Origin of the sequence: Prauserella sp. PE36, from assembly GCF_003311655.1 — a bacterium.
Lineage (GTDB): Bacteria > Actinomycetota > Actinomycetes > Mycobacteriales > Pseudonocardiaceae > Prauserella_A > Prauserella_A endophytica.
The window spans coordinates 56606-111576 of the sequence record NZ_QEQT01000071.1 but is presented as its reverse complement, the minus strand read 5'-3'; the positions used below and the strand labels follow the sequence as shown (position 1 = coordinate 111576).

The following is a 54971-nucleotide window of genomic DNA, read 5'->3' as shown; positions in this document are numbered from 1 at the left end:
CGTGATCAGCGCGCGCAGGGACACGTGCACGAGGTCTACCTCCGCGATCGACAGCGTCACCTCGCCCGAGAGCACCACCCCGCCGGCGAGGACGCGGTCCAGCAGGTCGACCAGCGCGATCCGGCGTTCCGGCGCGGCGGCCTCCAGCTCGCCGGTCATCGCGCCGCCTCCTCGGCGCCCTGCTCGACGCCGGCGAAGGAGTACGCGGGCCACGGCCCGGTCAGCTCCAGCCGCACGCCCTCCACCTCGCCGCCCAGCCGTTCGACGGCGGCGGCCAGCTCGTCGGCCTTCGCGTCGTCCACGAGATAGGCGCCGTTGAGCACGTTCCAGCCCTTCCGGCCCGACAGCTTCGGGTCCTGCGGCGGGTGCCTGCGGGCGGCGGTGGCCAGAGCCGCGAGCTCACGGTGCAGCCGGTCGGCGTGCGCGGACGCGTTCCGCTCGGCCTTCTCCCTCGCCGAGAGCTGCGCCTTCCGGCGCAGCAGGTAGGCGGTCCCGGCTCCGCCCTTGCTGCCCTTGCCGCCCTGGCTGCCCTGGCCGCCGGGCTCCGCGGGAGTGTCCGCGGCAGCCAGGGCGTCCGGGTCGGCGTAGGCCTTCACCCCCCACTCGGTGCGGCCGGTCAGCAGGGCCAGCGCGCTCTCGAGGTCGGGTCGGCGCCGGATGAGCAGTTCACGGACGCGGTCGTCGCCGAGGCACACGGTCGCCAGCCGCAGCGGCACCGCGGCCGGTGCGGCGCCGCCCACGGTGGTGACCACGGCGTCGTGGGCCCGCGCCGTGGCGGCGAGCCAGTCCAGGTCCTCCAGGTTGCGCTTCAACGGCTCCGCGCCGAACTCGGCGAGGTCCACGGCACTCACCACGGCGACGAGCCCCGCGTCCTCCACCACGTGCACCGGCGCCCCGGCAACGCCCCGCAGCCCGGCGAGCGCGTCCGTGTCGAGCTCGCGGGCGATCGCGTAGAGCCAGCGCCCGGATGTGTCCGCCATCGTCGTTCACACCTTCCATCAGCGCGCCAGCGCCTCAGCGCCGCTCGTCGCGGGCGGGTTCCTCCTCCTCGGCGAGCTCGCCGTTCACCACGTCCACCGGCTCGTCCTCGTCGCTCGCGGCCTCGACCTGCCTCGGCTCGTCCCGGCCCGACTCGAGCCGCGCGATCCGCTCGCGGAGCTCCTGGTTCTCCCGCTCGAGCTCCCTGGTGCCGTTGCTGCCGGTGAGCCACGGATCGTTCTCCCACCAGTTGATGCCGACCTCCTTCGCCGTCTCCAGCGAGGCGACGACGAGCCGCAGCTTGATGGTCAGCAGCTCGATGTCGAGCAGGTTGACCTGGATGTCACCCGCGATCACGAGGCCCTTGTCGAGCACCCGCTCGAGGATGTCGCCGAGGTTGGCGGGCTGGTGGCCTCCGGATGCCTGCGAGGACCCGAGCGCGGAGGACGCCGGCTGTCCGATCTCGGTCATGCCATCCCGTTCCCCGAGTCGCCCCTGCCGCGGTTGAAACGGCGGGTTCTTCGGTAGGCGAGCAACTCGCCCCCGAGGTCCAAGTCCACTTCGTACAGTGCGAGGAGGTCGGAGGTGGAGGGGATCCTCCGTTCCTCCACGACCTCGACCTCCACGCGCCAACCGTCGTCGGTGGGCTCCACCGACGTGACGCCCACGATCTCGCGGCCCGTCAGCTTGCCGATGTGCTCCAGCGCGACCTCGGCGGCCTCCGGAGCGGGCAGTTCGGACGCGCCCTGCTTGCCTGCCACTGCCATCACTCCTTCACGGCGCCCGGTGACTCCGGCTCACCGGTCATGCGGTCGAGAGCCTCCTGCTGCACTCTCGCCTCCTCGCCCGGCGAGATCTCGCCCGCCTCCCTGGCCTCCTCGGCGGCCTCGAGGTCCCGGCGCACCGACGCCGGATCGCGCATCTCGGTCTCGACACGCTCCTGGATCACCCTGCCGAGGGAGATCACACCGCGAACCGGGGCCAGCGGCAGGCCGAGGATGAACGAGACCACACCCATGTCCTCACTCCTGCGGTTGCTTCGTCACGACGAAGTCGTACGCGGCGAGCGGGCCGAGCAGTCGCATGTGGACCCTGCCCTCCCATGCGTTCGCCAGCTCGCCGACGACCTTCTCGAGGTCGCTCTGCCGGGCGACCTCGGCGAGGCACGCGACGTAGACGGCGTCGCGCTCGTGCGTGGGCTCCCGCACGTTCACGGTGACGCCCAGCTCGCCGAGCTTCTCGACGGCCTTGCGGGTGTCGACCTCGCGTTTGGCGGCGATCGCGTTGTTGATCAGCTCGCCGAGCGCGATGCGGTCGTTCCGGGCGGCGTCCTCCGGCTTCTCCTTGACGGCCTCGCGCAGGCGCGCGGCGTCCTCGCTCTCCTGGAGGATCTCCTTGAGGACGGCCTGCTCGTCGTAGCGGCCCTTGACCACGTACTCCGCCTTGCCGTCCAGCTCGCGCAGCGCGGAGGCGAACTCGTCGTGGTGTTCGGCGAGCAGTTCACTCGTCACGGCATCCTCATCGGAGACCACGGCACCGAAACGCAGCGGCAGCACGGGCGCCACGCCGGCGGTGGCGTCGAGGACCTGCGCGTGTGCGGTGAGGTCCTCGGGTTTGCCGATCGGCTTGTCGGAGCTGATGTGGCTCACCAGCGCAGCGATGTCGCCGTGCCGCACCACCGCGATCTCGCTCGGCGGGTCGCCGATGCCCCGCGCCTCGGGGTCGCTCTCCACATCGGCGGGCACGATGCCGTAGATGTAGGCGACGGTGTCGCGCTCGTTGCCCTCGCTCGCCTGGGTGTCGGCGGTGTCAGCCATGTCAGTCCTCGTCCTTTCGCCTGCGGCCACGGTTCACCGGCTCCCGATCGCCCTCGTCGGCGGGCTCGGCGAGGAAGTCCTTGAGCTTGTCACCCGCGGCTTCGAGCGCGCCCTTGGTCCTCGACTTGGCCCCGCCCTCGTTCATGTCCTGGATCAGGTCGGGCAGGCCCTTCTGCTCGTTGTCGGAGATGTCGAGCCGGTTCACTGCCTCGGCAAACCGCAGATAGGTGTCCACGCTGGCCACGACGATCCTCGCGTCGATGGTCAGCAGCTCGATGCCGACGAGCGAGACGCGCACGTAGGCATCGATCACCAATCCCTTGTCCAGGATCGTGTCGATGACGTCGGCGAGGCTGGAGGACGAGGGCCGGTCGAACCCTCCTCCTCCGCCGCCTGCCGGCTGGACAGCTGTGGTCACGAACGACCTCCTCGGGTCTTGCGCGTCGTGTTCCCCGACGCCGTGCGCCGGCGACGGGGCCGGGACTCCTCCCGGTCGTTGCCTTCCGTTGTTCTTTCCTCGGGCGGGTTCTCCGCGTTCTCGTCCTCTGCGTTCTCGTCCTCTGCGGACTCTTCTTCGGGCTCTTCCTCGGACTCTTCCTCGGATTGTTCGTCGACGACCTCGCCCTGCCGGATCTCCCCGCGCCAGCCCTCGACTTCCTCGGGGTGCAGCAGCGCGTGCGCCATGACGTGGCGCTGGAAGTGCTTGAGCTCCAACCGGGCCCTGCGGCCCTGTGCGCGCCAGAGGTTGCCGGTCTTCTCGAAGAAGCCCTGCGGGTGGTACTCGAGCACGAGCACGATCCGCGTCAGCTGGGGTCCGAGTTCGTGGAACGTCACCGCGCCGTCGACGTAGCCCTTCTCGCCCTTGGACCGCCACACGATGCGCTCGTTCGGCACCTGCTCCTCGATGGTCGACTCCCACGTGCGGTGGGAGAGGAAGATCTGCGCCTTCCACTCGAGCTTCTCGTCGGAGACCTGCTCGACCCGCTCGACCTTCTTCATGAAGCGCGGGTAGTCCGTGAACCGCGTCCACTGGTTGTAGGCGAGGTCGATGGGCACGCCGACGTCGATCGACTCGACGATGTTGGTGACCTTGACCTTGTCGCCAGTGCCGCCACCACCGCCGCCGGGCGTGAGCCCACCGACCGCGTCCTTGACCTTGTCCTTCACGCGGCTGAACCCGGCGCTCATCGCGGCCGACGCCGGCGACTTGCCCTCGGCTAGCTTCGAGGCGCCGGTCAGCGCGGCCTTGAGGCCACCACTGCCGCCGCTCTCGGCGTAGTGGTTGAGCCGCTCCGCTGTCGCGGACACACGGTCGGTCACCGACGACGCCGCCCGCTCCGCCATGGTCGTGGCGAGCTGTCCCATCGCCTGCTTGAGCAGCTCGGAGGGGGTCAGTGCGCTGCCGGCCTGTTTCGCGGTGTCACCCGCCGTCTTCGCCGCGCCCTCGCCGGTGTTCTTCGCCGCGCTGCCCGCGGCCTTTGCGGCCTTCGACGCCGTCCTCGTGGCCACTGCCCTCACCTCCCGGTACGCCGCACGGGCGCCCGGCCACGGGCCGGCGTAGCGCGGGTACGGGTGGTCCTGCCCTGCGAGGACCGGCTCGGCGCCGACCGGGTCTGCGCTGCGCGCCTGCGCCGGGGCGGTTCCGGTTCCTCTTCCTCCTCGGGCTCAGGCTCTTCGGATTCCTCCGATTCCTCGGTGTCCTCCAGCTCGCCGGTGTCCTCGGCCTCCTCGTCCTCGCCTGGCTCCTCCTCGGTCTCCGCCTCCTCGGCGTCGATGTAGTCCTCGTCCTCGGCTGCTCCGGCTTCGTCGCGCTTGCCGGTCCCTGGTGCGCGGACGCCCTGCAGCCGGTCGTTGAGCGAGTCGATCCGGCTGCTCGCCGCCGCCATCGCCGCCGACCTGGCCGCGTCGACGAGGTCGCCGCGCACGCTGTCGGTGATCTTGCTCAGCTCGGGCGATGCGGCGAGCCGCTTGACCCCCTGCTGCAGCAGCTCGCGGGGCGCTCCGCCCAGCTTTCCGGTCGCGCCCGCCGCGGCGATCATCAGCGCCAGCCGCATCTTGCGAGTGCGCCCAAGGAGGTACCCCGCGCCGACTGCCGCGGCTACCTGTGCCCCGCCTTTCATGATCGATCTCCTTCGATCAACGGTGGTTTGCTAACTGCCGAGCCTTGCCCACGGACGAGTTACCACCATTGGGTGACGACGAAACGCTGTGGCGCCGCTCGGAGGCGAATTACTCCAGGTGGCGCAGCATGTGCCGGGTCCTCGCCGGGGCACGGCGACACACACGCTCTAATCTGTCCGCGTGACAGGGGAGGCGCCGTTGAGTGACGAAGAGGGACGCGTGGTCGGCGGCCGCTACCGCCTCCAGAGCCGCATCGGCAGCGGCGCCATGGGGGTCGTGTGGCGGGCCGTGGACGAGCGTCTCGATCGCACGGTGGCGGTCAAGCAGCTCCTGCTCCCACCCGGGCTGAACGAGGCCGAGACCGAGAAGGCCCGGCAGCGCGCGTTCCGGGAGGGTCGCATCGCCGCGCGACTGCAGCACCCCAACGCCATCTCGCTGTACAACGTCGCCGACGAGGACGGCCGGCCGCTGCTGGTGATGGAGTACCTGCCCTCGCGCAGCCTCTCCGCGGTGCTCGACGAGCGGGGCGTGCTGCCGCCGGTCGAGGTGGCCCGCATCGGCGCGCAGGTCGCCTCGGCGCTGACCGCCGCGCACACGGCGGGCGTCATCCACCGGGACGTCAAGCCCGGCAACATCCTGCTCGGCGACGACGGCACCACCAAGATCACCGACTTCGGCATCTCCCGCGCCGCAGGGGACATCACGGTCACCAGCACGGGCCTGCTCGCCGGGACACCCGCGTTCCTCTCTCCCGAGGCGGCGCGCGGCAGCGAACCCGGGCCCGCCTCCGACGTCTTCTCCCTCGGCGCGACGCTCTACGCCGCGGTCGAGGGCCGGCCCCCGTTCGGCAACACCGAGAACGAGATCGCGCTGCTGCACACGGTCGCGACCGGGCAGACCATCCCGCCGCGCCAGGCGGGCCCGCTCACCGCCCAGCTGCAGGCGATGCTGAGCACCGAGCCCTCGGCGCGGCCGACGATGGCCTGGGTCGCCGAGGCGCTGCAGGCCGTCGCCGACGGCAAGCAGCCACCCGTCGCCGACCCGCCGACACTGCCCGCGACGGCTCCCGCGCCGCCTCCGCGCAGGCCGGCGACCCGGCTCGACCTCCACCCGGCTTCGCCGCTGCCCCCGCCTCCGACGTCCCCGCCGCCGCAGGCCGCGGTCTCGCGGATGCCGCCGGGCCAGGCGCCGCCCCCGCAGTCCTCGCAGGGCAGGCGCATCGCGCTGACGGCGCTGGCCGTGCTGGCCGCGGCGGCGCTCGGGATACTCGCGGCCGAGCTGCTGGTGAACGCCACGAACAGCGCGGGTGCCTCGGCGGGTGCGGGCGCCGCGACCACCACCGCCGCGACCACGACCGCCGCGGCCGCCACCACCGCCGTCTCGTCGAGTCTCTCGAGCCCCGCACCGACCTCCGAGACGGCCGACCCGGAAGAGCTGGTCGACGCCGTCGAGGACTACTACGCGGCACTGCCCGACGACACCGACGCGGGCTGGGCCGCGCTGGGGCCGGGCCTGCGTGAGCAGGGCAGGGACGAGTACGAGGAGTTCTGGGACGAGATCAAGAGGGTCGAGGTGGTCAGCGGCCCTCGGGCGCTGAACGAGGAGACCGTGCAGGTGGCGCTGGAGTTCACCGTGGACGGCGGTGACGTGTACCGCGAGGTGCACCGGCTCGGCATGGTGACCGAGGGCGGCGACGTGCTGATCGACTCCGACGAGCTCGTCTCCTCGCGCAAGATCGAGAACGGGGGCAAGGGCGACAAGAAACGCCGGGGCGCACGGGACTCGGACGACGACGGCTGAGCGTGATCGACCGGGGTAGTGATCATCGAACCCGGTCTGGTGAGGTAGTTTTGGCCAGCTCACCTCTTCTGCCGCACCAGTAGATCAGTCGGGGAAACCGTGTCTCAGGAGAACAGTTCGACCGAACCGCAGCCGGACGACGAGACCCGCCAGGAGGCGGAGACCACCGAGCCGACCGCACCCGGGTCCGGGGAATCCACCGAACCCACCGAACCCACGGAGCCCACCGAGGCAGCGGAGTCCGCGAAGGCCACCGAGCCCACGGAGCTCACGGAGGCAGCGGGGCCCGCCGAGGCAGCGGAGTCCGCGGAGCCCACGGAGTCCGCAGTGGACTCCGGCCCCGACCGGCGGAAGCTGCGGAAGGCCGGTGTCATCGCGGGTGCCGTGGTCGGCGGGCTCGCACTGCTCTACGGCCTCGACCTGCTGGTGACCCAGGGCGACGTGGCCAGGGGCACGGTTGTCGCCGGTGTCGACGTAGGCGGCATGAGCACCGAGGACGCCGAGCAGCTGCTGCGCACCGAGCTGGAACCCCGGCTCACCGGGCCGGTCGAGCTGGCCGCCGCGGGAACGTCGCACACCCTCGACCCGGCCGCCGTCGGCCTGCGCGTCGACTGGGCCGCCACCGTAGCGGAGGCCGCGCGGCAGCCGCTGAACCCGTTCACCAGGATCGCGTCGTTCTTCTCCAGCGACGACATCGGCGTGGTCTCCGAGGCCGACCCCCGCCGCTTCGACGCCGAGGTGGAGCGACTGCGGGCCGCGGTCGACCGCGACGCCGCCGAGGGCACGGTCCGCTTCGAGGGACTCACTCCCGTGGCGCAGGACCCGGAGGAGGGGGTGAAGCTCGACGTCGCCGAGGCCGGCTCCCGGATCCTGCGGTACTGGCCGGCCGAGGGCACGCTGTCGCTGCCCGTGTCCACCCTCCCGGTGCGCAGCACCCCCGAGACCGTGCGCGCGGCGCTGGAGCAGATCGCCACCCCGGCGGTGTCCGGGCCCGTCACCGTGCACGGCGAGGGAAGGGACGCGGTGCTGCAGCCGGAGGCGATCGCGGCGGCGCTGAAGTTCACCGCGCGCGAGGACGGTTCGCTCGCCCCGCGCATCGACCGCAAAGCCGTCCTCGACGCCGTCGGCGCCGAGCTCGCACCCACCGAACAGCGCGGCCGCGACGCCCGGTTCGTCTTCGCGGGCGGCTCCGTGCGCATCGAGCCGTCCGCGCACGGCCGCGGCATCGACTGGGACAAGACGCTGGCGGGCCTGCCCGACGTGCTGAAGCAGCGCGGCGAGCGCGCGATCACAGCGACGTACGCGGCGCAGCCCGCGGCGCTGACCACCGAGGAGGCGCAGCGGCTCGGCATCAAGGAGGTCATCGGCGAGTTCACCACCGAGGGCTTCGCCTACGACTCGGGCATCAACATCCGCACCGTTGCCGAGAAGGTCGACGGGGCGGTCGTGAAACCGGGGGAGACGTTCAGCCTCAACGGGTTCACCGGTCCCCGCGGACTCGAACAGGGCTACGTCGCCGCCGGCGTGATCTCCAACGGCGTGCCGGGCCGCGCGGTCGGCGGCGGCATCTCGCAGTTCGCGACCACGCTCTACAACGCCGCGTACTTCGCCGGGATGAAGGACACCGAGCACAAGGAGCACAGCTACTACATCAGCCGATACCCGGAGGGCCGCGAGGCCACGGTGTACCAGAACCCGGACGGCTCCAGCGTCATCGACCTGAAGTTCACCAACGACTCGGAGACCGGCGTGGTGATCCAGACGATCTGGACGGAGTCGGACATCACCGTGCGGCTGTGGGGCACCAAGCGCTACGACGTGGAGTCCGTGACCGGCGAGCGCTTCGGCTACACGTCGCCGCCGGTGCAGGTGGAGCCGATCGAGACCTGCTCGCCGAGCAGCGGCGCCAGCGGCTTCAGCGTGACCGACACCCGGATCCTCCGCGACGTAGCCACGGGCGAGGTGGTCCGGCGCGAGCCGCGCACGGTCGTCTACAACCCGCAGCCCGCCATCGTGTGCGAGGAACCCGAACCGGAGCCGGAACCCGAGCCCACCCCGCGGCCGTCCCCCGAGCCGGCGGACGGCGGGCAGGGCGAGAGCGAGCAGCCACCGTCCACACCGGACGCCACGGACGGGGTGAACCCCGAGGGCGCTCAGGGCTCCACGCAGTAGACGGTGAACGCCGAGCGGATCACCGGCTGCGCCACGTTGCGCACCCGGACGCCGCCGGGCGTCACGCCGCGCTCGCAGCCGGCGTGGGCGTGGCCGTGCACCGCGAGGTGTGTTCCGCTGGCGTCCACGGCCTCGCCGAGCTGGTAGGCGCCAAGGAACGGGTAGATCTCCAGCGGTTCACCGTGCAGGGTGTCCGGCACGGGCGAGTAGTGCATGAGCGCGACCCGGATGTCGCACGACAGCGATTCCAGCGCGGACTGGAGCTTGCCTGCGATCTCGATGGTGTGCCCGACGAACGCCTTCATCTCCGGCTCTCCGAACGCGCTCGCGCAGCGGCCCTCGAATCCGCCGCCGAAGCCCTTCACCCCGGCCACGCCGAGGCGGTGCCCGTCGATGGGCAGCACCACGCCGTCGCCCTCCAGCACCTGAATGCCGCCCTCGGTGAGCACCTCGGTGACCTCGGGCACGGCGTCGCCGTGGTGGTCGTGGTTGCCGAGCACGGCGAGCACCGGGACTCCGACGTCCTGGAACTCGGTGGCGACCACGCGCGCCTCCTCCGGAGTGCCGTGCCGGGTCAGGTCGCCCGCGAGCAGCAGGACGTCCGCGTGCTCGGGCAGGTGCTCCAGCGCGGGCCGAAGCCTGCCCTGTGCGTCCGGGCCGAGGTGCACGTCGCCGACGGCCGCGATGCGGATCATCGGAGCACCTCCGGCTCGCCGGGCTCGCCCGCCTCGACCACGTCGACGTCGTTGTGGACGGTCAGCGTGGGTTCCTTCTCGTGTGCCACGCGGTCCAGTTCCTCCTTGCAATGCTGGGAGGCCACGGACCCGCAGAGGTACACGTGCTCGCCCTTCACGGTCACCTGGATACCGAGCTCCGCGGTGCGCGGGTCCTCCGCGAGCGCTCTGCGGATCCTCGCCGCGACGTACTCGGGTGCCTCGCCGTTACCCGGGTTCAGCATCGGACGCTCCTTTCACGCCGAGATCGGTGAGCAGGCCGAGACAGGCCCGCGCGTACGGCGAACCGGCGGTCTCGCGCTCCACCCGCGCCCAGTCGACCTGCTCGCGCAGCGCCCTCGCGATCGGCAGCAGCGGTGTGAGGTCACAGCGGTGCGGGCCGAGCACGAGCAGCTTGTCGACCATCACGTCGGTGGCGGGCAGCACCGGCGCCGAGGTGGCGCCGACCCGGATCTCGTCGCAGCTGTCGAGCAGCTCGGGCGTCACCGCGCGCTGGTTGGGCCTGAAGATGAGGTCCACGAGGCAGTCGCCGTCGTACACCTTGGTGAGCCAGTCCTCCGGTGGGTCCGCGGCGCGCATGCCCTCCGCGATGAGCGCCTTGCGCGCGACACCGGCGTCCTGCTCGGTGACGAAGATGTCCACGTCGTGATCGGAGGCGGGCCCGCCACGCGCGTACACCGCGCAGCCTCCGGCGAGCGCGAACCGCAGCCCGCCCGCCTTGAGCGTGTTCACCACCCTCGTGATGGTGCGCAGCAGCTGTTCCTGGTCGACCTCCATCGTGTTCGGTTACCCGCTCGGCTCGTGGGTATGCGCCGTGTGGAGGTGATGCGGTGATGGCACAACCGAACCCGATCCAGATGCAGAAGTACCTGGCCGGAGTGGACTACCCGTGCTCGAGGGACGACCTCGTCGAGCACGCCAGGAGCAAGGGCGCGGACGACGACGTGCTGGAGCACCTGCGCTCCCTGCCCGAGCGCACCTACGACGGTCCGAACGCGGTGAGCGCGGAGTACTCCAAGACCTGAGAGACCCGACGGCGACCTCCACGCGGCGGGGCGGGGCCACGTTTATGGCGGACGGTTGCGGCCCATCCTCGCCGCAGGAGGTGTGCCATGACCGATCTCGCCGTTGAACTCGACCTGCCCTCGGCCGGACCCGACGAGCCGAACGCCATCCGCATCGACAGCCCGCTCGACGGCGGGCTCGTCGGCAGGGTCGCCAAGGCGAGCAGGCAGGACGTCACCGACGCGGTCGCCGCGGCGCGGGCGGCACGGGTGGCGTGGGCGGGAACCCCCGCCGCGGAACGGGGAGCCGCGCTGCGCTCGGCGGCTGCCGCGATCCGCGATCGGGCCGACGACCTCGCGCGGGTGAACGAGGCCGAGACCGGCCGTCCCGCCGAGGACGCGAAGGAGGGCGTGCTCGCGGGGGCGGGCACGCTGGAGCAGTACGCCGAGCTTGGACCCGTGCACAGGGGGCGCAGCCTGCTCGGCGATCCCGGCGCGACCGACCTGATGGTGCCCGAGCCGAGGGGCGTGGCTGTGGTGCTGACGCCGTGGAACGACCCGGTGGCCGTGGCGTGCGGCCTGGTCGGCGCCGCGCTGGCGACCGGCAACACGGTGGTGCACAAGCCGAGCGAGCGCTGTCCCCACACGGGCCTGTTGCTCGGCGAGCTGATCACGCCGTACCTGCCCGAGGGCGTGCTGACGTGCCTGGCGGGCGACGGCGAGGTCGGCGCGTGGCTCGCCGGCAGTGAGGGCGTCGACCTCATCGCGCACGTCGGCAGCACGGAGGCCGGGCGGGCCATCGCCGGCGCGGCCGCGCGGACGGGCGCGAAGGTGCTGCTGGAGAACGGGGGCAACGACCCGTTGCTCGTCGACGGCGACGTGGACCCCGCGTGGGCGGCGGAGCAGGCCGCGACCGGCGCGTTCGCCAACAGCGGCCAGATCTGCGTCGCGGTGGAGCGGGTCTACGTGCACCGCGCGATCGCCGAGCCGTTCGTCGATGCCCTGACGGGCGAGGCCGAGCGGCTCGGCCTGCTGCCGCTCGTGGACCTGCCGCACCGGGACAAGGTGCACGGGCAGGTCGCCGACGCGGTCGCCGCGGGGGCACGGCTGTGCGCGGGCGGCGTGGTTCCCGAGGGGCCCGGGGCGCGGTACCCGGCCACGGTGCTGGCCGACTGCGCGCCGGACCTGGCGATCATGCGGGAGGAGACGTTCGGGCCGGTGGCGCCCGTGTGTGTCGTCGACGACTTCGACCAGGGGCTTCGGATGGCGTGCGCGGACCGGTACGGCCTCGCGGCGACGGTGCTGACCCGCTCGATGGAGCACGCGCAGCGTGCGTGGCGCGCCCTGCCGGTGGGCACGGTGAAGGTCAACGCCGTGTTCGGCGGCGCCCCTGGCGGCGCGGCCCAGCCGAGGGGCGCCAGCGGCCAGGGCTTCGGCTACGGCCCGGAGCTCCTCGACGAGATGACCACCACCAAGGTGGTCCACGTCGAACCCGCCCCCTGACCCCCTGACTGAACGCCCCCAAGGCCTGACTGAACGCCCCCAAGGCCACCTTTGTTGCGCTCAACGCAACAAAGGTGGCCTTGGGGGCCGGTTGGCGCCGCCGCGAAAGGGGGTTTCGCGTCGAAGGTGTGCGGGTGGTCACCGGGCGAAGAGGCCCACCAGGTTGCCCTTCGCGAGGGTGTGCCCGTCCACGGCGGCGTGGACGTCCTCCGCGCTCGCGCCCTCGCCGAGTCCCAGCGGGCGGTCGACGGCGTAGAGCCGGAAGAAGTACCGGTGCGCGTCGTCACCGACCGGCGGCTGCGGGCCGCCCCAGCCCAGCTCGCCGAAGCCGTTGCGCCCCGGCGTCGCCCCGGAAGGCAGGCGCCCCTCGTCGGCGCCGGTGCAGTCGGGAGCGAGCCCGGTGACGACCCAGTGGGTGAACGTCCCGCCCGGCGCGTCCGGGTCCTCGCACACCAGCGCCAGCTCCTCCGTCCCATCCGGCGCCCGCGTCCACTCCAGCGGCGGTGAGACGTTGTCGCGGTGGTGGGCGTAGCGGTCGGGGATCAGCGTGTGGTCGGTGAACGCCGCGCTGCGTAGCTCCAGCTCGCCCTCGCCTGGCCCGGGCGGGTTGCCCTCGGCGTCGATGGCCGGGTCGCCCCGGCTGGTGCCCCGGGTGCCCTTCGGGCCCGCCGCGCGGTCGGGGTCGCCGTGCGGGCGTGCGGGGTGCTCCCGCCGCAGCTCCTCGTTCGCGGCGCGGTCCGCGCGCTGGTCGTTCACTCCGCTGTCCTCGTACTCGGAGCGCAGCCGAGCACGTTTGACGTCGTAGCCGTGGCTTCCCGGATCCGGCATGGCTCCTCCTTTCCCGATCAACCACAGGAATTGCCGGCACCGGGGGCGGCAAACCTCGGCAAACCTCAGCGCACCACCAGTGTGGTGTCCCCGCGCCGGGGCACCAGCTCGCCGATCACCGGTGCGCCGGGGATCTCGCCCGCGAGCAGCAGGCCGCCGGATGTCTGCGCGTCGGCCAGCAGCAACGCGGTCTCCTCGTCCACGCCGAGCTCGGTGTGCGGGCGGACCCAGTCGAGGTTGCGGCGGCTGCCACCCGGCACGAACCCCGCGCGCAGCGCCTCGCGCGCACCGTCCACGAAGGGCACCGCGGCCGCGTCGACCACCGCGGTGACACCGCTGGCCCGCGCCAGTTTGTGCAGGTGGCCCAGCAACCCGAAGCCGGTCACGTCGGTCGCGCACCTGATCCCCGCGGCCACGGCCGCCTCCGCCGCGGTGTCGTTGAGCGTGGTCATCACCTCGATCGCCTGCTCGAAGCGCTCCGCGGTCGCCTTGTGCCGTGCGTTCAGCATCCCGAGCCCGAGCGGCTTCGTCAGCGACAGCGGCAGCCCCGCGCGGCCGGAGTCGTTGCGCAGCAAGCGATCCGGGTCACCGACACCGGTGACCGCGAGGCCGTACTTTGGTTCCGGGTCGTCCACGCTGTGACCGCCGGCGAGGTGGCAGCCCGCGCTGGCGCACACCTCCTTGCCACCGCGCAGCGCCTCGGCCGCCAGCTCGAACGGCAAGGTCTCGCGCGGCCAGCACAGCAGGTTCACCGCCACCACCGGCTGCCCGCCCATCGCGTAGACGTCCGACAGCGCGTTCGCCGCCGCGATCCGGCCCCAGTCATAGGGATCGTCCACGACGGGCGTGAAGAAGTCGGTGGTGGCGATCAGCGCCTTCCCGTCCTCGATCCGGACCGCCGCGGCGTCGTCGCCGTCGTCGAGGCCGACGAGCAGTTCCCCGTGCGGCTCGGCGGGCCCGCCGCCGGTCAGGCCGCGCACCACCTCTTCCAGCTCGCCGGGCGGGATCTTGCAGGCACAGCCGCCGCCGTGTGCGTACTGCGTGAGTCGGTAAGCCATGCCACCCATCCTCGCGCTGCGGACGCCGACGCGCCTTGCGAAGATGGCGGCATGTCCCAGGGAGGCGCTTCCGGCCTGGTGACCGGCGCGGTCTTCAAAACCGTGGAACGGCAGGCACTGTCGTTGGCGGGTTCGATTCCCGTTCGCCTCCGCCGAGGCGAGGGGGCGCCGCCATGACCGACCCGCGGCGGCGCATCCCGCGCACCGACACGCTGCTCGCCGAGCCGAGGCTCGCGAAGGCGGTGGCCGAGCTTGGTCCCGCGCTGGTGAAGGCGGCCGTCGTCGCCGCGCAGAACCGCGCCCGCGCCGGGGAGATCGCCCCGGAGGACGTCGCCGAGGAGGCCGTCGCCGCCCTGCCCGCCACGGCCTCGTCGCTGCGGCCCGTGCTCAACGCCACCGGGATCGTGGTACACACCAACCTCGGCCGCGCACCGCTGTCCGCGGCGGCGCTCGACGCCGTGCGCGCCGCGGGTGGCGGCACCGACGTCGAGTTCGACCTCCGCACCGGGCAGCGTGCCCGGCGGGGCCGCGGCGCGCTGGCCGCGCTCGCCGAGGCCGTTCCCGACGCGGGCGCCGTGCACGTGGTCAACAACAACGCCGCCGCGCTGCTGCTCTGCGCACTCGCACTGGCGCAGGACGCGGAGATCGTCGTCAGCAGGGGTGAGCTCGTCGAGATCGGCGACGGCTTCCGGATTCCGGAACTGCTGGCGTCGACCGGGGCCCGGCTGCGCGAGGTCGGCACCACGAACCGCACCACGGCGCGCGACTACGCCGAGGCCATCGGCCCGCGGACGGGGTTCGTGCTGAAGGTGCACCCGTCCAACTTCCGCGTCAGCGGGTTCACCGCCGAGGCCCGGATCGGCGAGCTCGCCGGACTCGGCGTGCCGGTGGTCGCCGACATCGGGTCCGGGCTGCTGCGCCCCGATCCGCTCCTGCCGGGCGAGCCGGACGCCACCACGGTGCTGCGCGCCGGTGCCGCGCTCGTCACCGGCAGCGGTGACAAGCTGCTCGGTGGCCCGCAGGCGGGACTGCTGCTCGGGGAGCACGACCTCGTCGAGCGCCTGCGCCGCCATCCCGCCGCGCGGGCGCTGCGGGTCGACAAGCTGACCCTGGCGGCGCTGGAAGCGACCCTGCGCGGTCCGGTCCCGCCCGTGCGTGCCGCGCTCGACGCCGACCCGGAACGTTTGCGGGAGCGCGCGGAGCGCCTCGCCGCCGAACTCCGCGACCTCGGTGCCGACGCCGTGGCGGTGGAGTCGCGGGCGGCGGTGGGCGGCGGCGGGGCGCCGGGCGTGGAACTGCCGAGCGCCGCGGTGAGCCTGCCCGAGTCGTACGCGCGCCGCCTCCGGCTCGGCGACCCGGCCGTCGCCGGGCGGGTCGAGCGCGGCCGGTGCCTGCTCGACCTGCGGACGGTCGCGCCCGCCGACGACCGGTCCCTGCGGGAGGCCGTGGCCCGATGCACGTCCTAGCCACCGCGGGGCACGTCGACCACGGCAAGTCGACCCTCGTGCGCGCGCTCACCGGAATGGAGCCCGACCGGCTCGCCGAGGAGCGGCGCCGCGGACTCACCATCGACCTCGGCTTCGCCTGGACCGAGCTCGACGGCGAGGTGCTGGCGTTCGTGGACGTGCCGGGCCACGAACGGTTCGTGCCCAACATGCTCGCCGGGGCCGGGCCGGTCGCCGCGGCGGTGTTCGTGGTCGCCGCCGACGAGGGCTGGCAGGCGCAGTCGGGCGAGCACCTCGCCGCACTCGACGCGTTCGGGGTGCGCCACGGCCTGCTGGTGGTCACCAAGGCCGACCGCGCGGATCCCGCGCCGGTGCTGGCCTCGGCCAGGGACCGCATCGCGACGACGACGCTGGGCGAGGTGCCCGCCGTCGCGGTCAGCGGCCACACCGGCGAGGGGTTGCCGGTGCTGCGCGAGGAACTGCTCGCGCTCGTCCGCCGCCTGCCCGCGCCCGAGCGAACCGGCGACGTGCGCCTGTGGGTCGACCGCGCGTTCACCGTGCGCGGCGCCGGAACCGTCGTCACCGGCACCCTCGGCGCCGGAACCCTTCGTGGCGGCGACGAGCTGACGCTCGCCGGAACGGGCGAGCGTGTCGTGGTGCGCGGCCTGCAGTCGCTCGGCGAGGCCCGCGAGGAGGTGCCCGCGGTGGCGCGGGTCGCGGTGAACCTGCGGGGTGTCGGCCGCGACCGGGTGCGGCGCGGTGACGCGCTCATCACGCCGGGAGCGTGGGAGAACACCCGGGAGCTCGATGTGCGGCTGCGTGGCGACAAGGCCGCCGATCTCCATCGCGAGTTGGTGCTCCATGTCGGCGCCGCGGCGGTGCCGTGCCGCGTCCGTCCACTGGGGACGGACACGGCACGGCTCACGCTCGCGAGCCCGCTGCCGTTGCGGGCCGGAGACACCGGTCTGCTGCGCGATCCCGGCGAGCACCGGGTCCCCGCGGGGGCCGAGGTGCTGGACCCCGCACCGCCCGCCCTGCGCCGCCGGGGCGCGGCGAGCGCGCGGGCGCACGAGCTGGAGCGCGGCGACCTCGCCGCCGCCCACGTGCGCCGCCACGGCGCGGTGCCGTTGACGCGGCTGCGGGCGCTCGGCTGGGAGCACGCCGGCGTGACGGCGGGTGAGTGGGCCGTCGACGCGGACCTGCTCGCCGCTCTGCCCGCGCGGGCGGCCGAGGCCGTCGAGGCGTTCACCACCGCCGAACCGCTCGCGGCCGGGATGCCTGTCGACGCGCTGCGGCGGGCGCTGGGGGTGCCCCCGGCTCTGCTGCCCACCGCGCTGGGGGGTACCGGGCTGACCGTCCACGATGGGCTCGTCGCGAGCCCGGGGCGCGCGGGCACACTGCCGGAGAACGTCGAACGCGCAGTCGCCGGGATCCTGCGCGGCCTCGCCGAGGAGCCGTTCCGCGCACCCGAAGCCGACGACCTCGCCGCGCTCGGCCTTGGCGCGAGGGAACTGGCCGCCGCCGAACGCGCGGGGAAACTGTTGCGGCTCACCGAGACGGTCGTGCTCGCGCCCGGCGCGCTCCGGCACGCGGAGCGGGTGCTGAGCGGGCTCGCCGAGCCGTTCACGGTGAGCGAGGCCCGCCGTGCCCTGGGCACCACGCGGCGGGTGGCCGTGCCGCTGCTGGAACGCCTCGACGCCGAGGGCGTCACGGTGCGGGACGCCGAAGGCGCCCGCCGCCTGCGCGGCATTGCCTGACCCGCTGCAGTGAAGGCCACCATGCCTGCGTTCAACGCAGTGAAGGTGGCCTTCACTGCAGCTGGCTAGACGTGGTCGCGGGGGATCCTGGTGTCCCAGTTGCGGGATACCACGCGTTGCCCGCCCTCGTAGCCGTCGAGCCGCGCGTGCACGTGGAACTCCGTGGGCGTGCACGTGAGTGTGGTCGACGTCGTGGTCTCCACGTCCCAGTCGCCGCGCGCGAACCGCATCGTCCAGTCGACGCTGCCGCGCACGGAGCCGAAGTCGTCACGCACCCACTCGTACTTCTCGTAGGCGTTGCGGTGCACGTCGAGCCCGATGTCCTCGAACCGGACCACGCCGAGGTCCTTCACCACCTCCAGCGCCGAGTGGTAGTCCACGAGGTCCCGCGACACCGTCCACCGCCCGTCGCCGGGGCGCACGCGCGTGGTGGTGATCGGCGGCGCGCCCTCCGGCTCGCCGAAGGGCGTGGGCACGGGCTCGTCCTGCCTCGGCGGGCGCACCGGCAGCTCCAGCGTGCTGCTGCCCGCGAACACGCTGAGCCGCACCGGTTCCGGCGGTGGCCACGCGAGCGGCCAGTACGACGTGGAGATCGCGAGCCGGATCCGGTGCCCCGCGGGGAAGGCCTGCGCCACACCGTTGAGCGGCACCCGCACCCGGTAGCGCTCGCCGGGCACCAGCGGCTCCGGGCGGTCGTGCCCGTGGCGGTGTGCCAGGTTGAGCAGGCCGTAGCTCACGCGTGTGGCCCTGCCGTCCGGTGCCACGTCGGACAGCCGCACGGCCACCATCGCGCACTCCCGGTCGGCGGCCAGCTCCAGTTCCGCCACCGGCGCGCCGAGGATCTCGTGGCGTTCGCGCAGCGGCTCGCTGTCGAAGACGAGCGACCCGCCGTCCTCCTCGCGCTGGTCGTAGGGCAGGTCGGGCGGGGCGTTGTAGGAGCACCACTTTCCCGCGAACTGGCCGACCGACAGCGGCGACTCCACGCTCAGCTCGCGTTCCGGCTCGGCGGCGCCGTCGGCGGAGATCCGGTGGGGCAGCAGCGTGAGCCGCTGCGCGTCCACGTGCGGCGACGGCCAGCTCGGCTCGCCGATCCAGCGGCCGGGCCGTTCCTCGTAGGCCGTGGACGGCCGCACGCTCTCCTGCATCCAGATCCGCAGCATCGGCTCGTCCAGCACACCGTTGTCCTCGCCCTTGAGCCAGTGGTCCCACCAGCGCACCAGCTCCTGCAGAAAGCCGATCGCCGGGCCTGGCTCGCCGAGGTGCGGGTACTTGTGCGACCACGGTCCGATGAGGCCCTGCCTCGGCACGTCGAGCTCGGCGAGCAGCCGGAAGACGGAGTTCGAGTAGCCGTCGGCCCAGCCGCTGACGGCCAGCACGGGGCAGCCGACCGCCCGGTAGTCCTCGCACACCGACGCGTGCCGCCAGTAGTCGTCCCTGCGCTGGTGGCGCAACCACTCGATGAGCCAGGGTTCGTTGTGCTCGAGGCGGTCGAGCCACATCTCGCGCCAGCGCTCGCCCACCACCGCCGGGTCCGGCGGGCACGAGTTGTACGCGAACATCGTCGACGCCCACGACAGGTTGTCCGAGAGCAGGCAGCCGCCCATGTAGTGCACGTCGTCGGCGTAGCGGTCGTCGCTCGAGCTGAGCGTCGCGACGGCCCCGAGGCCGGGTGGGCGCCGCGCGGCGATCTGCAGCGCGTTGAACCCGCCCCACGAGATGCCCATCATGCCGGTATTGCCGTCACACCACGGCTGTTCGGCAAGCCACGCCAGCACCTCCTCACCGTCGGCGAGCTCCTGCTCCAGGTACTCGTCGGCGAGGATGCCGTCGGAGTCGCCGCTGCCGCGCAGGTCCACGCGCACGGCGGCGTAGCCGTGCCCGGCGAGATAGGGGTGGTGCACCGAGTCGCGCTGCGCGGTGAGGTCGCGCCTGCGGTACGGGATGAACTCCAGGATCGCCGGAACCGGTTGGTCGTCCGCCGACACCGGGCGCCAGACCCGGGCCGACAGCCGCGCGCCGTCGGACATCGGGATCCAGACGCAGTCGTCCTCGCGCACCTCGTACGGCAGTGAGGTCACCGTCCGCAACAAAGCCTCCTAGTCGTCGGCTCGCTCCTCGATCTCGAACGGCAGCGCCTTAACACACCGTTCGTACTTCGCGGTCAGCTCCGCCTGGTCGTCGGCTCCGATGTGGAGGTCGGCCAGCTCGTAGCTGTAGCTGTCGGCCGCGTACTGCTCGGACAGCCGCGCTCCCTTCTCGGTCGTCACGTCGATCGAGACGCCCGGCACCTCGCGCTCGATCCGCTCGACCTCCTCCGGTGTCGGCACGCGGCGCACGACGCCGTCGGTGAACCGGCGCAGGAAACACTTGGCGGCCATCGCGTACCGGCCCTCGCGCCGCGGCATCCGCGGGTCGCGGCCGAGCGCGAGGCTCACCATGCAGTGCAGGTTGGACACACCGTCCACGTGCTCGAACAGCCGGGCGTGCGACTGGGACAGCCGTGGGTTGATCTCCAGCACCCACACGCGGTCGCCGTCCTCCTCCACGAAGAACTCGATGTCGAACGTGGTCGCGGTCAGGCCCAGCCGCTTGCAGAGCCGCTTCGAGATGTCCGACACGCGCTCCTGCACCGTGGCGGGCAGCGCCGAGGGGTACTGGTAGCGCAGGAAGCTCGAACTGTCCGGATAGGACACCGAGTCGACCACACCGTACACGTGCGGCTCGCCGTCTACGCTGTAGCCCTCGACGGTGATCTGCGCGCCGCCGACCGCCTCCTCGGCCAGGCACGCCCGCGCGCCGGCCTCGGCGATTTCCGGCGGCAGGTCCAGCCTGGCGAGGACGGCGTCGAACGGACCGGATACGTCGTCGATGCCCTCCCGGATCGCCCGCACGGCGTCGGCGAGCGCGGCATCACCGTCCACTTCGAACGCGAGCTTGGACGAGGCGGACTTCACCGGCTTGAGCCACACCGGGTATCGCAGCCCTTCTGGGAGGGCGGATTCGCCGTCGAGGTCGACGAGCCCGAATCCGGGGTACTCGTCGATCACCGCGCGCTGTTCGAGCCTGCTCCAGTACTTGTGCTCGCACTTGGCGATGGACTCCAGGCTCGGGCACGGTAGCCCTCTCGGCTCGCACAGCGCCGGAACCAGGGAGGTGACCGGGAAGTCCCAGTACCCCGTGATCGCGTGCACCGGCCCGTCGAACGCGTCGAGCTCCCGGTCGGCCCTGGCGAGCAGCCGGTCGTAGTCGGTATCGCCGATCCGCATGGCGTCCACGTCCAGCAGGCCGTGGAACCGGTAGTTCTCCGCGCCGGGCAGCCGTTCGAGCACCTCGCGGTTCGCGTCGTCGAGTCCGAGGACGAAGATGTTCTCGGGCACGCTCGGTCCTTTCTGGGAAACCCTGATTCGTGGTCCCAGGATGACCATTGGCCGAGGTGTTAAACCGGCGTCACCGCACGCCCCGAGGCCGGAACTGGATGCTGATGCGCGGGCCCACCGGCTTGCTCGTCTTGGGGACGGCGTGCTCCCACGTGCGCTGGCACGAGCCGCCCATGACGATCAGGTCGCCGTGCCCCAGCCCGTAGCGCACCGTGCCGCCTGGCCCGTTCCTCGGCCGCAGCAGCAGTGCCCTCGGCGCGCCCACCGACAGGATCGCCACCATCGTGTCCTCGGTGCTGCCCCTGCCGATCGTGTCGCCGTGCCACGCGACGCTGTCCCGGCCGTCGCGGTAGTAGCACAGCCCCGCGGTGCGGAACGGCTCACCGAGCTCGGCGCCGTAGTGCTCGGTCAGCAGCTCCCGCGCCCGCGTGAGCACCGGGTCCGGCAGCTCGTCGTCCTCGCCGTAGAAGCTGAGCAGGCGCGGCACGTCCACGGTGCGGTCGTACATCCGCCTGCGCTCCGCGTGCCACGGCACCCGCGTGACCAGCCGGTCGAACAACGCGTCGGCCCCCGTCAGCCAACCCGGCAGGACGTCGACCCACGCGCCCGAGCCCAGCTCCGTGCGCCGCACGTCGTGGAGCGGGCCGAGCGAGGTGGCATCGCTGGCGCCGAACAGGGAACCCTGGAGTGCGACATCCATGCCGGTGAGCCTACCGGTGATCGAACAAGTGTTCTACCCCAAGTGGAGCGGAAAGCGGGGATTCGCATGGCGACCGTGGAGCTGACCAGCGACAACTTCGAGGAGGTCGTGGGAAGGGACGGCATCGTGCTGGTCGACTTCTGGGCCTCGTGGTGCGGGCCGTGCCGTCAGTTCGCGCCCGTGTACGAGCAGGCCGCGGACCGGCATGCCGACATCGTGTTCGGCACCGTCGACACCGAGGCGCAGACCTCGATCGCGCAGGCGTTCGGCATCTCGTCGATCCCGACGCTGATGGCCGTCCGCGACGGCGTGCTGCTGTACGCCCAGCCGGGCGCGCTGCCCGAGCACGCGCTGGAGCAGCTGATCGGCAAGGTGCGCGACCTGGACATGGACGAGGTCCGCAGGGAACTCGACAAGCAGGCCGAGGACAAGCAGGCCTGAGAGCTGCGCCATCGCTGACAGCCCTTGCAGTGAAGGCCACCTTCACTGCGCTGAACGCAGTGAAGGTGGCCTTCACTGCATGACGGGCGTCAGAGCTGGACCAGGTCGAGGGCTTGGGTGAGCGAGTCGGCGGGGCTGCCCGCGGTGATGATCGTGTAGGCACCCGGCCACGGGTTGACGTGCGACTCCGCCTGCGCGCACTTCTCCGAGCCCGATCCGCCCCTGCGCGCCGTCATGGTCTTAGGCGCCCAGCAGCACAGCCGCACGAGCTTGCTGTGGGTGTCCCTGGCGAGGTCGGTAGCCGCCATGCGGTGGTCCGGCGCCATCCATGACGCGTCGAGCACCACGGACGTGCCCATGCCGAGCCGGGTCGCCGCGCGCCGGAGCAGCTCGGGGTAGGACCGCTCGGCGTGCTCCTGGTCGCGCAGGCTGAGCACCGGCGCGTGCAGGTGGTCGCCCAGCGCGCAGCTGAGGGTCGACTTGCCCGAGCCCGGCAGCCCGCCCACCAGGATCAGCCGCACGGTCGCCTGCCGCAGGTGCCGCAGCGCGCGCTCGGCGTGGCCGCCTGCCAGCGCGTGCCAGGCGAGGAAATGGTGGCGCAGCGTGTCGGGAGCCGGGTCGCCGGTGTGCTCGGTGTACTCGTCGAGCAGCAGTGCCGCGTCCTCGGCCCGGCCCTCCGCCTCCAACCCGGCGGCGACGCCCGCGGCCTCGTCGAGCCCGTCGACCCAGCCGCCGCGGGAGTCCGCGATCACCCTGCCCCGCTCGGCCCGGTCGGCGAACAGCGGCTCGCGCCCGGCCAGGAACTCACCGGCGAGGCGCTGGATCTCGCCCGGATGACGGGCTCTGCCCACGGCACGCCAGCGCTCGCGCATCGCCTCCCACCTGCTCTCGCGGCCGCGGTCGGCGACGGCATGGCACTGCGCGAGCGCTCGGGCCCGCTCGCGGACGGTGGAACGCGGTCCGTTGACCACGTTCCCAGTGTGCGACCCGAAGGGCCCGTGGGGGAAGACCCGACCGTTCACGCAGCCGGTGAAGCCGCCATCCGGAACCGCCCGCCAGGTCGACAAGCCTCCTACACTTGGACCATGCATCGACCTCGACCGGTGACCGAGGTGCCCGACGTGGTCGGGTTCGGGGCGCAGGACGCGTGCTCGATCGTGCGGCGTGCCGGTCTGGTCCCCGTCGGGCCCGACGACGGCGCCGAGCCGACGACGGGTGTGGTCACGGCGCAGCGTCCCGTGGGCACCGCCGGTGCCGAGGAGGGCGCCCACGTGGTGTTGTGGACCCATCCCGGTCGCGAGACGGAGAGCGAGCTCGTGCCGCCGACGCCGGTGGAGGCGGGCGAGCTGGACCCCGTCTGAGCCCCGGTCGGAGGTCGTTCAGCCGAGGTCGAGCCGCGCGAGCACGGGCCGGTGGTCCGAGCCGGGCGCGTCGCGCCGGTCTGCCGGGTCGTCGGTCACCGAGTCACCGCCCTCGCCGGTGAGCACCGCGCTCACCGAGCCGACGAGCCGGTGGCTGACGAGGACGTGGTCGATCAGCTCCCGGCGACCCTGGTAGGTCCTGGAGAAGCGGTGTTTCTCCTCGATCAGCGGGGCGAGGTTCCACAGCCGTGCGCCGTCGCCCCGGTCGGAGCGGCCGAACCCAGGCGTGTGCAACTCCGAGCCGGGCGGTCCCTGTAGCAATGTCGTGGTGGCCGCGTACTGCTCGTCGTTGAGGTCGCCCAGCACCGCCAGCGCCCGCTGTTGCCCCTCGCCGTCGAGCAAACGCGTCGCGAACCCGCGGACGGTCGCCGCCTCCGCGGCCCTGCGGCCAAGCGCGTAGACGGCGAACCTGGCACGCTCGTCCTCGTCCCTCGGCGAGAACCGGCCGCCGGGGAAGGTCAGCAGCTTCGACTTGAGGTGGCACGACACCAGCGTCACGTCCAGCCCGCCCGCGCGGACGACAGCCTTCAGCGCCGGCCTGCCCATGCGGCCCGTCGTGCGCCCGTCGTCGTCCACCTGCACGGCGGCGAGCTTCTCGGGAAACCGCGCGACCTCCTCGCGGTCGGTCAGCGGCAGCCGCGAGAGGAACCCGACCCGGATGCCGCGCGCGTCGGGCTCGGCGAGCTCGATCTCCCAGTCACCGCCCACGCGGGCGGCTAGCTCACGCAGTGCTTCCGGATCGCCGACCTCCTGCACCGCCAGGACGTCCGGCTCAAGGCTCCGGATCGTGTCCGCGAGCGCCGCGAGCTTGGCCTCGTAAGCGTCTTGTGTTCTCGGCCCGGCTTCTCCACCGGGCTTGAAGAGGTTCTCCAGGTTCCACGTGCCGATCGCGATCATCACGACCTCCGTTCACCGGCGCCCCCCGAGACGACAGTGACGTGCTCACTGTCGTCTCGGCGGCGCCGGGCGGCAAGGGCCTTCCTTCCTTGTTCACGCACTCGTCGCCGGGGTGATGTTCTGGTTGAAGCGGAACACGTTCGCGGGATCGTGGACGGTCTTGAGCGCCGCGAGCCGCTCGTGGTCGCCGGGGTCGTAGCCCGTGCGCGCGTCGGTCACCGTGCCGTACACGAAGTTAAGCGACCGGCCGAGCGTCGTGGGCGCCAGCGCGGCGAGCACGCGTGCGTGCGCGGCGCGGGCCGTTGCGGCGTCCACCTCCCCGTCGAGGCCGGAGAGCACGCGCACGAGGAACCCGGCGTCGCGGTGCCCGACCGCGCTGTCGACGCCGCCTTGCCGCAGCGCGCCGCCGAGGTGCCGGAGGTCGACCACGCACGGCACGGGTGAGTCCGGCCCGGCGAGGTCGACGATCGCGCGCAGCGCCGCCGCGTCGAGCCCGTGCACGAACGCGTTGTCGCCCACATACGAGTGCGGATCGGCGGGGTCGTTGTAGATCGAGGGCGAGGCGGAGTACGGCAGCTCGCCGAGGTCGTCGCGCAGGCGCGGCGCCACGGCCCGCAACGGAGCCACCAGCGCCTCGCCTTCACTCACGCCGCCGAGGTGGGCGATGCGCACGTGCACGAGATACTTGCCCCGCAACGGTTCAGGCACCTCCGGTGCGTCCGGCACGGGCACCATGCCGACGGACGACGTCAGCTCGTCGGGCACTGTCGCCGTCCAGTTCCGGTACGCCTCCAGCACTTCGCCTGCGTGGGTGCCGTCGAAGAGGAGCCCGCCGCCGTAGAGCCGCGCCACCGGCACCAGGCCGAGCTCGAGCCCCGTCACGACGCCGAAGTTGCCGCCGCCCCCGCGAAGCGCCCAGAACAGGTCAGGGTCCTCCTCGGCGCTCACCTCGCGGACCTCGCCGTCGGCGGTGACCAGCTCGACGCGGCGCACGTGGTCGGCGGCGTAGCCGTAGCGGCGCGCGAGCGGGCCGAGGCCTCCGCCGAGGGTGTAGGACACCGCGCCGACGTCTGGCGAGGAACCGCTCAGCGGAGCCAGCCCGTGCTCACCGGCGGCGTCGAGCACCCGTCGCCAGCGCACCCCGGCGCCGAGCCACACCGTGCGTTCCGCCGGGTCGACGCGCACGGTGTCCATGCGCCGCGTGCTGATCAGCACCGCGTCCTCGGTGGCGGGTGCGACGAGTCCGTGGCCGGTGGCCTGCACCGCCACGCCGAGCCCGTTGGCGGTCGCGTACCGCACCACCGCGCGCACGTCGGCCGTGTCGAGGGCCTCCACGATCGCGGCGGGCCGGTGGGTCAGCCCGAGCTGGAAGCCGGAGCGCGCGTCGGCGTAACCCTCCCCGCCCTCGCCGCCTTCGTCGTCGGGAAGGTGGAGCGGGCCGCGGAGGTGGTGGGCGAGGTCCTCGAGGTGGGTCGCGGAAGCGGTCATGAAGCCAGCCTGCGGCGGGGCGCACCAGAAGTCCAACAGCTGATTCTGCTCGTAGCTATCATGATCAGTTATGGAGCTGAGACAGCTGCGGTACTTCGTCACCGTGGTCGACGAGGGCGGCTTCACGCGTGCCGCGGAGAAGCTGCACGTCGCCCAGCCGGGCGTGAGCGCCCAGATCCGGCAGCTCGAACGCGAGCTGGGACAGCCGCTGCTGGACCGCTCGGGCCGCTCGGTGCGGCTCACGCAGGCCGGCTCGGCCGTGCTGCCGTACGCGCGGGCCGCGCTCACCGCCGTCGAGGGCGCGCGGTGCGCCGTGGACGAGCTGACCGGGCTGCTGCGCGGCAGCGTCGCGATGGGCATGCTGCCCTCGTGCGCGCCGCTCGGCGTCGCGGACCTGCTGGCCGGCTTCCACGAACGGCACCCCGGCGTGGAGGTGTCACTCACCGAGTCGGACGCGGGCACGCTCCTCGACGGCGTGCGCGAGGGGCGGCTCGACGCGGCGCTCGTCGCGTTCGGCGGCGGCGCCCCCGAGGGCATCGCCACCCAGACGGTGCTCGACGAGCACCTGGTCGCGGCCGTCCGGTGCGGCGACCCGCTGGCCGGGCGCGACACGGTGCCCCTGCGGGCGCTCGCGGAGCGCCATCTGATCAGCCTCCCGCCCGGCGGCGGAATGCGCGCGATCCTCGACCACGCGTGCACGGCCGAGGGCATCACACCGCGGATCGCGTTCGAGGCGGGCGATCCCGGCGTGCTGGCCGACCTGGCGAGCCGGGGACTCGGCGTGGCGATCGTGCCCGAGTCCACCGCCCGTGACCGCGCAGACCTGTGCGGAGTGCCGATCGTGCGGCCCCGGCTGCGCGGGACGGTAGCGCTGGCCTGGCGTGCGGCCGGGCCCAGCGGACCCGCGGCGCGGGCGTTCCTCGACCATGCGCGGAGCTCGCTCGCCGCGTTCGCCGTCGCCCCGTCGTGATAGGACGGACGCGTGGCAGGGGAGATCCGTTGGTCGACGCTCGAGGCGACGCTGGAGCGCATCACCTTCGCCAACGAGGAGACCGGCTACACGGTCGCGCGCGTCGACCCAGGCCGGGGCGGCGACCTGGTCACCGTCGTCGGCTCGCTGCTGGGCGCGCAACCCGGTGAGGCGCTGCGGATGCGCGGTCGCTGGGCCTCGCATCCACAGTACGGCAAGCAGTTCCACGTCGAGGACTACCGCACGGTACTGCCCGCCACCGTCCAGGGCATCCGGCGCTACCTCGGGTCCGGGCTGGTCAAGGGCATCGGCCCCAAGCTCGCCGACAAGATCGTCGGGCACTTCGGCGTCGACGCGCTGGACGTGATCGAGCGGGAGCCGGAACGACTGATCGAGGTGCCCGGCCTCGGCCCCAAGCGCACCGGGCTGATCGCCCGCGCGTGGGAGGAGCAGAAGGCCATCAAGGAAGTGATGGTCTTCCTGCAGGGCATCGGGGTGTCCACGTCGCTGGCCGTGCGGATCTACAAGCAGTACGCCGACACCGCGATCGACGTGGTGCGCACCGAGCCCTACCGTCTCGCCTCCGACGTGTGGGGCATCGGCTTCAAGACCGCCGACACCATCGCCAAGGCCGTCGGCATTCCGCACGACAGTCCACAACGGATCAAGGCGGGGCTGCAGTTCACCCTGTCCGAGGCCACCGGCTCCGGCCATTGCTACCTGCCCGACCAGCAGCTGATCGCCGAGACGATCAAGATCCTCTCCGTGGACGCCGGACTCGTCATCGACTGCCTCGCCGAGCTCGTGGCCGAGGAGGGCGTGGTCCGCGAGGAGCTGCCCGGCGACGACGGCGGCACCGAGGCGGCGATCTACCTGCTTCCGTTCCACCGGGCCGAGGTGGCGCTCTCGGCCCAGCTGCTGCGGCTGCTGCGCACCTCCGCCGACCGGCTGCCCGCGTTCGCGGACGTGGACTGGAGCAAGGCGCTGGCGTGGCTGCACCGCGCCACCGGCGCCGAGCTGGCACCCGAGCAGGAGGCCGCCGTGCGGCTCGCGCTGACCGAGAAGGTCGCGGTGCTCACCGGCGGGCCCGGCTGCGGCAAGAGCTTCACGGTGCGCTCGATCGTCGCGCTGGCGGCCGCGAAGCAGGCCAAGGTCGTGCTGGCTGCGCCCACCGGGCGCGCGGCTAAGCGGCTCACCGAGCTCACCGGGCACGAGGCCGCGACCGTGCACCGGCTGCTGGAACTGAAACCTGGCGGCGACGCGGCCTACGACCGGGACCGGCCGCTGGAGGCCGACCTCGTCGTGGTGGACGAGGCGTCGATGCTCGACCTGCTGCTGGCCAACAAGCTCGCCAAGGCCATCGCACCCGGCACCCACCTGCTGCTCGTCGGCGACGTCGACCAGCTGCCCTCGGTGGGCGCCGGCGAGGTGCTGCGCGACCTGCTCGCCGAGGGCACCCCCGTGCCGCACGTGCGGCTCACGCGGATCTTCCGGCAGGCGAGCAAGTCCGGCGTGGTGACCAACGCCCACCGCATCAACGCCGGCGACTACCCGCTCACCCATGGCCTGCCCGACTTCTTCCACTTCAACGTCGACGACCCGGAGGAGGCCGCGCGGCTCACCGTCGACGTCGTCGCGCGGCGGATCCCCGCGAAGTTCGGCCTGGATGCGCGCCGCGACGTGCAGGTGCTCGCGCCCATGCACCGGGGCCCGGCAGGCGCCGGCGCCCTCAACGCCGGGCTGCAGGAGGCGCTCACCCCCGCGCGGCCGGGCCTGCCGGAACGCCGCTTCGGGGGCCGCGTCTTCCGGCCCGGCGACAAGGTCACGCAGCTGCGCAACAACTACGACAAGGGCGCGAACGGCGTGTTCAACGGCACGCAGGGCGTGGTGATCGCGCTGGACTCCGACGAGCAGAAGCTCACCGTGCGCACCGACGACGGCGAGGACGTCGACTACGAGTTCGCCGAGCTGGACGAGCTGGCCCACGCCTACGCCGTCAGCATCCACCGCTCGCAGGGCAGCGAGTACCCGTGCGTCGTGGTGCCCGTGACCACGAGCGCGTGGATGATGCTGCAGCGCAACCTGCTCTACACGGCCGTCACCAGGGCGAAGAAGCTGGTGGTGCTGATCGGGTCGAAGCGGGCCATCGGGCAGGCCGTGCGCACGGTCGGCGCCGGGCGCAGGCACACCGCGCTGGCCCATCGCCTGTGTGCCTGACGCGCCCAGGCAGAATGGCGGCCGTGGCAGCCAAGCGCAGTGCGGGAATCCTGCTCTACCGCCGCACTGGCGGCGATCCCGAGGTGCTGCTCGGGCACATGGGCGGGCCGTTCTGGGCGCGCAAGGACGCCGGTGCGTGGACCGTGCCGAAGGGCGAGTACGCCGACGACGAGGAGCCGGTCGCCGCGGCGCGCCGGGAGTTCCTCGAGGAGCTGGGGCTGCCCGCGCCCGACGGTGAGCTCGCGCCGCTCGGAGAGATCCGGCAGTCGGGCGGCAAGGTGGTCACCGTGTGGGCGCTGGAGGGCGATGTCGACCCGTCGGCCGTCGTGCCGGGCACGTTCGAGCTGGAATGGCCGCCGCGCTCGGGCCGGATGAGGGAGTTCCCCGAGCTGGACCGTGTCGCGTGGTTCCCGCTCGCGGAGGCGGGGGAGAAGCTCGTCAAGGGCCAGCGCGTGTTCCTCGACCGCCTGGCGAACCTGTTCTAGCGTTGGGCCCCTGCAGTGAAGGCCACCATGCCTGCGTTCAACGCAGTGAAGGTGGCCTTCACTGCAGGGCGGCTCCTGGGTCAGGGTTCGTAGCGCGGGCGGCCGTAGGTCTGCTCCAGCTCGCGGATGCAGTCGTCGACGATGGCGTGCATGGCCGGGTCGTCGCTCATGCGGGTCACCGTGTCGAAATACCAGTTCGCCAGCCACATCCCCGCCGCCGTGCCCGCCTCGGCGAAGACGTGCCGGATCACCTGGACGGCGTGGTGGGAGTCGCGCCTGCGGGTGGTGGTGAGCAGCTCCGTCGCCTGGTAGCCGAGGTACGCGTCCCTGTCCAAGATCGGCAGGTTGGCTTCCATGGTACGGCTCCCTCACGGTGGGCGGACACACTGCGGCGGACGAGTACCCGGCCGGGTGAGGCGGCAAACCGCTCGGGTGGGTGTTTTCTCCCGGGCCTCGCGGGTACGCATCCGATCATGACGACGATGCCGGAGAAGACGGAGACCCCGAGCCGCGTGTGTGTGACGGGGCGCCGTCGCCGGCGAATCCTGTTGGGCGGTGGGCGATCCGTCCGCGTCCTCGCGTCGTACCCGGTGTGCAGGGAGATCGGTTTGCACAGCCTCGCCTCGGCGATCGAGTTCGAATGTGCGCGCTGTCACACCTCGTGCGAGGCCACGCTCGTCGGGGTGCTGCACCGGTTGCTGGTGTGCCCGGCGTGCTACTCCGCCCTCGGCGCCCGGCGCCGGTCGCAGGGGACGCGAATTGAGGGCTTTCGGCCCTGCCGTGCCACGCCGCCCGGGGTCAAGCTGTATGCGTTCGCCCGTTAGGGCCGCGGTGAAATGGGTGGATCAAAAGGGGTCCGTCCGCGGCAGGTACCGACCGGTGGCGGGGAAATCGCCGGCTGGTACCGGGGGCGTGCAGCCAGGTGACGGTGTCGTTTCCTGGTATCCGCACGGCCCCAAGTGGAGGTGCGGGCAGCCGGCTAAATGGGGTGTTGGCTGCCCGCACCACTATTTCCCTGTTTCCGGGCGCGGAGCCTCCGGTGGGCGGCCATCCGCACCGGCGCGTTGACCGCGCCGTAACCCGCGTAGCCGCGCAGGCGCTGGACGACCTCGAAGAACACGCGCCCGTCCCGGACCTCGGCGGCGCTCGCGATCGCGTCGTCGCTGCGGAAAGCCCCGTGCTGCGGTGACGGCACGCGCTTGGCCCACTGCCCCGGCGCTGGCGTGCGACGTCGGGCGCGGTCCGCACCCGCTTCGCCTCGTCGGTCACCGCCCGGCTGCGCACCAGCCCGAACGGCGCGGCGAACTCCGTCGTCCGCTCGGGATCGAGTTCCAGCACGGAGCGGTAGAACAGGGCGGCGGCTAGGGTGAGCAGACACTCACTCCAGGGGGAGGGCCGATGGGCACGCGCGAGGACATCATCGCGGCCGCGGCGCGGATCATGCGCGACGAGGGCTACGCCCGCGCGACGACCAAGGAGATCGCGCGAGCGGCAGGCTACTCGGAAGCCGCGCTGTACAAGCACTTCCACGACAAGACCGAGATTTTCCTGACCGTGCTCATCGAGCGCCTGCCCGGGCTGGTGCCGCTGCTCGCGGGCCTGCCGGAGCGGGTTGGCGAGCGCGCCGTGCGCGACAATCTCGTCGACGTCGCGCGGACCGCGATCGAGTTCTATGCCGAGAGCTTCCCGGTCTCGGCGTCGGTGTTCTCCTCGCGGCAACTGCTCGCCGCGCACCGGGAACGGCTTCGCGAGGTGGCTCCCGGCTCCGGGCCCGGCAGGCCCCTGACGGAGCTGGCCGCCTACCTGCGCGCGGAGCGCGACAGCGGCCGGGTCCCTGCCGCCGTCGACCCGGACGCCGCTGCGGCTCTGTTGCTCGGCGCCTGTTTCCAGCAGGCGTTCCTGCTCGCCTTCGCGGACGAGCGGCCGGAAGGGGACTCGCTGGACGCTCTGGCCGGGGAACTGGTGGGCACTCTCGTCGCGGGATGGTGACCCGGGCCTTGTCACCCTTGTCCCCAGGCCGCGCAGGGCGTTACGTTCGCTTGGTTAGGTGAAACAAGCGTTGTAAAAACCGGGGAACTGATGCCGTCAGCGCCCCGATCGGCACGTGAAGCTCCTCCTCCATCCCTGAGCCCGTCAGCCTTGGCGCGAAAGGGGGTTCTGCTTCGGCGGCTGGCCGTCGCCGTCGGCGCCGTGGGCGGGGAACCACAGCACGAACGTGCTTCCCGCGCCGCGCCCGGAGAACACGGCGACCCGGCCGCCGTGCGACTCCACGATCTGGCGCACGATCGCCAGACCGAGGCCGGTGTGCCGATCCCGCCGCCCGCCGGGCCGGTCCTGCTCGCCGCGCCAGAACCGGTCGAACACGCGCGCCTGGTCCTGGCTGGCGATGCCAGGGCCGTGGTCGGCGACCGCGAGCCACAGCCACGCGCCCGCCCGGCCGCAGCCGACCGTGATCTCGCCGTCGGCGGGGGAGAGGCGCACCGCGTTGGACAGCAGGTTGCCCGCCGCCCTGCGCAGCGCGTCGTGGTCGCCGATCACGGTGAGCCCGTCGCGCAGCACGTAGGACAGCCGCAGGCCGCGCTCGCTCGCGAGCACGGCGAACTCCTCACCCGCCTCGCGGGCGACGGCGGCAAGGTCCACGTCGGTGTCGGCGAGCGCGTCGGTGTCCCGCCGCGCCGTCGCGAGCAGGTCCTCCACGAGGCGGGACATGCGCTCGGCGGCGCGGTCGATCGCCCGCACCGCGCGGGCACGTTCCTCCTCGGTCGCCTCCGGCGTCTTCAGCGACGCGTCCAGGTGCGCGCGCATGATCGCCAGCGGGCTGCGCAGCTCGTGGGACGCGTCGTCGATCAGCTGTCGCTGCGCGGAGAACGCGGCGTCGAGCCGGTCGAGCATCGAGTCGATCGTGTCGGAAAGCTCCCGAAGCTCGTCGCGCGGTCCCTCCAGCCGGATCCGCCGAGACAGGTCACTGGCCTGGATCTCCTGCGCCGTGTGGGCGATCGAGCGCGCGGGCCGCAGCGCACGGCCGGAGAGCACCCAGCCGATGCCGAGGCTCAGCACGAACAGCCCGCCGACGGCGGCCGCCGAGTAGTTCCGCATCGCCTCGAGCGTCCGCAGGTTCACCTCCGACTCGATCTCCTCGACGGCGGCGACCTCCATCGTGCCCACCTGCACCTCGCTGCCGTCGGCCTTGCGCTTGACCAGTTCGGCCTCGTAGCGCTCGGTGATCGGCTTGGGGTCGGTGCTGCGTTCCACGGCGACGTAGATCGCCAGCAGCCCCGCTCCCGCGAGCACGAAGAGCAGGGTCGAGTACAGCACCGTCAACCGGAACCGGATCGAGCGCGGGAAGGCGGGCAACTGCGGCATCAGGACTCCTTCAGGCGGTACCCCCGGCCCACGATCGTCTCGATGATCGAGTGCTCGTCACCGTTGCCGATCTTGCGCCGCAGCGTGCCGACGGTGACTCGCACGGTGTGGGTGAAAGGGTCGATGTTCTCGTCCCACACGTGCTCCAGCAGTTCCTCCGTGGACACGACGTGACCGGGCCGGGTCATGAGGTACTCGAGCACCGCGAACTCCTTGGGGGACAGGGAAAGGGTGCGCTCGCCACGCCACGCGCGGTGCCGCGCGGTGTCGATGCGCAGCTCGCCGACGCTGAGCACGGCGGTGACCCCGCGCGTCTCCCTGCGCAGCAGCGCCCGCACCCTGGCGAGCAGCTCGTCGAGCGCGAACGGCTTCACCACGTAGTCGTCGGCCCCGTCGTCGAGACCCCGCACACGGTCGGCGAGCGCGCCGCGCGCGGTGAGCATGAGCACGCGCAGGTCGCCGCCGCCGGCCACGGGCAGCGCGCCGTCGCGGATCGCCCGGCACAGCGAGAAACCGTCGCCGTCGGGCAGCGCGAGGTCGAGCAGCAGCAGGTCGTAGGCGTTGACCGGGAGCCGTTCGGTGGCCTGCGCGACGGTCGCGGCGTGGTCCACCGCGTACCCGGCGCGCTGCAACCCGAGCACCACGGCCTCGGCCAGGTCCTCCTCGTCCTCCACGAGCAGCAGCCGCATCGCCGCTCACCCGCCCGCGATCAGGCGCTCGGCGACGTCGGCCGCCCGGTCGACGGGGATGGCGAAGCCGATGCCGATGCTGCCGCCGCCGTCGTCGGTCGCGATCGCCGTGTTCACGCCGATCACCTCGCCGCGCGCGTTGACGAGCGGGCCGCCGGAGTTGCCGGGGTTGATCGAGGCGTCGGTCTGCACGGCGGTCTGGGCTGTGCCGCCGAGGCGGACCTCCCGCTCGACGGCGCTGACGATCCCGGAGGTGACCGTTCCGGACAGCCCGAGCGGGGAGCCCACCGCGAGCACCCGCTCGCCCACCTGGACGTCGGCGGAGCGGCCGAGCGGCAGCGCCCGCAGTGCCGCGCTGGGTTCGATCCGCAGCACGGCGATGTCGTTGCGCGGGTCGCGGCCCACCACGTCGGCGCGCACCCGCCTGCCGTCGGAGCCGATGACGCTCACCGAGCTCGCGCCCGACACGATGTGGTCGTTGGTGAGCACGTGCACGCGGTCGTCGAGCACGAAGCCCGAACCCCCGGCCACCCCGCCGCCGGTTGGCGCCGAGATGGAGACCACGCCCGCGCGAACGCGCTCGGCGACGCCGACCAGCCCGGCCGTGGAGTCGGGGGCCGGTTCGGCGCGCGGGAACGTCACCTCGCCGTCGTCCGGGGCCGCCGCGCGCCCGGCGAGCGCTCCCGTGCCGGCCGAGAGCGCGGCCACGAGCAGCCCCGCGCCGAACAGCCGGGGCCATCGGCTGCTCGTGCGCTCCGGTGCCGGGGGCGGCGGGGCGAACGGCCGCCGCGGCTCGGGCGGGGGTGGCGGTTGTTCCGGCGGGGGCAGGAACCGCGGCCCGCGCGGTTGGCCGAGTCCGGTCGGTCGCAGGGTCACTGTGTGCTCCTCATGGGATCCGGGAGAACCAGAGCATCGACGTGCCGGCCGTGGCGAGCGCGGCGAGCAGGCCGAAGCCGATGAACCGGCTGGAGGCGTCGCGTTCCTCGGTGCGGTAGCCCACCGACGAGCCGATGTCGCCGTAGACGTCGCGCAGCTCGGTGGCCGTGGCCGCCTCGTGGTAGGAGCCGCCGGTCTGCTCGGCGACCATGCGCAGGGTCTCGCCGTCGACCGGGACGTCCTGCCACTGCCCGCTGATCTCCACCTCGCCGTCCTCGGTGCCCACCGAGATCGTGTCGACGGGGATGTCGGCGGCCCCGGCGTCGGCGGCCATGTCCTCGGGCGAGCGGCCCGCGGTGTTGGCGCCGTCGGAGAGCAGCACGATCCTGGCGGGCGGCGGCTCCGTCACGGCCTGCGCGTCGAGGCCGCGCACGGCGTCCAGTGACGCCGCGATGGCCTCGCCGATGGCCGTGCCCGCCGTGCCGGTGGCGCCGACGTCGAGCCGGTCGAGCCCGGCGTGGAGCGCGTCGCGGTCGGTGACAGGCGGCACCAGCACCGTGGCGTTGCCCGCGAAGGCGACGAGCCCGACGTTGAACTCCTCGGGCAGCCCGTTCACGAACTCCGCCGCCGCGTCGCGGGCCGCGGCGAGCCGGTCGGGCGGGACGTCGGCGGCCCGCATGGACAGCGACACGTCCACCGCCACGAGCACGGTCGCCCGCTCCCTCGGCACCCGCACCTCGTCCACTGGCTGCGCGAAGCCGACCACGAGCAGCCCCAGCATCGCCAGGAACAGACCGGCGGGGACGTGGCGGCGCCAGCCGGGGCGCGCGGGAGCGACCCGTTCGAGCAGCGGCAGGTTGGTGAACCGCATCGCATAGCGGCTGCGGCGGCGTTGCAGCAGCACGTAGGCGACGAGCAGGGCCGCCACACCGAGCAGCAGCCAGAGCCGTTCCGGTGACAGGAAGCTCATGGCGCACCCGCTCTGCCCCTGGCGGCGAGCGCGAGCCGCCGGTGCGCGAGCACATGCCTGCCGAGATCGGCCACCCAGTCGCGGTCGGTGCGCAGCGCCACGTGCGCCACGCCCGCGCGGCGCAGCGTGTCCCGCACGCGGTGGCGCTGCGCGGCGGCGGCCTCGGCGAAGCGTTCCCGCAGCCGCCTGCTGCCGGTGGGGATCTCCGCGCGGCGGCCCGTCTCCGGGTCGACGACGCTCAGCAGGCCGACGTCGGGCAGCTCCAGCTCGCGTGGGTCGGTGACCTCCACGGCGAGCACCTGATGCCGCAGGCCGAGCCTGCGCAGCGGGACACCCCAGTCGCCGTCGTCGAGGAAGTCCGACACCACGACGACGAGCCCGCGCCTGCGCAGTGAGCGGTCGAGTCCCCGCAGCGCGCTCGCCAGCGCGACCGCGCCCTCGGTGGCCCTCGGCGCGGCGAGCATCGCGTTCAGCACCGCGAGCAGGTGGGTCCGGCCCGCACGGGGCGGGAACCGCCGCACCCCGTGCGGGCCGAGCAGGTCGGCGCCGAGCCGGTTGCCCGCACCGGCGGTGAGGAAGCCGACCGCGCCGACGGCGGCCACGGCCAGCTCGCGTTTCTCCAGCTCGACGGTGCCGAAGTCCATGCTCGCGGTGGCGTCGGCGAGCACGTGCACCGACAGCTCGCGCTCGGCGACGGTGTCGCGCACGTGCGGGGTGCCCGTTCGTGCCGTCACCGCCCAGTCGATGCGGCGGACCTCGTCCTCGCCGGGCCGGTACTCCCTGCTGCCCGCGGGTTCGGTGCCCGCGCCGGGCAGGAACCCGGAGTGCTGCCCGCGCAGCAGGCCGTCGAGGCGCCGCGTGACGGTGAGCTCCAGCCGCCGCAGGCGGTGGTGCGGGACGAGCCCGCCGACCGGGGGACTCATGCGACCTCCGCCTGTGCCGGTGCCACCTGCGGCACGGGAAGGGTCGTGACGATCCGCCGCACCACGTCCTCGGCGGCGACGCCGTCGGCGAGCGCGTCGAACGACAGCACCAGCCGATGGGCGAGCACGTCCACGGCGAGCTCCTGGATGTCGCCGGGCAGCACGTAATCGCGGCCGCGGAGCAGCGCGAGCGCCCTCGCCGCGGCGACGAGCCCGAGTGTGGCCCGCGGGCTGGCCCCGAAGGCCAGCACCGGGGCCAGCTCCGGCAGCCCCGCCTGCTCCGGCTTGCGGGTGGCCATCACCAGCCGCACGACGTACTCGGCGAGCGCGTGGTGCACGTAGACGTCGCGTGCCTGTTCCTGCAGCCGCAGCACGGTCTCCGGGTCGAGCACGCGCCTCGCCACCGGCCTGCGGGTGCCCATCCGGTAGAGGATGCCGAGCTCGTCGAGCTCGCTCGGGTAGTCGACGAACACCTTCATCAGGAACCGGTCCCGCTGCGCCTCCGGCAGCGCGTAGACGCCCTCGGACTCCACCGGGTTCTGGGTGGCGAGCACGAGGAACGGCTCGGGAACGGGATGGCTGGCTTCGCCGATGGACACCTGCCGGTCGGCCATCGACTCCAGCAGCGCCGACTGTACGCGCGCAGGCGCCCGGTTGATCTCGTCGGCGACCACGACGTTGGCCATGATCGGCCCCAGCTCGACGTCGAAACGCTCCTTCGAGGCGCGGTAGATCCGCGTGCCCACGATGTCCGAGGGCACCAGGTCGGGCGTGAACTGGATGCGCGAGAACGTGCCGCCCGCGGCCTTCGCGAGGGTCTGCGCGGCCAGGGTCTTCGCCACGCCCGGCATGCCCTCGAGCAGGCAGTGGCCGTCGGCGAGCAGCGCGATGACGAGCCGCTCCACCAGACGGTCCTGCCCGACGATCATCCGTTTCACCTCGAACAGCGTCTGTTCGAGCTGGTCGCTCACAGTTCCTGCTCCGGCGAGGACTGCCCGCTGCCGGACGGGCAGTCCTCGCCGTCGTTCGGCTGCGATTCCTGCACGATCCGCACGGTCGGCTCCTCCGCGGAGCCCGGCGTGTCGGCCAGCGCGACACCGCCCGCGATCGCCGCCGCCGAGGCTCCCGCGATCGCGAGCCCGGCGAGTGTCCTGATTCGCATGGTGATTTCCCCTTTCGCGTTTTCCTGCGCGAGGAGTCCATCCGAACAGAACGGGGCGAAAGGCACCGTAAGCAAAGCGAGTGTGAAATCGCCCGTGAATCAGTAGCGCGTGCCTTCGGGCGCAGGAAGCGCGTCCAGTTCCGCGAGATCGGTCTCGGTCAGCGTCAGTTCGGCCGCGGCCGCGTTCTCCTCGAGCCGCGAACGCCTGCGGGTGCCCGGAATGGGCACCACGTGCTCACCCTGCGCGAGGGTCCAGGCCAGAGCGACCTGTGCCGCCGTCGCGCCGTACCGCGCGGCCACGGCCTCGACCCGCTCCACGATGGCGAGGTTGGCGCGGAGGTTCTCCTCCTGGAAACGCGGCAGCTTCGCGCGGAAATCGTCGTGCGCGAACGCGGCTTCGCGGAACCGGCCGGTCAGGAAACCGCGGCCCAGCGGGGAGAACGGCACGAACGCGGCGTCGTTGCGGACGCACCACGGCAGCGTGGTGGCGAGATGCTCGCGGGTCCACAGCGACAGTTCCGACTGCACGGCCCTGATCGGGTGCACCGCCTGGGCACGGTCGAGTTGCTCGACGGTGAACTCCGAGACGCCGAGCGCGAGCACCTTGCCCTGCGCGACCATCTCCGCCATTGCGCCGATGCTGTCCTCCACCGGCACCTCGGGGTCGGGGCGATGCAGGTAGTACAGGTCGACGTGGTCGAAGCCGAGCCGCCGCAGCGAGCCGTCGATGGCCTGGCGCAGATGTTCGGGCCGCCCGTCCTGCGCCGGCATCGCCTGCGCACCGTCTTCGGTGAGCCGGACGACGTTGCCACCCTTCGTGGCGAGCACGACGTCGTCACGCCTGCCCTTGAGCGCCGCGCCGACCACTTCCTCGTTCGTGAACGGCCCGTACATGTCGGCCGTGTCGACGAAGTTCACGCCGAGCTCCAGTGCCCTGCCGATCACCTCGTCCGGGCTCTCGGCGTCGGTCGTGCCGCCGTACGCCCACGTCATGCCCATGCAACCGAGGCCGATCGCCCCCACCTCGGGACCGTCCTGCCACAGCCGTCGCGTTCGCTTCAACATGGCGGCGACGCTAGGACCTTGAGCGCGCTCCAGCGCAAGCCCTGGTCTGGCGTGCTCATGCGGCGGACGCGGATCGCGGACGAGCCCTGGTCCACAGTAGAGCGTCTCGTATAACGACCTATACGGCTCGGCTTTATTGAGCCGACGGTGGTCCGTGCCGCTCCGCCGGCTTCCACACGCCCGGGTCGGGCGAGGACGGCGGTGGCGGTCCCATCGGCGCGGGGAAGCCGTAGCGCGGTGTCACCGGCTCGGCTCGCGTCTTCGGTATGCGCAGGGCGAGGACCGTGCCCGCGATGGCGAGCACGAGCGCGCCCGCCAGCAGCCACGTGCCGAGTCCGATGCTCGTGCTCGTGTCCACCTGGAAGGGGCCCCGGCCGTTCTCGGTGGAGCGGAACGTGTCGATCCAGCTCAGCACCTGCATGAACACGACCCAGCCCGCGCCGGTGAGGAAGGCCGCGCCGATGGCGGCGACCAGCCCGGCGGCGCGGCGCGAGACGGCCAGCAGTGTCAGCACCGCGGCCCCGGCCAGTAACCCGGCGGCGACGGAGAGCGGCAGTCCGTTCGAGGGCACCCCGCCCTCCTGCTGCGGGGCGTCGGTGTCCACGCCCCACGCCGTGATCGACAGCTCGAAGCCTGCCTGGCCCGGCGACGAGATCCGGCCGGTGAACAGCGGCTGGAACGACGCGAACGCCGTGAGTCCCGCGGCGAGCACGAGCAACACGGCGGCGACGAGACCGAGCGAGCCACGCGGCTGCCCGCCCGTGCCCGGCCTGGCTCCCGTCGGGTCGGGCGCGGGCGGTCGCGGGCTGGACATCGGTCCATGGTCCCACCGCGACCGCCCAGGCAATACCCCCGAACGCGAGGAGAACGCCTGCCGAACCCCGGGCTCAGGCGGTCAGGCGCTGACCCGTCTCCGGGTTGAACGTGTGCGCGGCGTCCGGATCGCGCAGCGTGACCCGGATGGTGTCGCCGAACGACGGCGTGTTCTGGGTCTCCGTGCGGACGATGAAGCGCTCGTGCGTCCCGCCGACGGCGACCTGGCCGTAGACGTAGGCGTCCGAGCCGAGCACCTCGACCAGCTCCACCTTCAGCTCCAGCGCGGGCTCACCGGCGTCCGCGGGGCGCAGGCCTTCCGGCCGGATGCCGACGGTCACCTCGCTCAGTTCGCTCGCCTCCCGGCCGCTCAGCAGGTCGCGCGCGATCGGCACGGTCAGGCCGTCGAGCTTCGCGCCCTCCGCGGTGAGCGGCACGGTGGTCAGGTTCATCGCGGGGGAGCCGATGAAACCGGCGACGAACACGTTGCCGGGCCGGTCGTACAGCGCGCGGGGCGTGTCGCACTGCTGCAGCACGCCGTTCTTCAGCACCGCGACCCGGTGGCCCATGGTCATGGCCTCGATCTGGTCGTGGGTCACGTACACCGTGGTGGTGCCCAGCCTGCTCTGCAGCGCGGTGATGTTGGCGCGCGTCTCAACGCGCAGCTTGGCGTCCAGATTGGACAGTGGCTCGTCCATGAGGAACACGGCGGGCTCGCGGACGATCGCGCGGCCCATCGCCACGCGCTGCCGCTGGCCGCCGGAGAGCGCCTTCGGCTTGCGGTCGAGGTAGTCGGTGAGGTCGAGCAGGCGCGCCGCCTCCTTGACGCGCTCGGCGATCTCGGCCTTGCTGATGCGCTTGATCTTCAGCGCGAAGCCCATGTTCTCCGCGACGGTCATGTGCGGGTACAGCGCGTAGGACTGGAACACCATCGCGATGTCGCGGTTCTTCGGCGACACCTCGGTGACGTCGCGGCCGCCGATGGTGATGGCGCCCTCGTCGACGTCCTCCAGCCCCGCCAGCATGCGCAGCGCGGTGGACTTGCCCGAGCCCGACGGGCCGACGAGCACCAGGAACTCGCCGTCGGCGATGTCGAGGGACAACCTGTCGACGGCCCGGACCGGGGGGTTGCCGGAGAAGATGCGGGACGCTTCGCGGAAGGACACATCAGCCATGCGCACTGTCTAGCCGATCGTGGTTCGCGACCGCTAGAGTTCGATAGTCTAGTAGACGAACTAATTATCCAAGGAGCCGCAGTTGGAGCGCGACGCGCCGGTACGCCCGGTCCAGCAGCACCGGCACAACCTCGCGCTGGTCACCCGGCTGGCGGCGCGCCTCGGCCCGGTGTCGAGGGCGCGGCTGGCACAGGAGAGCGGGCTGACGAAGTCCACGGTCACCCAGCTGACGGGCGAGCTGCTCGACGGAGGGTTGCTGCGCGAGATCGGCACCGGCCGCTCCGGCGGCCCGGGCCGCCCCGCCAACCTGCTCGTGCTCAACTCGCTGGGGCCGGCCGGGATCGGCCTGCAGATCGAAGCCGACCACGTCGCGGGCTGCCTGCTCGACCTCACCGGCCGCGTCCGCGACCGCGCGCTGCGCCGCGCCGACGACCTGCGCGGCGACCCGCTCCGCGCGGTCAAGGCTGCCGAGCCGGTGCTGCGGCGGCTGCTGAACACCGCCAACAGCACCGACAACGTCGTCGCCGGGGTCGCGGTGGGCCTGCCGGGGCGCATCAGGGACGCGACGGTGGTCCGCGCCGAAAGCCTGGGCTGGACGGAGACGAACCTGCCGTGGCTGCTCGGCGACCGGCTCACGGCCCTGGGCGCAGGCGGCATCCCGGTGACGGTCGCGGGCAGCCACCAGCTCGCGGCCCGCGCCGAGCGCTGGTTCGACGGCGAGGACGGCGACGTGCTGGTCTACGTGGGCGGGGAGGACGGCCTCGGCGCGGGCGTCCTCGTCGGCGGCGAGGTGCACGCGGGGGCTCGCGGAGCCGCGGGCGAGCTGGGCCACGTGCGCGTCGGCGGGGCGGAGGAGCCGTGTGTGTGCGGCGGGCGCGGCTGCCTCGACACGGTGGCGGGGCAGAGCGCGCTGCTACGGGCCGCCGGGCTGGACGGCCCGGCGAGGTCGCGGCTGGCGGGTGGGGAGAGCGGGCTCGCGAGGCTGGTCCGCTCCGGCGAGCCGAGGGCGCTGTCGGCGACCCGTCGGGCGGCCGCCGCGCTCGGTGAGGTCCTCGGCGGGCTGGTGCCCGCGCTCGACCCGGAGGTTGTGGTGCTGGGCGGGCACTTCCCGGCGCTGGGCGAGGACTTCCTCGGCGCGGTGGAGGCGGCGCTGCGCGCCCGCTGTCCCGGCAGCGCGACCCGCGTGCGTGCCTCCCGCCTTCCCCCCGACGTGGTGGCCAGGGCCGCCGCCACCACGGTCACCGATGCCCTCATCGAGAACCCCGCCGCCTGGTTCGCCGAGTAGCCCGGACCGCAGTGAAGGCCACCATGCCTGCGCTGGCCCGTCTCCCTCCACCACCCAGTCGGAGGCGCTGCGCGCCGCTGAGTCTGATTCCACGCAGTGAAGGTGGCCTTCACTGCGGTCGGCGGGCTGCCAGGATGGGGGCGTCTCGGGGGAGTGAGCGGGAATCGGCCAGCAATGTCACGTTCAACCTTGCCCGTCAGATACCGATGGTGATGAGTTTCGTCTCGAGGAACTCGTCGAGGCCCTGCCTGCCGCCCTCCCGGCCCAGCCCGCTGTGCTTCACCCCGCCGAAGGGCGCCTCTGGTGCGGAGAGCCTGGTGTCGTTGACGCCGACCATTCCCGCCTCGATCCCCTCCGCGACCCGGAACGCGCGGCCCAGATCACGTGTGTACACATAGGACGCCAAGCCGTAGGGCGTCGCGTTGGCCGCCGCTACGACCTCGTCCTCACCGGAGAAGGTCAGCAGACCCGCCACGGGGCCGAAGGTCTCCTCGGTGGCGATGAGCATGGAAGAATCCACATGGGACAACACCGTGGGTTCGTAGAAGGCGCCGCCGTCGTACTCTCCGCCGGTGAGCCGCCGTCCGCCTGTCTCGAGCCGCGCGCCGCGATCCAGCGCGTCGGCGACGTGCCGTTCGACCTTCGCGAGCGCCGCGTGGTCGACGAGTGGGCCGACTTGCGCTTCCGGCGCGAGGCCGTTGCCGACGTGGAGCGAGCGGACCGACCGCGTCAACCGCGCCGTGACGGCCTCAGCGACGGATTCGTGCACGAAAACGCGGTTCGGTGACACGCAGGTCTGCCCGGCGTTGCGGAACTTCACGGCCGCGAGCGCCGCGACCGCTAGGTCGAGGTCGGCGTCGTCGAAGATGACGAACGGCGCGTTGCCGCCGAGTTCGAGCGACAGTTTCTTCACCGTCCCCGCGGCCTGGCGCATCAGCAGCATGCCCGTGGCCGTGGATCCCGTGAAGCTCACCGCGCGGACGCGGTCGTCGCCGAGCAGCACACCGCCGATCGACGCGGGGTCGCCGGTGACGACGTTGACGGCGCCAGGTGGTAGCCCGGCCTCGGTGAAGGCCTCGGCGACCGCGAGCGCGCTCAGCGGGGTCTGCTCGGCAGGCTTGACCACCACCGCGCAGGCCGCGGCGAGTGCGGCGCCCGCCTTGCGAGCCACCATGGACACCGGCACGTTCCACGGCGTGATCGCGGCGGCGACGCCGATGGGCTGGCGCACGGTGAGCAGGCGGCGGTCGGGCAGTGGGTCGGGGATCCACTCGCCGTAGACGCGCCTGGCCTCTTCGGCGTACCAGTCGAGAAGTTCGGCGGCGGCAAGCACCTCGGCCCGTGCGGCGCCGATCGGTTTCCCCTGCTCCGAGGTGATCAGGCGAGCGATGTCGGCGACGCGTGCCCGCAGCACGCCGCCCGTCCGGCGCAGCGCGGCGGCGCGTTCGGTCACCGGTGTAGCGCGCCAGCCGGGGAACGCGGCGGCGGCCGCGGCCACAGCGTGTTCCGCGTCGCGCTCGTCACCCAGCGGCACCTCGCCCACCGGTTCCCCGGTGGCGGGATTGGCTCGGGTGTACGTCTTACCGCTTGCCGCCTCCACCCATTCGCCCGCGATCAGCATCCTCGCCGCCACCGCAACTCCTCCTTCAGTTCACTCGAGTCACTATATGACTATTGACGTCAGATTATGAAGAGTCAATGCTTGTCATCCTCCACCGAGAGGAGTCGACATGGCACAAGAGCCAACCGCGGCGGCGAGCGGCCGCCTGGGGCGAGCGGAACTGCGGGTGGTGTCGGAACCGGGGATCACCGTGCGCGTCCGCGCGGTGCTCCCCGACATCGTGACCGGCAGGCCGGTGGTGCTCGTGCACGGCGCACGGGCGGATGGGATCGCGGCGTTCGACCTGCCGGTGCCGGGCGGATCGCTCGCCGAGGACCTGGCCGGTGCCGGCCATGCCGTCTACGTGCTGGACGTGCGCGGGTTCGGCGCGTCGACCCGCCCGGCGGCGATGACGGGGCCGCCCGGCGATTCGCCACCGCTGGTGCGAGCGTCCGAGGCCGCCACCGACATCGCCGCGGTCGCGGGGGAGGTCGCCGCGCGGCATGGAACGCCGGTGGCACTGCTCGGCTGGGCTACGGGCAGCGTGTGGGCCGGACTCGTGGCGGTCCAGCACCCCGCACTGGTGTCACATCTGGTACTCCACAACACGCTGTACGGAGGCACGGACGGGCATCCCACGATGGGCCGCGGTTCCCGCCTCGCCGATCCCGGCCGGCCCGGCCGGTTCGCGGCGGCGGCGGTCGGCGGCTACCGGCTCAGCACCGGCGCCGATCTGCTCGGCGGCTGGGACCGGACCATTCCCGCGGCCGATCCGGATGGCTGGCGTGATCCGGCGATCGCCGAGGCCTACGTCAGTGCGGCGCTGGCGGGCGATCCGACGAGCCACACCCGGCGCCCGCCGAGCAGCCGGTCCCCGGCCGGGCCGCTCGCGGACGCCTTCCTGCTCGCCACGGGCGGCTCGCTGTGGAACGCCTCCGAGCTGCGGTGCCACGTGCTGGCGAGCCGGGCCGCGCACGACTTCCTCTCCCGGCCGGAGGATCTCGCGGCCCTGGTACGCGACCTGCGCAACGCACGGTCGGTCGAGGTCCTCGAGCTGCCCCAGGGCACCCATTTCGTGCACCTGGAGCGCCCTGAGCGCGGCCGCGCCGCGTTCGTCGCCGCCGTCCTGACCCTGCTGGCCGCGCCATGAAGCCCCACGTCGCGTTTCTCGACACCTACGACACCGAGGTGCGCGCCGTCATCACCACCGCGATGCCCCGTGGGTGGCGGGTGACGTTCCCGGACCAGGCGGACCGCTCGGTCGCGGACGTCTGGTTCGCCGGCTGGACGCCCATCCGGGCAGGTGACATCGCGGCCGCGCCCCGGCTACGGCTCATCCAGAAGCTGGGTGCGGGCGTGGACAACATCGACGTCGCGGCGGCGGAGCGGCACGGCGTCGCGGTGGCGCGGCTCGCCGGGGGAAACGCCGGAGCCGTCGCCGAGCATGCCGTGCTGCTGATGCTCGCCACCTTGCGCGGGCTGATCGAGTTCGACGGCGCGACCAGGGCGGGGCAGTGGCGCAAGGAGCGGGCGCGCGCCGTCACCCGTGGGCTCGCGGGCAAGCAGGTCGGTCTCGTCGGTTTCGGCGCGATCGGGCGGGAGGTGGCGCGCAGGCTTGCCGGTTTCGGCACGACCGTGTGCTACTACGACCCCCGTCGCCCGGGGGCCGAGGTGGAGGCGGAGCTGCGGACGCGGTACTGCCATCTCGACGAGCTTCTTGCCACGAGCGATGTCGTGTCCCTGCACGTGCCGCTCAAACCCGACACGCGGCACCTGCTCGACGGTCCGCGGATCGCGCGGATGAAATCCGGTGCGGTACTCGTCAACACCGCGCGTGGTGGTGTGGTCGACGAGCGCGCCCTCGCGGATGCCCTTCACCGGGGCAGGCTCGCCGGCGCGGGTGTCGACACGTTCGAACCCGAGCCGCCCGCGCCGGATTCGCCGCTGTTGAGCGCTCCGCGTGTCGTCGTCACTCCCCACCAGGCAGGCGCGATCGCCGACAACGTGGTACCGATGCTCCGCCGCGCGGTCGGCAATGTCGCGTCCTTTCTGGACAGTGGCGCCGTGCCCTGCGAAGACGCGGTGTCGATGTGTTGACCAGTACACCACAGCATGGTTCACTAGTTCACACAATGGTTTCCTAAACCATTATATGAATGGAGGAGCGAGTGAGTATCTCTCCGGCCCGAGTCAGGACGTCGCTCGACGAGACAGGGGAAATGCTTGAGCGGCTAGGGTTGCCCGCCGGAAACCGGTACGACCTTCCCGGCTCGCCGCACCGGTTCCCGGACGGTGCGCACTACCGCCGCGAGATTCCCGGCCTGCAGACACCCGAGTCGCTGAAGGCCGCGCTCGAGGAGACCGCCCGCATCGGGCTGACCCTCCACCGCGCCACACACACCATGGGGATCTTCCGCAACACCGACCGCGAGCTGCGCGAGATGGTGGCCATCGCCAAGGAATGGCAGGTCGAGCTGATCATGTCGGTGGGCCCCCGCGCGACCTACGACATCTCCGCGGCCGCCCGTTCCGTTGAGGGTTCCCGGATCGCGTACCGGCTGCGCGGCGGTGACCAGCTCGCGCGCGCGATCGAGGACGTCAAGCGTGCCGTCGGCTTCGGCGTGCGCGGCATCATGGTCTACGACGAGGGCCTGCTGTGCGTTGTCGACGAGTTGCGCAAGGCCGGTGAGCTGCCCGCGAACCTGCACATCAAGGTCAGCGGCCACTGTGGACACGGCAACCCCGCCTCGGTCCGGTTGCTGGAGCGGCTGGGCGCCGACACCATCAACCCGGTTCGCGACCTGGACGCGCCGATGTGGGCCGCGCTGCGGCAGGCCACGACGCTGCCCATGGACATGTCCACAGAGAGCCCCCAGTCCTCCGGTGGCTTCCTGCGTGACTACGACGTCGCCGAGATCGTCCGCGTGGCCGCGCCCATCCATTGCAAGTCCGGTGGCTTCGAGCAGGCGACGCACGCGTTCCAGTCGACCGCCGAGGACGCGAAGCGCTACGCCACCCGGGTCGAGCTGGTCAACCGAATGATCGAGACCTACTTCCCCGAGGCGGTCTGCTCCAAGCAGGGCCCGGCCGACCTGGCGATTCCGGAGTGACCGGCAGTGGACGGACAGCGCGCACTCGCCGGCATGCGGGTCGCCGACTTCACCAGGGTGGTCGCAGGCCCCTACGCGACGATGCTGCTCGGCGATCTCGGTGCTGACGTCGTCAAGGTGGAGCGGCCCGGTACCGGCGACGACTGCCGGGGGTGGGGGCCACCGTTCAAGGACGGGGAGAGCACCTACTTCCTCGCGGTGAATCGCAACAAGCGCAGCGTCGAGCTGGACCTGAAGAGCGAGGAGGGGCGCAGGCTCGCCCGTGAGCTCGTCGCGTCCAGCGATGTCGTGGTGGAAAGTTTCCGCCCCGGCACTATGCGACGGCTGGGGCTGGACTACGAAACGGTGCGTGAGCTGCGGCCGGACGTCGTCTACTGCTCGATCTCCGGCTTCGGCACCGACGGTCCGTACCGGGAGCGGGCGGGGTACGACGTCATGGTGGCGGCGCACGGCGGCCTGATGTCCATCACCGGAACACCGGGCGGCGAGCCGGTCCGCACGGGGGTGGCGCTCGTGGACGTCACCACCGGACTGTTCGCCGCCCAGGGCATCCTGGCCGCCTTGCTGCACCGGCAGCGCACCGGAGAGGGGCAGCACGTGGAGGTGTCGTTGCTCAGCGCGCAGCTGGCGGCGCTCATCAACGCGGCGAGCGCCTACCTGGTGGCCGGGCACGTCACGGGTCCGCAGGGCAGCGGGCACGACTCGATCGTTCCGTACCAGGCGTTCCGTGCCAGGGACGGCTACGTCGTGGTGGGTGCCGCCAACGACCGGCTGTTTCGGCTCCTGGCCGAGACGATCGGGTGCCCCGAGCTGGCCGGCGACCCCCGGTTCCGGACGAACGCCGACCGGGTCGCGCACCGGGACGAGCTCGTGGCGCTGCTACAGGACCGTCTGTCCACAGAAGACGCCACGTACTGGGAGGACGTGCTCTGGCGCGCGGGCGTGGCTGTCGCCCGTGTCCGGACGCTCGACGAGGTCTTCGATGACCAGGAGGTGGCCGCGTCGGGGCAGGTGGTCACCGTCGACCACCCCCGGCTGGGTGCGGTTCCGCTCGTCGGTCCCGCCGTACGGCTGTCCCGGACGCCGGCGGCGGTGACGCTGCCGCCGCCACTGCTCGGCGAGCACACCACCGAGGTGCTCGCCGAACTGAAGCTGGGCACCAACCGAGCTCGGTGAAAACGTGTCAGCATCATCCGACTGATCACGTGGCAGGTCTTGAGGGCAAAGGAGCCTCTCATGAATCGAGGCCGGGTGGCGTGGCGCTGGCTGCTGCGGCGGCTCGGGGCCACCGTACTGACCCTGCTCATTGTCTCGGTCATCGTATTCGCTTTCACCCAGGCGTTGCCGGGTGATCCGGCACTCGTCCACGCCGGGGCCGACGCGTCCCCGGAACGGGTCGAGCAGGTACGGGAGGAGCTCGGTCTCGACCGGCCTTTGCCCGTCCAGTACCTGAGCTACATCGGGGACGTGGTGACCGGCGACTTCGGAGTGTCGGCGAGGGACGGCAGGCCGGTGCTGGACCTGATCGCGGAGCGGTTACCGGCCACGCTGGAACTCGCGATACTGAGCCTGCTGGTGGCGGTGCTCATCGCGGTCCCCGCGGGGATCTTCGCGGCGAAGGGCAGCGGCAGGCTGTCCGGGGTGCTGACCTCGGCGCTGACGCTGACCGGTTTGTCCGTACCGGCGTTCTGGTTCGCGATCATGCTGATCTACGTCTTCGCGGTTCAGCTCCAGTGGTTCAACGCCGGTGGGTACGTGCCGTTGACCGTTGACTGGCAGGCGAACCTCGCGTTGATGGCGTTGCCCGTCGTGGCGACGGGGTTCCGGCGCTCCGCGGAGATCGCCCGGTTCGTGCGCTCCGCGGTACTCGACGTGTCCACGGCGGACTACGTCCGCGTGGCCGAGGCGAAGGGACTGACGGGGCGGCGGATCATGCGCAGGCACATCCTGCCGAACTCGATGATCCCCGTGGTCACGGTCACCGGTCTGCAGATGGCGGAGATGCTCGGTGGTCTCGTTCTCACCGAGACCGTGTTCGGGATCCCAGGTATCGGCAGGCTCATCGTGGACAGCATCTTCGCGCGGGACTTCGTCGTCGTGCAGGGCTGCCTGCTGACGGCGGCGGTCCTGGTCGTGGTGGTCAACACGCTGGTCGATCTGCTCTACACCCGTCTCGATCCCCGGATCACGCTGGAGGCCGCCGGTGTCTAGCACAGTCAACCTCGGTGCCGCCGCGGTGGCGCGTCCGCGCCGGGCGGGGCTGGCGCGCCGCCTGCTGCGCAACCCCTCGGTCGTCATCGGCGGGCTCGTGGTCCTGCTGCTCGTCGCCGGGGCGGCGCTCGCGCCGCTGGTGGCGGTGGCGCCCGACGCGGTCGACGCCACCGCGGCCGGCCAGGGTCCGTCGGCGGCGCACCCGTTCGGCACCGATCCCCTCGGCCGGGACCTGTTCTCCCGGATCCTGCACGGCGCGCGGGTCTCCCTGTTCGCCGGGCTGATCGCGGTGGCGCTGAGCGCGCTCATCGGGATCCCGGTGGGCGCGGTGGCCGCGTACGCGCAGTCCCGGCTGGTCAGGGGCGGCATCCTGCGCGTCGTCGACGCGCTGCAGGCGTTCCCGTTTCTCATCCTCGCGCTCGCGGCGGCAGCGGTGCTCGGGCCGGGCACGGTCAACGCCGCCGTGGCCATCGGTATCGCCTTCGTCCCGCATTTCGTGCGGATCGCCCGTGCGCAGGTGCTGAGTCAGCTGGGCATGGAATACGTCGAGGCCGCCCGCGTGCTGCGGCTGCCCTCGGGACGCATCGTGATCCGGCACATCCTGCCGAACGCGGTGAGCCCGCTGCTCGTGCAGGCCAGCCTGGCCTGCGGGGTGGCCATCGTGACGGAGGCGGGTCTGAGTTTCCTCGGGCTCGGAACGCAGCCGCCGACGCCGAGCTGGGGCGCCGAGCTCCGCGCGGCGCAGGGCTACCTGCTGACGGACATCAACTACGCCTTCTGGCCTGGCCTGGCCATTTCACTGGCCGTGCTCGGCTTCAACCTGCTCGGCGACGGGCTCCGCGACGTCTTCGACCCGCGGCGTCGCTCGGCCTGACCGCCCGGACGGACAAGGAGAAGTGCCATGCGATCGAGAATTGCGCGCCCGGCCTTCGCGGCTCTCGCCGCGGCCGCGCTGCTGGCGGTGACAGGCTGCCAGGTGGACGTCGACACCGCGGGCGGCCCCCCGTCCGGGGACGACAGCACGCTGACCGTCGCGATCGACCGGTCCATCGACTCGCTCGACCCGCACGAGTCCGGGTCTTCGGGCGACCGGCACGTGCTGGCCAACATCTTCGACCGGCTGGTGGAAACCGATGTGGACGGTGGCTTCGTACCAGGGCTCGCGACCTCGTGGGAGGTGTCCGCGGACGAGCTCTCCTACACGTTCCGTCTGCGGGAGGGCGTCACCTTCCACAACGGCGAGGCGTTCGACGCCGACGCCGTGGCCGCGAACATCGAACGGATGCGCGACCTCGCGCGCTCGGACGAGATCGCCACCATCTCGTCGGTGGACGTCGTCGATCCACTGACGGTCCGGTTCCGGCTGAGCGAGCCGTTCGGCGGGCTGCTGGCGACACTGGCCGACCGGGCCGGGATGATGGTCGCGCCCGAGGCGGCGCGGGACCGGGCGGCGTTCGCGGCACATCCCGTGGGCACCGGGCCGTTCGAGTTCGCCTCGCAGACCACGGGCGACAGCGTCACGCTCACGCGCAACGAGGACTACTGGACGCCCGGCACGCCCACGGTCGACCGGGTCGTTTTCCGGATCATCCCGGACACCGACGCCAAGGTCGCCCGGCTACTGGCCGGTGAGCTCGACCTCGTCGACACCGTAAGCCCCCAGTCGGTTCCGCGGATCGAGAACAACGACTCGCTCCGGCTGTCCACAAGGGAGCTGACGTTCAACATCCGGGTCTACTTCAACAGCGGCCGGGCACCGTTCGACGACGTGCGCCTGCGGCGCGCGGTAGCGGCCGCCATCGACCGCACCGAGGCGGCCAGGGTGGCCAACGGCGAGTACGCCGTGCCCGCACCCGGTCCGTTCCCCGGAGTCGGCCAGGTGCCGCAGGCCGATCCGGACACCGCCCGGCGCCTCGCCGCCGAGGCCGGCGTAGCCCCGCGCTTCTCGATGCTGGTCAACGCCGACGACCCCGCGCAGTCCCGGCTGGCGCAGACGTTGCAGAGTCAGCTCGCCCAGGCCGGCATCACGATGGAGATCGACGCCAGGGAGTACGGGGCGATGCTGTCCCAGTACCGGTCTCTCGACTACGACGCGATCCTGCTGACCAACAGCGGCCTGCCCACGCTCGGGGAGAGCTACTACCGCAACTTCCACCCTGACGGCAGCGCCTACGAGTCCGGCTTCGCCGACGAGACCGTGCACGAGCACCTCGCGGCCTTGCGGGCGAACTCGGACGAGGCACGCGGGCCCGAGCTGGAACGCCGGCTCGCCGACGACTTCGCCCGCGAAGTGCCGCAGGTGACGCTGTTCTTCTTCACCGATCTCAAGGCGGTCAGCCAGCGAGTGCAGGGCTTCCAGCACTATGCCGACGGCGTGCTGCGCCTGGCGAAGGTGGGGCGGGCATGAGCGTGGTCGATTCCAGGGCGGCCGGTGGGCCGCGGTCGGCGCAGGGGGACGGCGGACCGGTGCTGCGGGTCAGGGACCTGCGGGTCGGCTTCACCGGGAACGGGGCCGAGGTAGTGGCCGCCGGCGGGCTCGACTTCGAGGTCCGCCCCGGGGAGACACTCGGCATCGTCGGCGAGTCCGGCTCCGGCAAGAGCGCCACGGTCGCGGCCGTCATGGGGTTGCTTCCGGGCACCGCCAGCGTGCGGGCCGGGGAGATCAGCCTGCTCGGCGAGGACCTGCTGCGCGTGAGCCCGCGACGGCTGCGCCAGCTGCGCGGCAACGACGTGGCGATGGTGTTCCAGGACCCCATGACCTCACTGGACCCGGTGATGACCATCGGCGACCAGATCGGGGAGGCGATCACCGCACACCAGCACGACCTGTCGAAGGCGCGGGTCCGTGAGCGGGCGGCGGAGCTGTTGTCCCTGGTCGGGGTGTCGAGTCCCGAGCGCCGTCTCGACCAGTACCCGCACGAGTTCTCCGGCGGGATGCGCCAGCGCGTCGTCATCGCGATGGCCATCGCGAACGACCCGCGCCTGCTGATCGCCGACGAGCCGACGACCGCGCTCGACGTGACCGTGCAGGCGCAAGTCCTGGAGGCGCTGCGGGCCGCGCGGGACGCGACCGGTGCCGCGACGATCCTCATCACGCACGACCTCGGCGTGGTCGCGGAGATGGCCGACCGGCTCGTGGTGATGTACGCGGGCCGGATCGTCGAGCACGGACCTGTGCGGGAGGTGCTGCGCGATCCGCGGCACCCATATACCCGGGGCCTGCTCGACGGGCTGCCCCGCCTGGACCGGCGCGTCGCGCGGCTGCGGCCGATCCCAGGTCAGCCGCCCGACCTGGCGGCGATCCCGGGCGCCTGCGCGTTCCATGAGCGTTGTGCGCTGTCGCAGGACCGGGCGCGGTGCCGGGAGGAGCGCCCTGCGCTGCGGGTGACGGCGACCGGCCGCGAGTCGGCCTGCCACTTCGCGGAGGAGGTCGCCGGCGCGGGGGCCGAGCCGGACGAGCCCCGCACGGCCGGCACGCCGGGGCCGGTCGTGCTGGAGGTGCGCGACCTCGTCAAGCGGTTCCCCGATCGCCGCAGCGGCCGCGGCGAGGTCAGTGCCGTGGACGGCGTCTCCTTCGCGCTGCGGGCAGGCGAGACACTCGGCGTGGTCGGTGAGTCCGGCTGCGGCAAGTCGACGGTCGGCAGGGCGATCGTCCGCTTGCTCGAGCCCAGCGGCGGCCGGATCGTCTTCCACGGAACCGACCTCACGGCCGCGAACAGGCGAGCACTGCGTGCCGCGGCCAGGGGCCTGCAACTGGTGTTCCAGGACCCCTTCGCGTCTCTGAACCCGCGCATGACGGTGCGTCAGGTGCTCGCCGAGCCGCTCAGGGTCCACCGGCTGGTGACCGGCGACCGGATCGCCGCGCGCGTCACCGAACTCATGGATCTGGTCCGGCTGAATCCCGAGCACGCCGACCGTTATCCGCACGAGTTCTCCGGCGGGCAGCGGCAGCGGGTCGCCGTCGCGCGGGCACTCGCGATGGAACCGTCCGTACTGGTGCTGGACGAACCGGTGTCGGCCCTCGACGTGTCCATCCAGGCACAGGTGCTCAACATGCTCGACCGCGTTCAGCGGGAACTGGGGCTGGCGTACGTGTTCATCTCCCACGACCTCAGCGTGGTGCGGCACCTGTGCGACCGGATCGCCGTCATGTACCTCGGCCGCATCGTGGAGCTCGCTGACAACGGCGAGCTCTACGAACGGCCCGCACATCCGTACACGCAGGCACTGCTGTCGGCGGTGCCGGTGCCCGATCCGGATCAGGCCCGGCGGCGCGACCGGATCATCCTGCGCGGCGCGCCCCCGAGTCCGGCCGCCCCGCCGTCCGGCTGCCGGTTCCGGACCCGCTGCTGGCGCGCCGAGCAGCGGTGCGCCGACGAGACCCCGCCGCTCGTGCCGCACGGCACCGTGGCCCACCCCGTGGCGTGCCACTTCGCCGATGGTGGCGCGCCGGCGTTCGTCCCGACCGACGACGTAGCCGAGAAAGGGAACCTGTGATGCTGCGACCGGAAGACTTCACCGACGTCCGCTATGAGAGCGCGAGCGGGCTCGCCTGGATCACGATCGACCGTCCGGAACGACTCAACTCGTTCCGCGGCCGGACGCTGGACGAGCTCGTCGCGGCGTTCAAGCTGGCCTGGGCGGACCGGTCGGTCGGCGTGGTCGCCTTGACCGGCGCGGGTGAGAAGGCGTTCTGCGCGGGCGGTGACCAGAAGCAGCGCGCGGAGTCCGGCGACTACGGGCCGAGCGAGACGGGTCTTTTCGAACTGGAGACGCTGCAGCGGCTGATCCGGGACATCCCGAAGCCCGTGATCGCCGCCGTCAACGGTGTCGCCGTTGGTGGCGGCCATGTGCTGCACGTGCTCTGCGACCTGAGCATCGCGGCCGAGCATGCCACGTTCGGCCAGGCCGGTCCCCGGGTCGGCTCGTTCGACGCTGGCTTCGGCACCACGCTGCTCGCCAGGGCAGTGGGGGAGAAACGGGCGAGGGAGCTGTGGCTGCTCTGCCGGCGTTATGACGCCGAGACCGCCTACCGGTGGGGTCTCGTGAACGCGGTGGTCCCCGGGGACCGGCTGCGCGCGGAGGTGCGCAGCTGGGCGGACGAGATCCTCGCGCTCAGCCCGACCGCGCTCGGTTACGTCAAGCACGCGTTCAACGCCGACACCGGGGGCGTCACGGCGCTGTCGTCGCTGTCGTTCGACACACTGCACCTGTTCGAGGGCACGGACGAAGCACGGGAGGGCCTGGCAGGCCTGCTGGCCAAGAGGGCGCCTGACTTCGGGCGCTACCGGACGTGAGCTCGCGCCCACAGCGGGCCCTATGATGGGCGCACGAACGAAGGGGGTGCCCTGGTCAAGGTCAAGACGGGCGAGACGATGCGCTCGGCGAGCCGACTGTTGCAGGTGCTCAGCGCCTTCACGCTCGACGCGCCGGCGAAGACGATCGCCGAGATCAGCCGGGAACTGGAACTCTCGGCCAGTACCGTGCGCCGGCTGATGCTGACGCTGGAGGAACACGGCTTCGTCCGCGTGGACGCCGAGTCCGGACGGTACCGGCTGCATCACGAGGTCGTCCGGCTCGGCGCCGTCGCGGCACAGACCTCGAGCTTGATCGACGTGGCCGGTCCCGTGATGGAGCGGCTGCGCGACAAGACCGAGGAGACGACGCAGCTCGCCGTGCGCAGTGGCGTCGACGTGGTGTTCGTCGGCACCCGGGACGGTCCTCTGGGCCTGCGGATCTTCCACCCGGTCGGGTGGCGGCATCCGACCTACCTCGGCAGCGCTCCGGGCAAGGTGCTGCTCGCCTCGCTCCCCGATGACGAGTTGACCGAGTTGCTTCCCGAGGGCCCCTGGCCCGGCCACACCAGCCGGACGGTGGTTTCACCCGAAGCGTTCATCGACAGCCTCGGACCCGTGCGCGAACGGGGCTACGCGATCAACGACGGCGAGACGGAGCAGGGCGTGTGGGCGGTGGCGGCGCCGATCCGTGACCACACGGGCGCCGTCGTGGCGGCGCTGAACCTGCCGTGCCCGGCCGCGCGGGTGCCGGCGTCACGACGGATGGAGCTGATCACCGTGACGGTGGAAGCGGCCGACGAGATCTCGGCAGCGCTCCGGTTCCGCCCCGAGTCCTAGAACAGGGAAACGGTCCGGGTCGCCGCGCGGAGTGAGCCGGTGGCCAGCAGGTTCTCGGTGAGCAGCCGGTCCCGTTCGTCGAACTCCGCGGCGACGCGGGCGACCTCGTCGGCGTGCCCGCCGGGAACCGCCAGCACGCCGTCCGGGCCGGCCACCACGACATCGCCGGGGTGGACGGTCACACCCGCGCACATGACGGGCACGTTCAGCGCCACCGAACGGAACCGGCCCGCCGGGCCGCGCAGGGCGACGCCACGGGCGAAGGTGGGAAAGCCATGGCCGGCGATCTCGTCCGTGTCGCGGACGGCACCGTCGACGACGGCGCCGGCGAGCCCCCGGTGCACGGCCGCCGCCGTGAGGGTTCCGCCCCAGAACGCGATGC

The 54971-nt window shown here is 72.4% G+C and carries 57 protein-coding genes and 1 tRNA gene (2 of these 58 running past the window's edge); 24 read left to right on the top strand and 34 right to left on the bottom strand.

Features of this window, described 5'->3' with window-relative positions; translation table 11 throughout:
* The 9 genes in view from DI005_RS19470 to DI005_RS19430 are tightly spaced (at most 34 nt apart) and all read right to left on the bottom strand, a layout consistent with a single transcriptional unit that may run on beyond the window.
* A protein-coding gene (locus DI005_RS19470; protein ID WP_112274313.1) for a gas vesicle protein crosses the window boundary here: on the bottom strand, positions 1-159 show its 5' portion. The gene continues 39 nt to the left of window position 1, outside the view; only the first 159 of its 198 coding nucleotides appear in the window; the start codon lies at positions 157-159; the stop codon falls past the left edge of the window.
* Positions 156-980 carry a GvpL/GvpF family gas vesicle protein gene (locus DI005_RS19465; RefSeq protein ID WP_112274311.1) on the bottom strand — a complete coding sequence of 275 codons (825 nt, stop codon included), beginning with the start codon at positions 978-980 and terminating at the stop codon, positions 156-158. The genes DI005_RS19470 and DI005_RS19465 overlap by 4 nt, the downstream gene beginning before the upstream one ends.
* A 34-nt stretch (positions 981-1014) precedes the next feature.
* Positions 1015-1449, bottom strand: a complete 435-nt coding sequence (locus DI005_RS19460; protein WP_112274309.1) for a gas vesicle protein — start codon at positions 1447-1449, stop codon at positions 1015-1017.
* Entirely contained in the window at positions 1446-1739 is a 294-nt protein-coding gene (gene gvpO, locus DI005_RS19455; protein WP_369973601.1) for a gas vesicle protein GvpO, read from the bottom strand. Before gvpO ends, DI005_RS19460 begins: the two co-directional genes overlap by 4 nt.
* Before the next feature lie 5 nt (positions 1740-1744).
* Positions 1745-1996 (bottom strand): gas vesicle protein GvpG, encoded by a 252-nt coding sequence (locus tag DI005_RS19450; RefSeq protein ID WP_112274305.1) that lies wholly within the window; start codon positions 1994-1996, stop codon positions 1745-1747.
* Positions 1997-2000: 4 nt separating this feature from the next.
* Entirely contained in the window at positions 2001-2795 is a 795-nt protein-coding gene (locus DI005_RS19445) for a GvpL/GvpF family gas vesicle protein (protein ID WP_113643024.1), read from the bottom strand.
* 1 nt (position 2796) lies between these two features.
* On the bottom strand, positions 2797-3213 hold the full coding sequence (gene gvpJ / locus DI005_RS19440; protein ID WP_113643023.1) for a gas vesicle protein GvpJ: 417 nt from the start codon (positions 3211-3213) through the stop codon (positions 2797-2799).
* Complete coding sequence (locus DI005_RS19435; protein ID WP_233520206.1) at positions 3210-4304, bottom strand: SRPBCC family protein; 1095 nt, start codon at positions 4302-4304, stop codon at positions 3210-3212. Before DI005_RS19435 ends, gvpJ begins: the two co-directional genes overlap by 4 nt.
* 5 nt (positions 4305-4309) lie before the next feature.
* Entirely contained in the window at positions 4310-4915 is a 606-nt protein-coding gene (locus tag DI005_RS19430; RefSeq protein WP_199542995.1) for a hypothetical protein, read from the bottom strand.
* A gap of 199 nt (positions 4916-5114) precedes the next feature.
* Between DI005_RS19430 and DI005_RS19425 the strand changes: the two genes are divergently transcribed.
* Positions 5115-6716, top strand: coding sequence for a serine/threonine-protein kinase (locus DI005_RS19425; RefSeq protein ID WP_113643021.1), 1602 nt, complete (start codon positions 5115-5117; stop codon positions 6714-6716).
* A gap of 99 nt (positions 6717-6815) precedes the next feature.
* Positions 6816-8888 (top strand): VanW family protein, encoded by a 2073-nt coding sequence (locus DI005_RS19415; RefSeq protein ID WP_233520205.1) that lies wholly within the window; start codon positions 6816-6818, stop codon positions 8886-8888.
* Here DI005_RS19415 and DI005_RS19410 read toward each other — a convergent pair.
* The 3 genes from DI005_RS19410 to DI005_RS19400 are packed head-to-tail and all read right to left on the bottom strand — an operon-like array spanning position 8870 to position 10399.
* Positions 8870-9583: a metallophosphoesterase gene (locus DI005_RS19410; protein ID WP_112274294.1), complete on the bottom strand. Its 714-nt coding sequence runs from the start codon at positions 9581-9583 to the stop codon at positions 8870-8872. The genes DI005_RS19415 and DI005_RS19410 overlap by 19 nt on opposite strands.
* Positions 9580-9846, bottom strand: a complete 267-nt coding sequence (locus DI005_RS19405) for a BON domain-containing protein (protein WP_112274292.1) — start codon at positions 9844-9846, stop codon at positions 9580-9582. The genes DI005_RS19410 and DI005_RS19405 overlap by 4 nt, the downstream gene beginning before the upstream one ends.
* Positions 9830-10399, bottom strand: coding sequence for a nucleotidyltransferase family protein (locus DI005_RS19400; RefSeq protein ID WP_112274290.1), 570 nt, complete (start codon positions 10397-10399; stop codon positions 9830-9832). The genes DI005_RS19405 and DI005_RS19400 overlap by 17 nt, the downstream gene beginning before the upstream one ends.
* Positions 10400-10455: 56 nt before the next feature.
* On the opposite strand from DI005_RS19400, the gene DI005_RS19395 reads away from it, so the two are divergent.
* Both DI005_RS19395 and DI005_RS19390 read left to right on the top strand, forming a co-directional pair.
* Positions 10456-10647: a DUF2795 domain-containing protein gene (locus DI005_RS19395; protein ID WP_110339494.1), complete on the top strand. Its 192-nt coding sequence runs from the start codon at positions 10456-10458 to the stop codon at positions 10645-10647.
* A gap of 87 nt (positions 10648-10734) precedes the next feature.
* Positions 10735-12129, top strand: coding sequence for an aldehyde dehydrogenase (locus DI005_RS19390; RefSeq protein ID WP_113643020.1), 1395 nt, complete (start codon positions 10735-10737; stop codon positions 12127-12129).
* A gap of 138 nt (positions 12130-12267) precedes the next feature.
* Here DI005_RS19390 and DI005_RS19385 read toward each other — a convergent pair whose 3' ends face one another.
* Together DI005_RS19385 and selD are read right to left on the bottom strand one after the other, a co-directional pair.
* Positions 12268-12753, bottom strand: a complete 486-nt coding sequence (locus tag DI005_RS19385) for a YbhB/YbcL family Raf kinase inhibitor-like protein (RefSeq protein WP_233520208.1) — start codon at positions 12751-12753, stop codon at positions 12268-12270.
* A 269-nt stretch (positions 12754-13022) separates the two neighbouring features.
* Complete coding sequence (gene selD, locus DI005_RS19380; protein ID WP_113643019.1) at positions 13023-14015, bottom strand: selenide, water dikinase SelD; 993 nt, start codon at positions 14013-14015, stop codon at positions 13023-13025.
* A 60-nt stretch (positions 14016-14075) separates the two neighbouring features.
* On the opposite strand from selD, the gene DI005_RS19375 reads away from it, so the two are divergent.
* The 3 genes from DI005_RS19375 to selB all read left to right on the top strand — a co-directional run bounded on the left by DI005_RS19375 (position 14076) and on the right by selB (position 17217).
* Positions 14076-14167 (top strand) — tRNA-Sec (locus DI005_RS19375).
* 21 nt (positions 14168-14188) lie between these two features.
* Positions 14189-15481, top strand: a complete 1293-nt coding sequence (gene selA / locus DI005_RS19370) for an L-seryl-tRNA(Sec) selenium transferase (RefSeq protein WP_113643018.1) — start codon at positions 14189-14191, stop codon at positions 15479-15481.
* Positions 15469-17217: a selenocysteine-specific translation elongation factor gene (gene selB, locus DI005_RS19365; protein ID WP_113643017.1), complete on the top strand. Its 1749-nt coding sequence runs from the start codon at positions 15469-15471 to the stop codon at positions 17215-17217. Before selA ends, selB begins: the two co-directional genes overlap by 13 nt.
* 65 nt (positions 17218-17282) lie before the next feature.
* On the opposite strand, the gene DI005_RS19360 is transcribed toward selB, so the two are convergent.
* The 3 genes from DI005_RS19360 to DI005_RS19350 all read right to left on the bottom strand — a co-directional run bounded on the left by DI005_RS19360 (position 17283) and on the right by DI005_RS19350 (position 21294).
* Complete coding sequence (locus tag DI005_RS19360) at positions 17283-19304, bottom strand: CocE/NonD family hydrolase (protein ID WP_113643035.1); 2022 nt, start codon at positions 19302-19304, stop codon at positions 17283-17285.
* Positions 19305-19313: 9 nt separating this feature from the next.
* Complete coding sequence (locus tag DI005_RS19355) at positions 19314-20594, bottom strand: acetyl-CoA carboxylase biotin carboxylase subunit family protein (RefSeq protein ID WP_113643016.1); 1281 nt, start codon at positions 20592-20594, stop codon at positions 19314-19316.
* A gap of 70 nt (positions 20595-20664) precedes the next feature.
* The gene (locus DI005_RS19350) at positions 20665-21294 is read right to left on the bottom strand and encodes an alpha-ketoglutarate-dependent dioxygenase AlkB (protein ID WP_112274277.1); all 630 of its coding nucleotides are present in this window, start codon (positions 21292-21294) and stop codon (positions 20665-20667) included.
* Between the two features lie 66 nt (positions 21295-21360).
* Between DI005_RS19350 and DI005_RS19345 the strand changes: the two genes are divergently transcribed.
* Positions 21361-21735, top strand: coding sequence for a co-chaperone YbbN (locus DI005_RS19345; protein WP_112274275.1), 375 nt, complete (start codon positions 21361-21363; stop codon positions 21733-21735).
* 89 nt (positions 21736-21824) lie between these two features.
* Here DI005_RS19345 and DI005_RS19340 read toward each other — a convergent pair whose 3' ends face one another.
* Complete coding sequence (locus tag DI005_RS19340) at positions 21825-22706, bottom strand: AAA family ATPase (protein WP_147263868.1); 882 nt, start codon at positions 22704-22706, stop codon at positions 21825-21827.
* A 114-nt stretch (positions 22707-22820) separates the two neighbouring features.
* Between DI005_RS19340 and DI005_RS19335 the strand changes: the two genes are divergently transcribed.
* Complete coding sequence (locus DI005_RS19335; protein WP_112274271.1) at positions 22821-23096, top strand: hypothetical protein; 276 nt, start codon at positions 22821-22823, stop codon at positions 23094-23096.
* Positions 23097-23114: 18 nt separating this feature from the next.
* On the opposite strand, the gene DI005_RS19330 is transcribed toward DI005_RS19335, so the two are convergent.
* Both DI005_RS19330 and DI005_RS19325 read right to left on the bottom strand, forming a co-directional pair.
* Positions 23115-24053: an endonuclease/exonuclease/phosphatase family protein gene (locus DI005_RS19330; protein ID WP_199542993.1), complete on the bottom strand. Its 939-nt coding sequence runs from the start codon at positions 24051-24053 to the stop codon at positions 23115-23117.
* A gap of 93 nt (positions 24054-24146) precedes the next feature.
* Positions 24147-25541, bottom strand: coding sequence for an FAD-binding oxidoreductase (locus DI005_RS19325; protein WP_113643014.1), 1395 nt, complete (start codon positions 25539-25541; stop codon positions 24147-24149).
* Positions 25542-25611: 70 nt separating this feature from the next.
* Here DI005_RS19325 and DI005_RS19320 point away from each other — a divergent pair, with 70 nt between their 5' ends.
* Genes DI005_RS19320 through DI005_RS19310 form a run of 3 tightly spaced genes read left to right on the top strand, consistent with a single transcriptional unit; the run spans position 25612 to position 29213 of the window.
* Positions 25612-26511: a LysR substrate-binding domain-containing protein gene (locus DI005_RS19320; RefSeq protein WP_113643013.1), complete on the top strand. Its 900-nt coding sequence runs from the start codon at positions 25612-25614 to the stop codon at positions 26509-26511.
* A gap of 12 nt (positions 26512-26523) precedes the next feature.
* A complete protein-coding gene (locus DI005_RS19315; protein ID WP_233520204.1) occupies positions 26524-28728 on the top strand; it encodes an ATP-dependent RecD-like DNA helicase in 2205 nt (734 codons plus the stop codon).
* A 23-nt stretch (positions 28729-28751) separates the two neighbouring features.
* Complete coding sequence (locus DI005_RS19310; protein ID WP_113643032.1) at positions 28752-29213, top strand: NUDIX domain-containing protein; 462 nt, start codon at positions 28752-28754, stop codon at positions 29211-29213.
* Positions 29214-29293: 80 nt separating this feature from the next.
* Here DI005_RS19310 and DI005_RS19305 read toward each other — a convergent pair whose 3' ends face one another.
* A complete protein-coding gene (locus tag DI005_RS19305) occupies positions 29294-29569 on the bottom strand; it encodes a hypothetical protein (RefSeq protein WP_113643012.1) in 276 nt (91 codons plus the stop codon).
* Positions 29570-30192: 623 nt separating this feature from the next.
* Complete coding sequence (locus DI005_RS39720; RefSeq protein WP_112274265.1) at positions 30193-30408, bottom strand: hypothetical protein; 216 nt, start codon at positions 30406-30408, stop codon at positions 30193-30195.
* A gap of 203 nt (positions 30409-30611) precedes the next feature.
* Between DI005_RS39720 and DI005_RS19290 the strand changes: the two genes are divergently transcribed.
* A complete protein-coding gene (locus DI005_RS19290) occupies positions 30612-31202 on the top strand; it encodes a TetR/AcrR family transcriptional regulator (protein ID WP_112274263.1) in 591 nt (196 codons plus the stop codon).
* 144 nt (positions 31203-31346) lie between these two features.
* Here DI005_RS19290 and DI005_RS19285 read toward each other — a convergent pair whose 3' ends face one another.
* From DI005_RS19285 to DI005_RS19240, 10 genes are all read right to left on the bottom strand, one after another.
* Positions 31347-32576, bottom strand: a complete 1230-nt coding sequence (locus DI005_RS19285; RefSeq protein ID WP_113643011.1) for a cell wall metabolism sensor histidine kinase WalK — start codon at positions 32574-32576, stop codon at positions 31347-31349.
* Positions 32576-33265, bottom strand: coding sequence for a response regulator transcription factor (locus tag DI005_RS19280; protein ID WP_112274259.1), 690 nt, complete (start codon positions 33263-33265; stop codon positions 32576-32578). The genes DI005_RS19285 and DI005_RS19280 overlap by 1 nt, the downstream gene beginning before the upstream one ends.
* 6 nt (positions 33266-33271) lie before the next feature.
* Entirely contained in the window at positions 33272-34141 is an 870-nt protein-coding gene (locus DI005_RS19275) for a S1C family serine protease (RefSeq protein WP_113643010.1), read from the bottom strand.
* Positions 34142-34151: 10 nt separating this feature from the next.
* A complete protein-coding gene (locus DI005_RS19270) occupies positions 34152-35111 on the bottom strand; it encodes a VWA domain-containing protein (protein WP_113643009.1) in 960 nt (319 codons plus the stop codon).
* On the bottom strand, positions 35108-36034 hold the full coding sequence (locus DI005_RS19265; RefSeq protein WP_113643008.1) for a DUF58 domain-containing protein: 927 nt from the start codon (positions 36032-36034) through the stop codon (positions 35108-35110). Before DI005_RS19265 ends, DI005_RS19270 begins: the two co-directional genes overlap by 4 nt.
* Positions 36031-36963: a MoxR family ATPase gene (locus tag DI005_RS19260; RefSeq protein ID WP_112274836.1), complete on the bottom strand. Its 933-nt coding sequence runs from the start codon at positions 36961-36963 to the stop codon at positions 36031-36033. Before DI005_RS19260 ends, DI005_RS19265 begins: the two co-directional genes overlap by 4 nt.
* A gap of 38 nt (positions 36964-37001) precedes the next feature.
* Positions 37002-37196 (bottom strand): hypothetical protein, encoded by a 195-nt coding sequence (locus DI005_RS19255; protein ID WP_113643007.1) that lies wholly within the window; start codon positions 37194-37196, stop codon positions 37002-37004.
* Between the two features lie 99 nt (positions 37197-37295).
* The gene (locus DI005_RS19250) at positions 37296-38261 is read right to left on the bottom strand and encodes an aldo/keto reductase (RefSeq protein WP_113643006.1); all 966 of its coding nucleotides are present in this window, start codon (positions 38259-38261) and stop codon (positions 37296-37298) included.
* Positions 38262-38394: 133 nt separating this feature from the next.
* Positions 38395-39075, bottom strand: a complete 681-nt coding sequence (locus DI005_RS19245) for a hypothetical protein (RefSeq protein ID WP_112274247.1) — start codon at positions 39073-39075, stop codon at positions 38395-38397.
* 73 nt (positions 39076-39148) lie between these two features.
* The gene (locus tag DI005_RS19240; protein WP_112274245.1) at positions 39149-40249 is read right to left on the bottom strand and encodes an ABC transporter ATP-binding protein; all 1101 of its coding nucleotides are present in this window, start codon (positions 40247-40249) and stop codon (positions 39149-39151) included.
* Between the two features lie 82 nt (positions 40250-40331).
* On the opposite strand from DI005_RS19240, the gene DI005_RS19235 reads away from it, so the two are divergent.
* Entirely contained in the window at positions 40332-41534 is a 1203-nt protein-coding gene (locus tag DI005_RS19235) for an ROK family protein (RefSeq protein WP_113643005.1), read from the top strand.
* 196 nt (positions 41535-41730) lie between these two features.
* Here DI005_RS19235 and DI005_RS19230 read toward each other — a convergent pair whose 3' ends face one another.
* A complete protein-coding gene (locus DI005_RS19230; RefSeq protein WP_233520203.1) occupies positions 41731-43167 on the bottom strand; it encodes an NAD-dependent succinate-semialdehyde dehydrogenase in 1437 nt (478 codons plus the stop codon).
* A 97-nt stretch (positions 43168-43264) separates the two neighbouring features.
* On the opposite strand from DI005_RS19230, the gene DI005_RS19225 reads away from it, so the two are divergent.
* The 10 genes from DI005_RS19225 to DI005_RS19180 all read left to right on the top strand — a co-directional run bounded on the left by DI005_RS19225 (position 43265) and on the right by DI005_RS19180 (position 54589).
* Positions 43265-44284, top strand: coding sequence for an alpha/beta fold hydrolase (locus DI005_RS19225; protein ID WP_112274241.1), 1020 nt, complete (start codon positions 43265-43267; stop codon positions 44282-44284).
* The gene (locus DI005_RS19220) at positions 44281-45231 is read left to right on the top strand and encodes a 2-hydroxyacid dehydrogenase (RefSeq protein WP_113643004.1); all 951 of its coding nucleotides are present in this window, start codon (positions 44281-44283) and stop codon (positions 45229-45231) included. The genes DI005_RS19225 and DI005_RS19220 overlap by 4 nt, the downstream gene beginning before the upstream one ends.
* Positions 45232-45353: 122 nt before the next feature.
* Entirely contained in the window at positions 45354-46244 is an 891-nt protein-coding gene (locus tag DI005_RS19215; RefSeq protein WP_199542991.1) for a hypothetical protein, read from the top strand.
* 6 nt (positions 46245-46250) lie between these two features.
* Complete coding sequence (locus DI005_RS19210) at positions 46251-47420, top strand: CaiB/BaiF CoA-transferase family protein (RefSeq protein WP_228714001.1); 1170 nt, start codon at positions 46251-46253, stop codon at positions 47418-47420.
* Between the two features lie 60 nt (positions 47421-47480).
* Positions 47481-48455: an ABC transporter permease gene (locus DI005_RS19205; protein WP_112274233.1), complete on the top strand. Its 975-nt coding sequence runs from the start codon at positions 47481-47483 to the stop codon at positions 48453-48455.
* Positions 48448-49329 carry an ABC transporter permease gene (locus DI005_RS19200; protein WP_228714002.1) on the top strand — a complete coding sequence of 294 codons (882 nt, stop codon included), beginning with the start codon at positions 48448-48450 and terminating at the stop codon, positions 49327-49329. Before DI005_RS19205 ends, DI005_RS19200 begins: the two co-directional genes overlap by 8 nt.
* A gap of 27 nt (positions 49330-49356) precedes the next feature.
* Positions 49357-50862, top strand: coding sequence for an ABC transporter substrate-binding protein (locus tag DI005_RS19195; RefSeq protein WP_113643002.1), 1506 nt, complete (start codon positions 49357-49359; stop codon positions 50860-50862).
* Positions 50859-52952, top strand: coding sequence for an ABC transporter ATP-binding protein (locus DI005_RS19190; RefSeq protein WP_113643001.1), 2094 nt, complete (start codon positions 50859-50861; stop codon positions 52950-52952). The genes DI005_RS19195 and DI005_RS19190 overlap by 4 nt, the downstream gene beginning before the upstream one ends.
* Positions 52952-53752: an enoyl-CoA hydratase-related protein gene (locus tag DI005_RS19185; RefSeq protein WP_112274227.1), complete on the top strand. Its 801-nt coding sequence runs from the start codon at positions 52952-52954 to the stop codon at positions 53750-53752. Before DI005_RS19190 ends, DI005_RS19185 begins: the two co-directional genes overlap by 1 nt.
* 78 nt (positions 53753-53830) lie before the next feature.
* Positions 53831-54589 (top strand): IclR family transcriptional regulator, encoded by a 759-nt coding sequence (locus DI005_RS19180; RefSeq protein ID WP_199542988.1) that lies wholly within the window; start codon positions 53831-53833, stop codon positions 54587-54589.
* Here the strand turns inward: DI005_RS19180 and DI005_RS19175 are convergent.
* Positions 54586-54971 carry the 3' portion of an RraA family protein gene (locus DI005_RS19175; RefSeq protein ID WP_158559840.1) on the bottom strand. It continues 253 nt past the right edge of the window, so the window shows 386 of its 639 coding nt (coding positions 254-639); its start codon lies beyond the right edge, outside the window; it ends in the stop codon at positions 54586-54588. The two genes, DI005_RS19180 and DI005_RS19175, sit on opposite strands and share 4 nt — an antisense overlap.

Bases quoted from the DNA above. Each gene is read 5' to 3' on its own strand.
- DI005_RS19395 (WP_110339494.1), top strand. From the start codon at position 10,456: ATGGCACAACCGAACCCGATCCAGATGCAGAAGTACCTGGCCGGAGTG.
- DI005_RS19205 (WP_112274233.1), top strand. From the start codon at position 47,481: ATGAATCGAGGCCGGGTGGCGTGGCGCTGGCTGCTGCGGCGGCTCGGG.
- DI005_RS19270 (WP_113643009.1), bottom strand. From the start codon at position 35,111: ATGAGCTTCCTGTCACCGGAACGGCTCTGGCTGCTGCTCGGTGTGGCG.
- DI005_RS19195 (WP_113643002.1), top strand. From the start codon at position 49,357: ATGCGATCGAGAATTGCGCGCCCGGCCTTCGCGGCTCTCGCCGCGGCC.
- DI005_RS19320 (WP_113643013.1), top strand. From the start codon at position 25,612: ATGGAGCTGAGACAGCTGCGGTACTTCGTCACCGTGGTCGACGAGGGC.
- selD (WP_113643019.1), bottom strand. From the start codon at position 14,015: ATGGCTTACCGACTCACGCAGTACGCACACGGCGGCGGCTGTGCCTGC.
- DI005_RS19220 (WP_113643004.1), top strand. From the start codon at position 44,281: ATGAAGCCCCACGTCGCGTTTCTCGACACCTACGACACCGAGGTGCGC.
- DI005_RS19255 (WP_113643007.1), bottom strand. From the start codon at position 37,196: ATGCGAATCAGGACACTCGCCGGGCTCGCGATCGCGGGAGCCTCGGCG.
- selA (WP_113643018.1), top strand. From the start codon at position 14,189: ATGACCGACCCGCGGCGGCGCATCCCGCGCACCGACACGCTGCTCGCC.
- DI005_RS19460 (WP_112274309.1), bottom strand. From the start codon at position 1,449: ATGACCGAGATCGGACAGCCGGCGTCCTCCGCGCTCGGGTCCTCGCAG.
- DI005_RS19390 (WP_113643020.1), top strand. From the start codon at position 10,735: ATGACCGATCTCGCCGTTGAACTCGACCTGCCCTCGGCCGGACCCGAC.
- DI005_RS19400 (WP_112274290.1), bottom strand. From the start codon at position 10,399: ATGGAGGTCGACCAGGAACAGCTGCTGCGCACCATCACGAGGGTGGTG.
- DI005_RS19350 (WP_112274277.1), bottom strand. From the start codon at position 21,294: ATGGATGTCGCACTCCAGGGTTCCCTGTTCGGCGCCAGCGATGCCACC.
- DI005_RS19410 (WP_112274294.1), bottom strand. From the start codon at position 9,583: ATGATCCGCATCGCGGCCGTCGGCGACGTGCACCTCGGCCCGGACGCA.
- DI005_RS19330 (WP_199542993.1), bottom strand. From the start codon at position 24,053: ATGATCGCGATCGGCACGTGGAACCTGGAGAACCTCTTCAAGCCCGGT.
- DI005_RS19265 (WP_113643008.1), bottom strand. From the start codon at position 36,034: ATGAGTCCCCCGGTCGGCGGGCTCGTCCCGCACCACCGCCTGCGGCGG.
- DI005_RS19450 (WP_112274305.1), bottom strand. From the start codon at position 1,996: ATGGGTGTGGTCTCGTTCATCCTCGGCCTGCCGCTGGCCCCGGTTCGC.
- DI005_RS19180 (WP_199542988.1), top strand. From the start codon at position 53,831: ATGCGCTCGGCGAGCCGACTGTTGCAGGTGCTCAGCGCCTTCACGCTC.
- DI005_RS19290 (WP_112274263.1), top strand. From the start codon at position 30,612: ATGGGCACGCGCGAGGACATCATCGCGGCCGCGGCGCGGATCATGCGC.
- DI005_RS19305 (WP_113643012.1), bottom strand. From the start codon at position 29,569: ATGGAAGCCAACCTGCCGATCTTGGACAGGGACGCGTACCTCGGCTAC.
- DI005_RS19430 (WP_199542995.1), bottom strand. From the start codon at position 4,915: ATGAAAGGCGGGGCACAGGTAGCCGCGGCAGTCGGCGCGGGGTACCTC.
- DI005_RS19185 (WP_112274227.1), top strand. From the start codon at position 52,952: ATGCTGCGACCGGAAGACTTCACCGACGTCCGCTATGAGAGCGCGAGC.
- DI005_RS19345 (WP_112274275.1), top strand. From the start codon at position 21,361: ATGGCGACCGTGGAGCTGACCAGCGACAACTTCGAGGAGGTCGTGGGA.
- DI005_RS19215 (WP_199542991.1), top strand. From the start codon at position 45,354: ATGCTTGAGCGGCTAGGGTTGCCCGCCGGAAACCGGTACGACCTTCCC.
- DI005_RS19225 (WP_112274241.1), top strand. From the start codon at position 43,265: ATGGCACAAGAGCCAACCGCGGCGGCGAGCGGCCGCCTGGGGCGAGCG.
- DI005_RS19240 (WP_112274245.1), bottom strand. From the start codon at position 40,249: ATGGCTGATGTGTCCTTCCGCGAAGCGTCCCGCATCTTCTCCGGCAAC.
- DI005_RS19280 (WP_112274259.1), bottom strand. From the start codon at position 33,265: ATGCGGCTGCTGCTCGTGGAGGACGAGGAGGACCTGGCCGAGGCCGTG.
- DI005_RS19250 (WP_113643006.1), bottom strand. From the start codon at position 38,261: ATGTTGAAGCGAACGCGACGGCTGTGGCAGGACGGTCCCGAGGTGGGG.
- DI005_RS19190 (WP_113643001.1), top strand. From the start codon at position 50,859: ATGAGCGTGGTCGATTCCAGGGCGGCCGGTGGGCCGCGGTCGGCGCAG.
- selB (WP_113643017.1), top strand. From the start codon at position 15,469: ATGCACGTCCTAGCCACCGCGGGGCACGTCGACCACGGCAAGTCGACC.
- DI005_RS19405 (WP_112274292.1), bottom strand. From the start codon at position 9,846: ATGCTGAACCCGGGTAACGGCGAGGCACCCGAGTACGTCGCGGCGAGG.
- DI005_RS19465 (WP_112274311.1), bottom strand. From the start codon at position 980: ATGGCGGACACATCCGGGCGCTGGCTCTACGCGATCGCCCGCGAGCTC.
- DI005_RS19445 (WP_113643024.1), bottom strand. From the start codon at position 2,795: ATGGCTGACACCGCCGACACCCAGGCGAGCGAGGGCAACGAGCGCGAC.
- DI005_RS19325 (WP_113643014.1), bottom strand. From the start codon at position 25,541: ATGACCGCTTCCGCGACCCACCTCGAGGACCTCGCCCACCACCTCCGC.
- DI005_RS19260 (WP_112274836.1), bottom strand. From the start codon at position 36,963: ATGATCGTCGGGCAGGACCGTCTGGTGGAGCGGCTCGTCATCGCGCTG.
- DI005_RS19335 (WP_112274271.1), top strand. From the start codon at position 22,821: ATGCATCGACCTCGACCGGTGACCGAGGTGCCCGACGTGGTCGGGTTC.
- DI005_RS19245 (WP_112274247.1), bottom strand. From the start codon at position 39,075: ATGTCCAGCCCGCGACCGCCCGCGCCCGACCCGACGGGAGCCAGGCCG.
- DI005_RS19285 (WP_113643011.1), bottom strand. From the start codon at position 32,576: ATGCCGCAGTTGCCCGCCTTCCCGCGCTCGATCCGGTTCCGGTTGACG.